This window comes from Sphaerospermopsis sp. LEGE 08334 (assembly GCF_015207205.1).
Classification (GTDB): Bacteria; Cyanobacteriota; Cyanobacteriia; order Cyanobacteriales; family Nostocaceae; genus Sphaerospermopsis.
Genome location: NZ_JADEXH010000021.1, coordinates 1 through 57,671, shown reverse-complemented (window position 1 = coordinate 57,671; position 57,671 = coordinate 1). Strand labels below are relative to the sequence as shown.

The window sequence follows — 57,671 nt, the reverse complement described above, 5'->3', positions numbered from 1 at the left end:
GACTCCTAACTCCTGACTCCTTACCAAGTTTTCAATCATATTGTATATACCACAGTATGTCTTACCTATTGAAATATTTAAAACCAATTAGTTTTAAACTAAGAATTTTCCTGTTAGTCAGTATTCTAGCTTTAGGTATAATTGTTATTTCTATCAATCCTCTTGTTAAGCAAACACCAGTTAAATTAGTTGGCAATACTAATGAAATAATTAGGAATAGTAATAATGTAGATGCTAAAGGTAAATTCCAAGTAATTTATACTCCTTTACAACGCAAACATTCTATTAAAAGACAAGAACGATTGCGAAAATATCAATCATTTGAAAAATTAGCGCAAAAGCTAAATAGAGTTTTTATGATGCCCAATGATGTGAAAATTATTTTGGGTGACTGTGGTGCTGTCAACGCCTATTATAAACCTTCTGAACATAGTATTACTCTTTGTTATGAATTAATAGATAAATTTACAGATGTATTTATGGACTACTATCAATCCAGGGAATTGAATATTAATGAACCGGAAATAGTTAATAAAGTTAATCGTCGGGTAGCAGGTACAACTGTTTTCACTTTTTTCCATGAATTAGGACATACACTCATCGAAGAATTAGATTTACCTGTAACTGGTAAGGAAGAAGATACTGTTGATGAATTTTCGACAATTTTATTATCAGAATTAGGACAAGAATTTGCAGCTTTAGCTTCTGCTATCCAATTTGGTTTATCTGGAAATCGGGAAATGGAAAGTGTAAGTCAAGATTTATCTTTTTGGGATGAACACTCTTTGAATTATCAGAGGTTTTATAATATTATTTGTTTGGTTTATGGTAAAAACCCAAAAGAATATGATGTTTTGGTAGAAAATGTAGGTATCCCACCAGAAAGACAAACTACTTGCCGAATAGATTACAATAAAAAGCTGAAGGCTTGGCGAACTTTATTAAGTCCTCATTTAAGAGAAGGAGTCAATTTATTATAATCAGAGTTGGAAGAATTTAGGAGTCATACCAATTCTTGATAAAGATGCGCTAAATTCAAGAATGAACTAACCGCAAAGGACACAAAGAAAGAAGGAAATAAGAAATTCAGAATTTAGGCGCAGCTTCATAAAAAATTGTATCAGAGGTCACTTAACTGTTAACGGTTAACAATCAACCATGAACACTGATAACTAATAACTATTCAATCTTTTCTGTCACCTGTCACCTGTCACCTGTGAACTATATGATTCCATCTAAAAAAGTTTATTTTTTATTAGGTTTAGCAATTGCTGTATCACCCATTTTATCTATGATTTTGGGTATTTACCAAAGCATCGCTTTAACTTTGGTATTTGATGCTGTGGTTTTAGGATTGATGGTTATTGATAGTTTAAAAGTGAGAAAATCTCGCGTTAAAATTAGCCGGGAATTACCCTCACGTTTATCTATTGGTCGTGATAATCCAGTAGTGTTAAAAGTAGAATCAGGAAATACAAATAGTATTATTCAAATTCGTGATTACTATCCGACAGAGTTTGCTGTTTCTACATCGACTCTCAGCGTTAATCTTCCTGCAAATAACACCCAAGAGATAACTTACACTGTACAACCAAACCAAAGGGGAGATTTTCCGTGGGGAAATATTCAAGTACGACAGTTGGGAAATTGGGGGTTAGGGTGGGATGATTGGCAAATTCCCCAAAATACACGGGTGAAAGTGTATCCTGATTTAATGGGGTTGCGATCGCTCTCGATTCGTCTGACATTACAATCATCTGGTTCTATCCGCAAAGTTCGTCAAATGGGTATAGGAACAGAATTTGCAGAACTGCGGAACTATCGCAGCGGTGATGATTTGCGGTTTGTCGATTGGAAAGCTACCGCTAGACGTGCCTATGGTAACACAGGTCCGTTAGTCAGAGTTTTAGAACCAGAACAGGAACAAACTTTACTGATTTTACTAGATCGTGGGCGATTAATGACCGCCAAAGTCCAGGGTTTACAGCGATTTGACTGGGGTTTAAATACCACATTATCCTTAGCATTGGCGGGTTTACATCGGGGCGATCGCGTTGGTGTAGCTGTATTTGATCGTCAAGTACACACCTGGATACCCCCAGAACGGGGACAACATCACCTTAATCAACTAATTGATCGACTCACACCTATTGAACCAGTATTATTAGAATCTGATTATTTAGGCGCTGTCACTCATGTAGTCCAACAGCAAACCCGCAGGGCGCTAGTAGTGGTAATTACTGACTTAGTTGATATTACTGCTTCTTCAGAACTTCTGGCAGCACTCTGCAAATTAGCACCCCGTTATTTACCCTTTTGTGTCACCCTCCGCGATCCCCAAGTTGACCAAATAGCACACACTTTTACTGACGATATCACAACAGTTTATACTCGTGCAGTATCTTTAGATTTATTAGCACAAAGACAAGTTGCTTTTGCCCAATTAAAACAAAAAGGTGTTTTGGTTCTTGATGCACCAGCAAATCAAATTTCTGATCAATTAGTTGAACGATATTTGCAACTTAAAGCCAGAAATCAACTTTAGCAGGAGTCAGGAGGAAGAATTACCCTTACTGCTAAAATATCTTCCTCTTCATTCCTTTTTAATTTTTAATTTTTAATTTTTTATCCCTTAACCAATTTATTTTTACGATTACAATACAGCACTAAAAATATAAATAATCCCATTCCTGCTAAATATTTAATCGGGTCTGGAATAATGGGATTAGGTGAGAAAAAACCTTCAATAATTCCAGCTATAATTAACATCGGCACAATACCAAATACTAATTGTGCAGCTAGAGAACCATAAAATTTAATTGCATCTCGACGGCGATATTTACCAGGAAATATAATTGCTTTGGCTATTAAAAATCCTGCCCCACCTGCGAAAAAGATAGCGGGTAATTCCAAAGCCCCGTGAGGAAATACAAACGCCCAAAATGGATAAGCGAGATTATTTTGACCGACTAAAGTAGCAACCGCACCAATTAATAAACCGTTAAATATCATGATATAAATTGTGTATAATCCGGCAGTAATTCCTCCAGCAACAGCAACGAAAGAAACGGAAATATTATTAATCATAATATTGCTGGATGCTAAAGGTTCAATACCGACAATAGAACCCATCCATAACTCACCTTTATCTCGGACTTGGGAAATTATATGATTTGGTACTATCAGCGACAAAAAACTGGGATCTTGCCAAGCATACCACCAACCTACTAAACCACCGAAGATAAATAAAACTGTAGCAGTGGCTATGTATGGAAATGTTTGCTGCACTACAGCCGGAAATCCAAAACGGTAAAATTCTACCGCTGCTTGCCATTCTTGTTTGCGTGAACCTTGATAAATTTGAGTATAGGCGCGAGTTGTTAGGGATTGTAAACTTTGAATTAAAGTATTCCCTACTTCCTGGGTACGAGCGCGGGCTAAATCTGCGGCTACGGAACGATATAAGCTGGCTAACTCTCTAATTTCCCCAGATTTGAGAGATTTTAACTTTTTTTGTTCTACTTTCCGTAATAGAGAATCTAGACGTTGCCAATTTTCCTCTCGTCTGCCGATCCAACGTTTAATATTCATAAAATTTCCGGGTACTGAGTTTAATTTAGCTTAATATGGCCTCAAAATTGCCAACTGTAATTTTAAGGAACATTTACTACTATGTCTGAAAACTTGGGTTTTTCCAGTCCTGCACAACCATTGAGTATTGGCAACGTAGTCAGTGCAGGTGTACGTTTGTATCGTTCTCATCTCAATAAGTATCTTCAACTAGCCTTGATCGCTCATTTATGGGTTTTAGTTCCTATCTATGGCTGGGCAAAATATGCAGCCATTTCTGGACTAATTTCGCGTTTAGCCTTTGGGGAACTAACTAACCAACCAGAAAGTATTGAAGATGCCAGGAATCATGTTCAGCCTCGTTTATGGTCATTTTGGGGAATTTACTTTCGATTAGGTTTATATCTGTTGTTAGTTTATCTGGGACTAGCAATTGCAGGTGGTATAGTGGTTGGTTTATTAGCAGCGGCCTTAACTGTCATCTTAGGTACTGGAGGGGCTATAATTACAACCGCTTTAGTTGCTGTTTTGATGGTAATTATTATCGTGGCAGGACTAACTTGGTTCTACGCTCGTTGGGTGATAGCTGAAGTACCATTAGCAGTTGAGGAAAATATTAATGGTGGGGAGAGTGTTAATAGAAGTTGGGAGTTAACCAAAGCTTCAGCTTTTCGTATTCAAGGGGTAGTGATAGTTGCTGGTATTGTCACACTACCAATTGTATTTTTATTTAATTATTTACCTAGTTTATTCCTACTGGCACTAGAACCAGGTTCGCTCATTTACGGACTGGTGTATTTTATTTCTTTACTGATCAGTTTGGTAGGAGGAATGTTTGTGATGCCATTCTGGCAATCCATTAAAGCTGTAATTTACTATGACCTAAGAAGTCGGCGTGAGGGTTTAGGTTTGCAATTACGCGATCGCGAGATTTAAGATCATGCACCTTTTCAACAGAATCAAATTCAGCACCCCGGAAAGCGTTGAGTTAGAATTTACCTTAGCTGGTATAGGAAGTCGAGCTTGGGCGTTAATTATTGACTATCAGATTTTGGCTTTAAGTTTAGCTCTGTTTATCGCAGTCTGGGCATTTATTTCTAATCAATTATATGATATTGGTTCAGAGATTTTTGGCTCTGGTTTTGGTTTATGGATGACTGCGATCGCTTTCCTGATTCTTTTCTTTATTTACACAGGTTATTTTGTTTTTTTTGAAACTCTCTGGCAAGGACAAACCCCTGGTAAACGCATTGCTAAAATTCGTGTAGTGCGAGATGATGGCAGACCTTTGGGTTTACAACAAGCTGCACTCCGGGCTTTACTGCGTCCTATTGATGAAACTTTGTTTATTGGCGCTTTTTTAATTATGTTTAGTAAAAGTGAAAAGCGCCTTGGTGATTTAGTCGCAGGAACTATAGTAATTCAAACCCAACAAGTTAATAAATCTGCCAATCTTACTATTTCAGATGAGGCAAAGTCATTTTATCTCAGTTTGCAAAAAATCTCGGATTTATCTCAATTATTGCCTGATGATTTTGCCATTATTCGTGAGTATTTACAACGCCGCAATGGAATGTCTAAAAAAGCTCGGTCTTCCTTATCAATAAAATTATCCGAACAGGTAAAATCTATTATAAATTTAACAATTTTACCTGTTGAAATTTCCGCTGATGTGTTTCTAGAAGCTGTTTATTTAGCCTATCAACAACCAGAGTTTTAGGGAGGAGTCAGGAGGCAAGAGGCAGGAGTTTTTTTATTTTGGATTTTGGATTTTTGATTGTTTTTGTTAGCTCCAATCTAAAATCTAAAATCTAAAATCTAAAATTTTCTTCCCCAGTCCCCAGTCCCTATTCCCTGACAACTAGCAAATTAAAACTCTAAACTCGTAAAGTCAGGTTGACGATAATAATTTGTCATATTATCAAACTTCCGTAATTCAGCCCGATGGACTACAATTTCTGGAAAATTTAACAGCCATTGTTGATTTAACTCTGACAACAAATTACTAAGTTTTACCCGATCTAGGTCAGCAGTAATTTCCCCAAAATAGCCTAATGTAATATGGGCTGTAAAGTGATAATGTTGTTCAATACCCAAGCCCATTAATTTGCGATTTTGATAAATTAGTCGGCGGAGTTGAATAATCTCCTCATAGCTCCTTTCATCTTTGGGTATTAAACACACTGCTAAAGCTCTTGGCATAACTATTAATCCTAACATTTGCCAAGAAATAGGATGACTTGTTTCACCTCTTAATTCGTTATACTGATCAAACAAATTCCCTAAACAAGAGTTAAACTCCTCTTCAAATTGGGGATTTTTCTCAGTAGCATGAATGTAAGCATGATCCCAAATTAAATCTGCCAAGGTGAAATGAAAACTGGCAGGAGGTAGAGGTACAATCAAATCGGAGTTGATTGGTAAATTTAACAGCGATCGCTGAAAAGTCTCAATTTGGCTGTAAAAATCAGCGTTCTGTGTATCTTCTGCTGCTGGTGGGGTAATCAGTGTATAACCAGGAAATGGTGCTGGTTTTCTGACTCCATCAACAGGTTTAAATTTATAAGATTCCTGGATATGCTGAACTTGGGTTTTGTAAGATTCTGGTAGCGTCATGCGTGCTACCCGATTTAAATAGGTTTGGTAGTTGTCGTCCAATCTTCTTAGCCTCGATCTCTCTTGATAGATTGTAGGAAAATTTACATAATTTGACCAAGTTATTTTATTAGGAGGCAAGAGGCAAGAGGCAAAAGTTAATATTCTCCCCCTGCTGCCCCTGCTGCCCCTGCTGCCCCTGCTTCCCATCTCTACTGTCACCTGTCACCTGTCACCTAATTCTTATGCCAATCTACGTTTACTGGGGTGAAGATGATTTTGCAATGGAAAAGGCGGTTGCAGCTTTACGCGATCGCGTTCTTGATCCTCTTTGGACAAGTTTTAACTATACCGCTTTCCCCCCAGATCAACCTGATGCAATAATTCAGGCTTTAAATCAAGTTATGACTCCCGCTTTCGGTGCTGGTGGGCGTTTGGTTTGGTTAGTCAATTCTAATTTATGCCAACAGTGTCCAGAAAATGCGTTATCAGAATTACAACGGACTTTACCCGCAATTCCTGAAAATTCCTTTTTATTGGTAACAAGCCGCAGTAAACCTGATGAACGTCTCAAAGCTACAAAATTTATCAAACAATTTGCCGAAATCCGCGAGTTTTCACTTATTCCCCCCTGGAAAACTGAATTGTTGGTACAAGCTGTCAATGAAGTTGCTCAAGATGTCGGTGTAAAATTAACTACCCAAACTGCGGAAATATTAGCGGAGTCTATAGGCAACGATACCAGGCTTCTCTATACAGAAATGGAGAAATTACGCCTGTTTATGGCAGGTAGTAATAAGCCATTAGATGTGAAAACTGTAACTCTGTTAGTCAGAAATACTACTCAAAACACCTTGCAATTAGCAGCGGCTATTAGAACCGGTGATACAGCTAAAGCTTTGGGTATTGTCGGGGATCTAATAAATGCGGCTGAACCGGGTTTAAGAATTGTTGCCACTTTGATAGGGCAGTTTCGCACATGGCTATGGGTAAAGATTATGATGGAAACAGGAGAACGCAACCCCCAAGCGATCGCCCAAGCAGCGGAAATCAATAACCCTAAACGTATCTACTTCCTACAGCAAGAAGTCAAATCTCTTTCTGTACAACAACTAATTTCATCTTTACCCCTACTGCTGGAATTAGAAGTTAGCCTCAAACAAGGAGCGTCGGAAACATCAATCCTACAAACTAAAGTCATTGAACTTTGTCAAGTATATCAGAAAAGGTAATGGGTAATGGGTGATTGGGAAAAAGTGATAGTTGATAGTTGATAGTTGACAGAGAAACATAAAATTGATTACCCAGTCCCCAGTCACCAGTCCCCACCTTGATCAAAATTTCGATTTTACCGGAACTTCTGATTCCTAAAATAATTCAAACCTACTATCATATCTCTACTATTATTCTGTGTCATCTATCGTATGCAGGAAAATTATTTTGTCTTTTTGCGAACTTCAATTAAGCACAAACTTTCTGAGTCCTTGGTATTTGCAACTCTCACCGCTGCGAGTTTAATTGCTACTTTGGGTTTGACTGTGAAAGCAGATGCTCAAATTCCGCCAGTTGACAATGCAGAAGTTACTAACTATGCCCAGTCTGTATTAGAAATGGAGCCAAAACGCCAAATTGCGTTTAAAGAACTTAAAAAACTTATTGGGGGAAAAGAAATTCCCAAAATTGTCTGTAATGACCCTAACAGCATGAATTCCCTACCAAACAAGGCTAGGGAGATAGCTGTTAATTATTGTAACGATTCTCAAAATATAGTGTCAGCCAATAATTTAACCATTGAACGGTTTAATCAAATTACGGTCGAAGTTCAAAGCAACACCGATTTGAAACGTCAGATATATAATACTTTGCTGCGGTTGCAAAATGAATCTGCTTCTAAATCGGGTGCGCGTAATAGCCGTTAGATATTGGGGAAGGTAGGGAGCAGGGAGCAGGGAGCAGGTAGAAATTATTTGTATTTTCCCAATCACCAATCACCAGTCACCAGTCACCAGTCACCAGTTACCAGTCACCAGTCACCGATCATGCTGACATCAACGGCTAATTTTTGCCCTAGTTTCAACAACTGACGACAATGAGTAGCTTCTGCTGGGTTGTTCAAGTTAGTGAGACACAGGGGAACTATTTGACTATGTAAACAACTAAAGTATAGTTCTTGGGATTTTTCCAGAGAAATACCCAATTTTAGCTGATATCCCACATCAATTAACTTTTCTAACCTTTGGATATCTGTACTAAAAGAACCATTAGCCTCGTGTAATAATTGCCACAGCAAGCGCACAATTAACTGTTCTAATATCTGTTTGCCTTCTGGTATATTTAGCTGACAACGCAAATGTTTAGCTTCAGTGGCGATCGCCTCTAATTCTAAAATGTGATTCCAACTTAATTGGGTATCTGTAATATCTTGCTCTAGGCTACGCAATGTCATCATACACCGATAACCTAAAGCTATTTCCGCTGCTACTTGCAACTCTTGGGGAACTGTTAACCCATCCCGATGAAAAGCCATAATCACACCGTAATTTTCTCGGTATGTCTGGGTATATAATTGGTCTAATCTATTTAGTGTTTCCTGACTTAACAACCGCATAATACGATGGCGTTCTTCTGCAAACAGATTTTGCAAACTAAAGGCTTCATCACCAAAAATCTTTGTCATTGCCAAAATAGCATGAGCCGCGCTTGCTTGTTGCAAGGATGCAAATAGCTTTTCTTTCAAGTGACTATAATCACGTCTGCCTGTAAACTGCTGAATGCAGCAATGAAAATCCCAACCTCCCAAATGTAGCACTGCAAAGACTAAATTTTCACTTTCCCAAGTAATTTCTGACACCAACTTTAAATGTCCCACCGCCATAGTTAACGCGCCCATGCGTTGCATTTGGTAATCTAACTCATTGGCTGTGTAGCAATAAACGCGCTTTTGATAGGTTTCGAGATTTTCTGATTTGTCTTGTGTGGAGATCGCATTGTTGTGATTATTGAATAGGGAAGTAATCGCATAATGGGCAGCAACTTGTTTAAATCCGATTTGGGCAGTTAACACCAATTGACGATAAACTTCTGCACCATGTTTAAAGTGTTCCACATTGCTGGGAGCTAAACCCAAACGTTTGAGGAAACCTTTTTCTAACTGCACACCTGCCACATCTCCTGCTAATTCTAAAGCACGGGCGGCATAACGGAGAATTTGCGTTCCTTCTGGTCTGGATAACTCTTCAAAAAACCAACCACAACTAGTAAACATAAACAAAGAGTGACGCTGCATTTCCAACAACCGCAAAGCATCTATCTGTTCAGTAGCGGTAAGTTTGTGGGTTTGATGACGGGAGAGAAAACGGGTAACATTAGCAGCAGAGCGATCGCGTAAAATTTCAATATATTCATCCCTTGCTAACCAAGGATCACGAAATAACTTTCGCCCATATTCCTCATACACCTCAATTAACTGATCCCGCAACCAGTTCAACGCACTGCGTAACGGCTTACGCCATTTTTGATGCCAAACACCCCCTTCACCTCCACAACCACAATCATCTTGCCATCTATCCACACCATGAGCGCAACTCCAAGCGGTGACAGGTTTTAACTCCACTTCCCAACTCGGATGATTTAAACTTAAATAGTGAGCAAAATTGGTGACAGTCCAACCATGACGGGGAAACTCACCAATAAAAGCATAGGCTAAAGTTTTCTCAGTTCCCTTTTTGTGATGTCCGAAAGTCTCCCCATCGGTAGCTACAGATATTAACTGTGCGGGACGATGATCCCCGCGTACTGCTGCACCTACACGGCCTGCGAAGTGGTGAGAACTATAAACCACATCACTAAAACCCATATCCCGTGATATCGGACCATCGTAGAAGAAGATATCAATATAGGGTAAGCCTTCTGTATTTTCTAGCAGAGTTGTTTTAGTCACACTCAAAGGTGAAGATGTGGTTTGCAGAGTTGGTTTTAAATAACAACGATAGGGACGAGTAGGATCAATTTGACTACCACCAACTTCATGCCATTCTGGATGGGGATCATTCTCTGTGGCGAAAGGACGACAACGTTGAGCCTGAGAAGGTGCAAGGATAACAAAACGAATACCCTCAGAAATGAGAGCTTTTATAGTTGCATAATCAACGGCTGTTTCTGCTAACCAAATACCTTCGGGATCACGACCAAAACGAGATTTGAAGTCTGCTTTGCCCCAGCGAATTTGTGTATATTTATCTCGTTCATTAGCTAAAGGCATGATAATGTGATTATAGACTTGAGCGATCGCATTGCCATGACCATTTAACCTTTGACTACTCTTAACATCAGCCTCTAAAATTCGTTGATAAACTTCCACATCGTAGCGTTCCAACCACGACATCAGAGTCGGACCAATATTAAAGCTCATGTACTCATAATTATTGACGATCCCCAATAATTCACCCTTATCATTTAGCACTCTGGCAAAGGCATTAGGGCGATAACATTCCCAATGAATGCGCTCATTCCAATCATGGAAAGGTGCAGCACTCGGTTGACGTTCAATGGCATCTAAATAAGGATTTTCTCTAGGTGGTTGATAAAAATGTCCATGCACCGTCACGTATACACCACGGGGTTTTTTCAGGGGATCATTTTCAGTCAGGTGTTGAGAATCTAGTTCTGATTGATTTAATGTGAATGTGGAGCCTGAGTTTACTGGTAATTCAGCAGCAGATGTCATCATATTTTTATCCCAAGTAAAATTGCAGTTGTCAAATTACAATTGTGGTGAAAGTGTATGTTATATGTACCTTTTTACAGTTGTTTTATGGTCAAATCCGCTTTAAACCACAGCTTGAATATCAAGCCGAATCATAATTTTGGCAAAAATTGTCTTAATATGTCAGGAAATCTGCATTCTCGCGCAACTTTTCCCTCGTATGTGAAAAATGATCAAAGATGGCATAAAATTCCATATTGGGGATTCTATCACTGGCAACGCTAATCAGCCAAGACAATTAACGGTATTGTAATCTATTAAAACCCATTTTTGTGATAAAACCCAAGTTGAAAGTCATACTTTTGCAACAAAAGATTGCAATATTGAATTAAATCGTCATCTTATTTTATATATCTACGGAAATCATTTAAACAGTAGAATTTCCGAAAGCTTGACAGTATCCTATATCTTGGTGATACCTATGCAAAATTCGAGATCATAGTAAATGTCAACTAAAAACATCATTTTTCTTGGCCTATTAGTTTTTATCCCCATTTCCCTAGCAGCGCACTTTTTAGAGTGGGGAGAATTGGTAGTATTCATCACCGCAGGATTAGCTATTTTGCCCCTCGCAGCTTGGATGGGTGCAGCTACCGAAGAAATTGCTGTAGTTGTCGGTCCGGTGCTGGGAGGGTTATTAAACGCCACCTTTGGTAATGCTACAGAATTGATCATAGCCTTGGTTGCCCTCAATGCTGGACTGATAGAAGTCGTTAAAGCCAGTATCACAGGTTCAATTATCGGTAACTTACTGCTAGTTATGGGTCTTTCTATGTTATTAGGCGGACTACGTTACAAGGAACAAACTTTTGAATCGGTGGTAGCAAGGGTAAATGCTTCGTCGATGAATTTGGCAGTCATAGCCATTTTGCTACCCACAGCTATGAACTATACATCCATTGGCATTAGTGAAAAAGTAGTACAAAATCTGTCTCTAGCTGTGGCTGTAGTCTTAATTTTAGTTTATGGCTTGACATTGCTATTTTCTATGAAAACCCACGCCTATTTATATGATGTAGGTGTAGCAGAGATAGAAGAAGCAGAAGAAACTCCCCATGAAAAACCCAATCTTTGGTTGTGGAGTGGTGTACTCTTAGTTTGCACTTTGCTGGTAGCTTTAGAGTCAGAATTATTGGTAGATTCTTTGGAAGTAGCTACTTCTAAACTAGGTTTAACAGCTTTGTTTACAGGGGTAATTTTAGTTCCCATTGTTGGTAACGCTGCTGAACACGCTACGGCTGTAACTGTTGCCATGAAAGATAAAATGGACCTTTCTTTATCTGTTGCAGTGGGTTCAAGTATGCAAATAGCCTTATTTGTTGCCCCTGTTTTGGTTATTGCAGGTTGGTTTATGGGTCAACCAATGGATTTAGATTTTAATCCTTTTGAATTGGTAGCTGTAGCGGTATCGGTTTTAATTGCTAATAGTATTAGTTCTGATGGTAAGTCTAATTGGTTGGAAGGAACTTTACTTTTAGCTGCTTATACGGTTTTGGGTTTCGCTTTCTATTTCCACCCAGTTACTAACGGTATGGGTTAGTAATTCAATTGATAATTGACAATTGACAATTGATAATTGTTTCATTCAAGGTTTAAAACCTCCGCATCAATTGATAATTGATAATTGACAATTGATAATTGTTTCATTCAAGGTTTAAAACCTCCCCTTTCAAGGGGAAAAAACCCAAAAAAAAATCCGCTTTTTCAATCCTCTCCCTTCAAGGGAGAGGTAATTGTCAATTGTTAATTGTCAATTGTCAATTATTGAAGAGGCTTTTTGGTTTATTCAGCAAACCCTAAATATCTAAAAACGGGAAAAGCTGTAATAATGCCTGACGTATCCTTAACAGGAATATTTGTTCTCGGATTTGAGCATTAAGTTTTGGTGGGGGGCTGGTTTGTAGTTGCGCTTGTAGTTGGGCATATTCAGCAGCAGTTAAGAGTTTACCATCAATAGGCGATCGCCCAATGGTAATAATCTCTGTCCGCAATATTTCCTCTGGTATATCCTCCACCGGTGGTAATGCCATTACCCCATTTCCCCAATAACTACTAACCACCACTAACATAGCGGTACTTATACCCAAAAACCAAAATTTCATACATCTTATTTTTGACTTTTGACTTTTGACTTTTTAAAGTCCTGGTGGTAGTGCTTCACCACACAATTGATGAATTTTGACAATGCGTTCAAACAACCAAGGATATCCTTGACGGTATTGAGGAATAAGTGCTAAAGGACTCAATAAAGCTGCTGCGGCAATATCAGCTACACTCAAATGATCGCCTACTAAATATTCGCTTCTTTGCCAACGATGAGATAATTCTTCTAGGGCAATTGTCAGCCTTTTAGTAGCTAACTCTACACTAGCATTGTTAATACCATATTGTTTTCTAACCACTCCAATCACTATTTGACTGGATAATGATGGATCAATTTGTTTACCTTCACCAGCCCGAAAATGATAATATACAAACCTTGTAGCAGTACCAATGCTTTCATCTAACCAGTCTTCTAGCATCAAAGCTTCTGTTTGTTGTTCCGGGTTACTGAAAAATAATGAAGGTTCTGGTTGATAAGATTCTAAAAATTTGACAATCTGTGTCGAGTCGCCAATAGCTTGGGGTTTTCCTTCCATTTGCGGTAACAAAACAGGCAGAGTAGTTAAACCTGTTAACGGCTTCACCTTGAGGATGTGCAAGCCAGGAGTGAGATTTTCTACCTGATAATTAATACCCTTGTAACCTAGAGTTAGTCGAGCTTTACGACAATAGTGAGATGTACTGAATTGCAGTAGCAACATAAAGCTACTTTCCGAGTAAAGACAATTTTTTTAAACAATTTTTTTAAAAATGGACAATGAACAATTACTGAAACAACTATCAATTGTCAATTGTCAATTATTAATTGATAACCATAAGCGGATTGATTCGATTTTATCATAGTCGAGTCGCTCCGCTTTGGGTTTAATTGTACTGCCCAGAAGGTCATTGTATGCTGTTTACCATTCTGGATGCCTGATCAAATTATTTATGTGATAGCGATGTACTGAGGATCGCTATCCTAAATAAATTATCGTATCAAGTCCTAGTTAGGAGTAGTAGCGGGGGTAGCTGCTGGTGTTGTTGTAGCAGCAGGTGTAGCTTCTGGTGTTGTTGTAGCAGAAGCGGGGGTAGCACCAGTGTCAGCAGGCTCGCCAGCTGCTGGTGTAGCAGCGGGAGTAGTGGTAGTACCAGCAGGATTATCGCCACCACCTGCACAAGCTCCCAGAGTGGTAGCCAGACTTAACATGAGAGCCAAACCAAAGATTTTTGTTTTCATAACTCCTCTTTCACCAATTAAGGCAATACTAAAAAATTGCTCTGTTGACTACGATAGCTTATTTGTCGATTTTTTTGAAATGCTTTGAGAGTAGAAATTTCCACCCAACTTTTGGGTAATTTCTAACGGTAAACCAATATGAGTATTAGGTATTGCTTCTGACTGCTCTGCATTGCCATAATTTTAAATGTATTAAGTTTAAGTACAAAATCTATCATTTACAAAAATCATGACTGCTGTCCGCAAATCAGCTGTTGCTACAAAAAGTGCCTGGTTCAAGCGAAATTTGACCCCACCCTGGGGTCGGGGAGGCTCTAGTATCCTGTCAAAACATATGCAAACAAATTCTAAATCGAATAGTGCATCCACTGTAGTGCGCCCTAAAAGAAAACGCAATTCCCCTAGAAAAATATCAACTCCTCTAGTCAATGAGGCAGTAGTATCAACATTGGAGAAAAATTCTGGACAACAAACAGTCACAAATACCACAAGTGTGAATGGGCAGTCCAAGGATGAACACTTACATGAGATGTCTACTGCTGCATCCACACCGATATGGTTGCTACGCTTGCACGCTGTCTATCGTTATTCCTCAGCTGCGACATTTGTGTTTGTGGCTGCAACACTTGTGGTTTATGGTTTGACAGTCTATTCTCAAGAGCTTTGGAGTCAATATTACCGCACTCTGCAAAGCCTACAACGTCATGAGCGGCAGTTGAACACAACCAATGCGGCCCTGATCAAAAAAATGGCTGAAGAGGGAGAAAAAGCAGAAGCAGGATTAAGATTACCAACTCCAGGGGAGACAATTTTTTTGCCACCAACATCCCCTAGTCCAAAGTCAGCATCCTCAAGTATAATCCCCAATTCACAAGTGCAGTCCCAAACTTCCTCACCATTAGGATATTAGAATTCAAAGAGATTGGTGATTGGTAATTGATTACCTCTGTTCCCTGTTCCCTGTTCCCTGTTCCCTGTTCCCTAACAACTGATACAAGAAACCCCAATGCAGAAGTCACCAAGCAGAACAAAATTGAGAAATTTGCAGAATTTAGAGTTCACAAGGCGGCGCAAGTTCTACAAACAAGCTGTACCAGGGAATGGTTCTCCTAAAACTCAAGCTCAAGTAACAAATCCCAAGTCTCGACTGTTGATAGTTTGGGGTATCTTGGTTGCGGCTGGGTTGGGGTTGGCTTTCAATTTGTATCGACTGCAAATTATTGATGGTGCAAAACTTACTCAAAGGGCAAGAAACCAGCAAATGGTGAATTTACATCCTTTTATGCCCCGTCGCCCCGTGGTTGATCGCAATAACAATATTTTGGCCATTGACCGTCCAGTATATACTCTGTACGCCCATCCCAAACTATTTGATAAGTCTAAGGAGGAAATAGCAGAAAAAATTGCACCAATTCTCAACAAAGATGCTCGTCAGTTAGTAAAAACATTTGAAAGTAGAAGCAGCGGTATTCTGATTGCTAATGGTATTGGCGAAAATATTGCCGATCGCTTGATTTCATTCCGCTTGAATGGCTTGGAATTTATTCAAAAATATTCCCGTTTCTACCCACAAGATGATTTGGTTGCTAATGTGGTGGGCTATGTTAACCTTGACCGTCAGGGTCAGGCGGGGGTTGAATATAGTCAAGAGACACTATTGGAACGCTCCAGGCAAACAGTGCGTCTCAGTCGGGCTGGTAACGGCGCAATTATGCCAACCTATGCACCAGAAGGATTTTTGCATTCTGATGATTTAAAACTCCAACTCACTATTGATAATCGGTTGCAACGGGCTGCCCGGACGGCACTCAAAGAACAGATTGACAAGTTTCAGGCTAAACGCGGTGCTGTAATTGTGATGGATGCCACCGATGGTTCATTATTGGCCTTGGTTTCTCATCCTACCTATAATGCAAATCAATATTCCAAAGCAGATATTTCACTGTTTAGAAATTGGCCTGTCGCGGATCTTTATGAACCAGGTTCTACTTTTAAGCCTTTAATTGTGGCGATCGCTCTGGAAAATGGTGTCATCAAACCAGAGGATGTATTTAATGACCCAGGTACTATTAAAGTCGCTGACCGCATTATCAAAAACGCAGAAATTAACAGTTTTAGACGAATTAATATTGCCGAAATTTTACAAACTTCTAGCAACGTTGGTATGGTACAAATTATCCAACGTCTGAAGCCGAGAACATATTATAACTGGTTGGAAAAACTGGGACTAGGACAAAAAATGGATACAGATTTGCCTTTTGCAGTCAGTGGAAGTCTCAAAAGGCAAGAAAAATTCCTATCCTCTAATCTAGAACCAGCAACTACTTCTTTTGGGCAAGGTTTTTCTTTGACACCTTTACAACTGGTGCAAATGCACGGCGCTTTGGCTAATGGTGGTAAATTGATCACACCCCATGTAGTTCAAGGCTTGATTGATAGTCAAGGTAAAATTCACTACTCACCTAATCTACCAGCACCACGCCAGATTTTCTCACCTACAACTACCCAAAAGGTCATGGACATGATGGAAACTGTGGTTTCTCAGGGAAGTGGTAAAGCTTCTCAAATCAAAGGATACGGTATTGCAGGTAAAACCGGTACAGCCCAAAAAGCCTCTCCTAGAGGTGGATATATTCCCGGTGCAAGAATTACTAGCTTTGTGGGTATTGTCCCAGCAGAAGCTCCCCGTTATGTAGTTTTGGCAATTGTCGATGAACCAAAAGGAGCAAATGCCTATGGTGGAACTGTAACAGCACCTATTGTTAAATCTGTGATGGAAGTGCTGATTCCTATGCAGAAGATTCCACCAAGTCAGAAGGGGACAGGTGATAATTGATAAGTTCTCTTGATTGTTTCTTCAATTGAACCTAGATTTTCAAACATTTCAATTAGTTGATGAGATTTGGTTTTGCGATTTGCCAAAATATCTTTTAATGGGGCTAAAAATTTAATATCTGGGTCATTTTCTAGGGCATTTTCTGCGGCTTGTAAAACTTTGGTGGCATTCAGGAAAATTTCATTATTATCAAATCCTGCTTTGGCTGAAATTTGGTGTAAAGCTGCATCAGGTACAATAGCTCTACCTTCTAAGGTTTTATCTAAGGATAACCCTTTTAATAATGCCAATAACCCTGCATAAATAGAAAAATCATCACAGCTATCACAGGCTTTAAATTCGATTCTTCCTACTTCTGCGGGAATGCGGGCAATTTTGGTTAATGAAGGTACACTTTTAATTAGATGTTCCTGCTTTTCCACAAACACTAATGTTGCTGATCTTTTTCCAGTTCTGATAAATGTCCTCACTGATAAACCTTGCCATAAACTGCCATTATAAAATGGAGAACTGTAACTAAAAGGAACTATAAAAGGACTGTAATAGGTCAGTTTTTTCCCAATATCAATTACATTTTCTATAGGCAAATCTGCTATAGAAATATTTAAATCTGGACCATAGGAAACCATGTAAATATGGGCAGTTTGTTCATCTGGATAAGCTTGTAATTGCCTAAGTTCAAAATCATTTAATGGTGGTTGGGGTTCAAAAACACAAGTATAGGGATTAAAGCTGACTAAAACAGGATTAAAACCAAAACTAGCAGATGTCTCACGTAGTAAAGAAAAACTAGCTGTTAATTCATCAATTGCACCTTGAATAGTAGAATTTATAGTAGTTCTAATTTCGATGCCTTTAGCTACACAATCAATTACTGCTTCTGAATCAGCAAATCTTTCAAAACCCTTAATATACCATCGCTTCTTTTTAATCCCAGCATCACCAACTCTTAATTGTGGGTAGTCATTGGGGTAAAGAGGTAATTTGTCAACTATTTGCTGAAAATCAGCAAATTTTGTACAAGAGAAATCAGCAAACTTTCCTTCATGGTTAAGAAAAGCAACTTCATGTTCAATTCCGAAAAAAAACATAGGTGATTGGTGATTGGTGATTGGTGATTGGTGATTGGTGATTGGTGATTGGTGATTGGTGATTGGGCATTGGGCATTGGGCATCCCTTCGGCTTCGCTCAGGGCAAGTGGGCATTGGGTTATTCATCTTCCCCTGCCTCCCCTGCCTCCCCTGCCTCCTTTAAGGTAGTAAATAGAAAAAATTATCAACAATCTTTGTAAAAGGGATTTTAGCGCAAAACAGACGATTGGGGTAGTTTAGAAATGAATGATTGATAATATCTTGAATGTCTTGAATATCTTGAGGCGTGAGTTTTTATGACAAGTGCGGTTAAAACCCCCTACAGTAGCGAACAAATTACGGTTTGGTTACGTGGACTACTAACTATTGCTTGGGCTGATGGTAATTTTGATGCCCAAGAACAGGAGTTAATTAACAGCATTACCAAAGATGAATTAGCCCCTTGTCTTAACTGGACTTCATTAGAGATAATTACACCTGAAGAATTAGCTGCTATGTTGGGTAAAGGTACAGCAGTTGGGGAAAATTTCTTGCGGACAGCGGTGATGGTGGCGATCGCTGATGGAACATATTCTCCCAGCGAAGAAGAAATTTTACACAAGTTTTGTCAAGCTTTGGAATTAGACACCCAAGCCCTCACAGCTTTACGTCACACATTGGAACATCCCAAACAAGTACAAGAAACCACCCTACACCCACCAGATATATTGCACCCGCTTCGGGATTGGTTAGACGGGTTAGAAATTCATGATCCTAGAGTGGCCAGATTTTTATGTAAAATGATTCCTTCCCAGTGTCCTTTTGAAAGAGATGTCACCCTATTTGGTAAAAAAATAGTCCATATTCCCCCAATGTGCAAAATCAACCCATTGTATGAACAATTAGTAGGTTTACGCTTCCGCGCTCTTTCCTACCTTGCTGATGAATGTCAGGAGGATGTTTCACAGTATATTTAGGCATTAGTTATTAGTTATTAGTCATTGGTCATTGGTTGTTGGTTTGGTGAGATAATTGGGTAGTTGTCATTAGTTATTGGTTATTAGTTATTAGTTATTGGTCATTGGTCATTGGCTGTTGGTTTGGTGAGATAATTGGGCAGTTGTCATTAGTCATTGGTGATTAGTCATTAGTTGGGTCAAATAATGGGGAATGGGAGGTTTCAGGAATTACGGGTATATCAGCTTTCAGAAAAATTAGCTGATAACATCTGGAAAATTGTTAATGAATGGGAGTCACTACCGCAAAACACCATAGGTAAACAGATCATCCGTTCAGCAGATAGCATTGGTGCGAATATCGCAGAAGGTGTAGGAAGAGGGAGCTATGCAGAAAATCGGCGTTTTATTAGAATAGCGCGAGGTTCATTATATGAGACGCAACACTGGCTAAGAAGAGCATATAACCGTAACCTATTAACCGATGAACAGGTAAACAAATTAAAAGTTACCATAGATGACTTAGCGCCCCAATTAAACGCCTACCTAAAATCTATTGGTCGACTCTCCAATAACCAATAACCAATAACCAATGACTAATAACCAATAACCAATAACCAATAACCAATAACCAATAACCAATAACCAATAACCAATGACCAATAACCAATAACTAATAACTAATAACTAATTATGCAATTTATCGATCAAGCAGTAATTGAAGTTCAAGCCGGTAAAGGTGGCGATGGTATCGTCGCTTTTCGCAGAGAAAAATACGTTCCCGCCGGTGGTCCTTCTGGTGGTAACGGAGGAAAAGGTGGTTCAGTGATTTTTGTTGCTGATACCAACTTACAAACCTTATTAGACTTTAGATATAAACATATATTTAAAGCAGAAAATGGAGAACGTGGTGGTCCTAATAATTGTACAGGTGCTAATGGCAAAGATTTAATTATTGAAGTTCCCTGTGGTACTGCCATTTATGATGGAGAAATGGACGCTTTGTTATGTGATTTAGTTGAACCTGGACAACGTTTTCGGGCTGCTGAAGGTGGCAAAGGTGGTTTAGGAAATCAACATTTTTTAAGTAACCGTAACCGCGCCCCAGAATACGCCTTACCTGGTTTAGAAGGAGAACATAAAGTTTTACGTTTAGAGTTAAAACTGTTAGCAGAAGTGGGAATTATTGGTTTACCAAATGCTGGTAAATCAACTTTAATTTCTTCCTTATCTGCTGCACGTCCGAAAATCGCTGATTATCCTTTTACAACTCTTGTTCCTAACTTGGGAGTAGTGAAAAAACCCACTGGTGATGGTACTGTATTTGCAGATATTCCCGGTTTAATTGAAGGTGCTTCGCATGGTGCGGGTTTAGGTCATGATTTTTTACGTCACATTGAACGCACTAGGGTTTTATTACATTTAATTGATGCCACAAGTGAAGATGTAATTGGTGATTTCCATACCATTCAAGAAGAACTAAAAGCCTACGGTAGAGGTTTAGCTAAACGTCCGCAAATTTTGGCATTAAATAAAATTGATGCTGTGGATAGGGAAACTGTTGATTTGGATGATTTAGCTAAACAATTAAATCATCTTGCTTTAGCGCCTGTTTTCATTATTTCGGCTGTTACTCGCGCTGGTTTGGATGCCATGTTACAGGAAATTTGGCGGGTGGTTGATGAAGTTAATGCGCTGGAAGCTGCGGAGGTTGGAGTTTAATTGATGTAGGGATTTTGTTGAGTCAATGTCCGCAAAAGCGGACTAATTTTTATTATTTTTGTAATTATTTGGAAACAATTAGTAAGGAGTAATATTGTTAGCAGAATCTTTTCCACAAGCAGCATCCAGACATTTACAAGATGCAAAAATATTATTAGATAAGCAACGATGGGATAATGCAGTATATCTTGCGGGTTATGTCGTCGAATTATTAGTTCATGCTATGTCTCCGAGTGTGCGAGAAACCGCAAGATATAGTGAATATGATGAATTTAAGTTAAAAGCATATCAAGTTTTTACAGAAAACTACTACTATGAAAATAATGAAGTTCCAAATTTAGGAGATGATGAAGCACCTTTTACACCTGTTAAACTTCCTTTACAAGATGGATTACAAGGAGATATTTCTTTATTCATTCGTGATGAAAATGACGGTGAAATTATACGCTTACAAGACTTGATTAATTTGATGACAAATGAAGATTATCAAACAATTGCCAAAAGGCTTTGTTTAAGATTAAATAAGAGACTTAACAAAATAGAAGAGGAAATAATATGAGTAATTTTGATAAACAAAGACTCCTAGAATTGATGGCTGGTATAGCACCAGGAAAAGGAACAGCAGAAACCGAAAGTAATGATGATGCTGTTTTTCTCAAAAACTTTCTGCCTATTCCTAACTATCGCCAAGTTTTAGAAAGAGATACACTTTTAATATTAGGAGGAAAAGGAGCAGGTAAAACCGAATTATTTCGTTTATTAGCCATTCCTTCAGGACGAAAAATACTCGTAGAAAATTTAAGAATGTTTGTGAATTAGCCTGTTTTTTATTTCTAATCCAGTCTCCAGCAAAATAACCTGCCAAAACACTAACTATTGCTGGAATTGTACTATATAATCCTTCTGGATCTCCCATAAAATTAAACCCATCACCTTTATATAAATGTGGTTTGGGAATAATTAACCTGTCAATAAATGCGCCAAAATTACCTTCCCGTGTCAGCACTCCTGCACCATAACCGGGAACAGGAACATATATCATTGTTAACCAATAAAAGATGAGTAAAACTCCTGCTAATATCCATTGACTTTTGCGGGGTAATTTTAAAACTATCAAAGATGCAAAAAGGTAAGTTAAACCTATTCTTTGCAATACCCCCATCAAGCGGAGACTACTAAAGTCAAAAGTCCAAACACCTTTATTCCAAAAGCCGTTAAGTAGTAATCCTAATACAAAGAGAATAGCAGCGCGGCGCAGAATACGTAAGTAAACAGTTTTGGTAGGTTTGTTATCAGCGGTGTACTTTGATAAAGAGAAATTCATTGCTACACCAACAATGAATAGAAAGAAAGGAAATACTAAATCAGTGGGTGTACAACCGTTCCAGTCCGCATGATCTAAAGGGGGATATTTAGCCTCTGCGACTCCCGCCATATTGACAAGAATCATACCCGCAATGGTAATACCACGAAAAACATCAAGTGAAGTCAGGCGCATAAGCGAAATAGTTTTTTTTGATGAATATTAACCCTACCCCGCTTAATGCGCGTTATCAAGAAAAATGTATAAACTTGGTTAGAAGGTAAAATTTTGTTAATAAATCACCATACAAGGCATTTGCTCAATACAAAAAACCTGAAATTACTTAATTTGCCTAGAAGACATAGATTGTGTGCGTATATTAACGATTGTCAAGTACAAATTTAGTTTAAACTAGAAATTGAATCACTTTGCCTCAAAAATGGAACCACCGCAGCTAGTTCAATCTGGAAAACTCCATACGAGCCTAACAGTTGACATTGATGGCTCGTTGCTTCCGTTTGACAAATTCCGCAAAGCCCAAGAAGAATTAGCAAATATATTACATGAAGTGGATCAGCGTCTGAGTGAAAAAAAACGTCCATCTGTAAATTGGGTTGTTTCATCTGTCACCAGTGGTAGTGTTCACCTAACAATAGAGGGTGTAACTACTGATCGTGTAGCGATGGCAGCAATAGCTGAAGTTGTTACTACAGTAGAAACAGGAATTGCTACTCTTGAGGAATATCCTAAACGGCCACCTTTCTTTTCAGATCGAGCATTAGAAAGTGCTAGGTGTTTAGCTGGTTTAATTGGCGAAGATATATTAACTATTCAGGTAGGAGCTAATTCAAAAAAAGTTAATCTCACACAACATTTAGTTGCCAATGTGGATGAACTTATAGGCGCTCATTATAAAAGTTTTGGTTCTGTAGAAGGTGTTCTTAAAGCTATAGATTTAAGCCGAAAGCCTTTATTCAGAATTTATGATCTACTTACTGGCAAAGGTGTAAAATGCCATTTCATGCCAGAAAATATTGACTCTGTAAAGGATGCTCTTGGCAAAAGAGTATCTGTGTATGGTCTGATCCGTTCTAGGGAAGATGGACAAAAAGTTAGTGTAGAAGTTGAAGAAATGGAAGTTTTTCCAAGTGAGATAGAGCTTCCCCGCATTAAAGATATTATTGGTATTTTAGGAGGCGAAGATTGAAAAAGTCATCCAAGCCTCGTCATTACTGGGATTCATGTACTTTTTTAGCTGTGCTTAAAAATGAAAGTGATAAAATCAATGAATGCCTTTCAGTCATCAAAGCTGCTGAAGCTGGCGAAATTATCATTGTTACCTCTGCATTAACATTTATAGAAGTTATTAGGTTGGAGAAAGGTAAACCTAAACTTTCTAAGGATGTTGAGGAAAAAATACGTTCTTTTTTCAGGCATGAATGGATTTATGTGTATGATGTAGATAGAAAAATTGGAGAATTAGCCAGAGATTTAATGTGGCAATATGAAAGTTTAAAACCCAAAGATGCTACTCATGTAGCCACTGCTATACAGGCTAAAGTGGATGTTTTAGACACTTTTGATGATGGATTGCTCAAACTTTCTGGCTTGATAGGCGATCCTCTTTTACCTATAAAAAGACCTTATTGGCCAAATCAACTAGAACTAGAACTTTTTGATGAAATATAACTAATGCTGAGAATACCAAATGACAAATAATTAGTTAATGTAGATTTGTTAAGCCATTATTAATAGCCACCATGTCTATCAAAGTTGGAGATACTGCACCTGATTTTAGTCTACCCTCTCAAGACGGTTCTACCGTCAGTTTAAAGGATTTTCGCGGCAAAAAGGCTGTCGTCCTTTACTTTTATCCCAAAGACGACACCCCTGGATGTACTGCGGAATCTTGCGCTTTCCGAGATCAATATGAAGTATTTAAAGCTGCTGGTGCTGAAGTCATTGGCGTAAGTGGTGACTCTAGCGAATCTCATCAGAAGTTTGCAGCTAAGTACAATTTACCTTTTACTCTTTTGAGTGATAAAGGCGACAATGTTAGAAAACAATATGGTGCAACTACTGCTTTTGGTTTTATCCCCGGCCGGGTAACTTACGTAATAGACCAAAACGGCATTGTTAAATCTGTGTTTGATTCCATGTTTAACTTTAAAGGTCACGTTGAGGAAACCTTGAAAATGTTACAACAGTTGGCTGCAAGGTAAAAGGGAACAGGGAACAGGGAACAGGGAAGATTAAACTCTTTACCGTCACCTGTCACCTGTCACCTGTCACCTGTCACCTGTCACCTGTCACCTGTCACCTGTCACCTGTCACCTGTCACCTGTCACCAGAAATCAAACTTTAGACTTTTCTGGTACAGCAACGTTGGCGGTTTTGCCGTTCTTACCGTTAGTTTGTCCGTTAGTGTTAGGGTTGCGGGGTTGAATCACGCCATAACCGCCGTGGTTACGTTCATAAATAACGTTGATTTCTCCTGTTTCGGCGTTACGGAACATATAAAAGTCATGTCCTACAAGTTGCAGTTGTTCTTGCGCTTCTGCAACTGTCATCGGAGGCATGGAAAAATACTTAGTCCTGACTACTTCTCCTGGTAGTTCAGGAGTGCGATCGCCGATTAAATCTGCTACTGGTTCGGCAACTACGGCTTCATTAGTTGGTATAGGCTGGGTTTTGTGTTCTTGTCTTCTTTCTTTGTATTTTCGCAGTTGACGGGATATTTTATCAGCAACTAAGTCAATACTTGCATATAAGTTCTCGCTGCTTTCCTCCGCACGGATGACGTTACCATTAGCATAAATAGTGACTTCAGCCGCTTGTCTAGTATTAATTCGCGGATTGCGAGCTACACTTAAATGGACATCTACTTCATTCGTAATGTTTTGAAAGTGACTAACTGCTTTTTCAATTTTTTGATGCACATATTCTCGAATTGCATCGGTAATTTCAATATTTTTGCCGTGGATGACAAGCTTCATGTAAACTCTCCCGCTAAATATTTAGCTAAATATTTATTTGATGTGAATGGGTTTTGTATGTACAGAGATTGCGGTAAGGTCTATCACTGCCGCCAATACAAATTCTGAACTGCTTTTAATGTAAGGCTTTTGTATTCGGTTCTCAGGTTGTCGCATCTTAACTATAAGTACCTCTAGCTTCGATTTACTTTCTTAAAGACTGGTATCCAATTGCTTGCCAGGCGATTGGATCTGCAAAGAAAAACTCTCGCTCAATTATTATTAGCTGTTCTGTACCTGCTTTCTCAGTTTAAGCAACTTTTATTTACAATTCTAGAAGTAGCTCCTTTTGTAATTCTTCTGTTGGCTTGCTATTTCTATATCTTGATTGTGCCAGCCTCAATAGAAGTTTTGATTCTGATCGATGTCAACAACTTCTGAAGATACCATCAGCCATTGCATTTCTTTTGTTTTGGCGTGATGCTTATTGCAGGTAACTCCTCCTATCACCATTGAGGTTATATATTCAAAGTAGCACTTTTTTGTGGATAAAGTTTATTTCGTTGACTTTCCTTTAAGATCCTTTGCATTGCTTGACATTTGTTGACCCAATTCTTACTTTTTTGCAACATATATTCAGAGAATAGGGGACTGGTGATTGGTGATTGGTGATTGGTGACTGGGGGTTATCTCCGCTACTTCCCCTACTTCCCCTACTTCCGCTACATTCTGCCTTCTGCCTCCTCTCATTGATTTTTTCTATGATCCATACTCATACACATCACAAGCACCGCTGTTTTTTGTATAACAAAGAATTAATGCCTTATGTAGATGCTCTTGAATGGCAGCGATCGCTACTTAAAGAACGCATCAACAACCCCGATCTCGAAGATGTACTCATCTTGCTGGAACATCCGCCAGTTTACACTTTAGGACAAGGTGCAAACCCGGAATTTCTCAAATTTGACCTTGACAACAGTGAATATAATGTGCATCGAGTTGAAAGAGGTGGCGAAGTTACTTATCATTGTCCTGGGCAACTGGTAGGGTATCCAATCTTAAATCTGCAACGTTATCGTCAAGACTTGCATTGGTATTTGCGCCAACTTGAGGAAGTATTAATTCGTGTTTTAGCAAATTATGGTTTACAGGGAGAACGCATTCCTGGTTTTACAGGTGTGTGGTTAGAAGGAAGGAAAGTGGCAGCCATAGGCATTAAAGTTAGTCGTTGGGTGACTATGCACGGTTTTTCTTTAAATGTTTGTCCTGATATGACAGGATTTAATCGCATTGTACCCTGTGGTATTACTGATAAGCCTGTTGGCAGTTTAGCAGAATGGATTCCCGGTATCAAATGTTTAGAAGTCCGTTCTTGTATAGCTCAGTCATTTTCCGAGGTTTTTGGCGTGGAATTAATAGATTGCCATTATCAATAATACACTAGCAGTCAGTATTAATGCTATACCAATAGCTAGATAAATAGCATTATAACCATACATGGATTAATTCTTGTATAAGAAAACACTGATTGTGTAGCAATGCTGTTCGGTTAAGGATTTTTGTAGATTTTTTTAGGTTGGGTTTACCGTGTGGAAACCCAACAAACCCTTGTAAATGTTGGGTTTCGTTCCTCAACCCAACCTACGTTATTTCGTTGTTTTGGGCTTAACCAAAAAGTATTGGATTGTGTAGAGTATGTGTGATCTCAGTAAAGCTATGGAGAAATTCCATAAATTTTCTGAGAAGATTCTGAGAAGATTATGATCTAGGTTACTTTTAAATTAAAGCAGAAATGGTAAAATTTTTACTTGGGTGTTGGTTGCGTTGGTGTTTAGTGATAAGTTTAAGTTGCTGCCTATTAGCTAGTTGTAGTGTGAATCCTAGTGTGGGAAAAACTCTGCGAGTAGCGACTGAACCAGCATTTCCACCGTTTGAGTTTCAACAGAATGGGGGAGAGTTACAGGGTTTTTCTATTGATTTAATGAAAGCGATCGCAACTGCGGCTAATTTCCAGATAGATTTTCAAAGTTTACCTTTTGATGGCATCATTCCCGCACTGCAAGCTAAAACCGTAGATGTGGCTATTAGTTCAATTACCATAACTCAAGAAAGGTCAAAAACTGTAGATTTTTCTCGTCCTTATTTTAAAGCTGGGTTAGCGATAGCTATTCGCACAGATAACCAAGAAATTAATAGTTTTGAAAGTCTACAAAATAAAAAAATTGCCGTTCAAATTGGTACAACAGGAGCAGAAACAGCTAAAACTGTACCTGGGGCGCAAGTGAGCAGTTTTGATTCTGCACCGTTAGCATTACAAGAATTACTAAATGGAAATGTAGACGCAGTTATTAACGATGCACCTGTTACATTATACGCCATTAATACAGGTAATCTCCAAGGAATCAAAGTCATACAACAATTACTCACCGAGGAATTTTACGGAATTGCTACTGCTAAAAATTCCCCTTATTTATCTTTAATCAATCAAGGTTTAACAAAAGTATTAAAAACCGGAAATTATCAACAAATTTACCAAAAATGGTTTAAGTCAACACCGCCAGTATTACCAGAAAAAACACTATTTGCAAATCAAAAAGCCCCTAATGTAAATTCTTTAGGCTTAATATTGCAATCATTACCGAATTTATTAACTGGTGTTTTGGTGACATTGCAACTAGCAATTATATCAGTTTTCTTTGGTTTAATTGGTGGTTCACTCATAGGAATTATTCGCCTTTCGGCAATTAAACCTGTGCAATGGTTAGCCAGGACTTATATAGATTTTTTCCGAGGTACACCTTTATTAGTGCAGATTTTTATGATTTACTTTGGTATACCTGCACTTTTGCAAGAATTGGGTTTTACTTTATCATTAAATCGTCTTGTTGCGGGAGTCATGGCTTTAAGTTTAAATAGTGCTGCTTACATTGCAGAAATTGTTAGGGCTGGGATTCAATCAATAGAAATTGGACAAACAGAAGCAGCCAGATCACTGGGTTTAAATTCTGTACAAACTATGCGTCATGTAATTTTTCCCCAAGCCTTTCGGCGCATGATTCCCCCTTTAGGTAATGAATTTATTAGTTTATTAAAAGATACCAGTTTAGTAGCGGTAATTGGTTTTGAAGAACTGTTTAGAAAAGGACAGTTAATAGTTGCAGAAAATTATCGCGCCTTTGAAATTTACGCAGCGGTAGCGGTGATTTATTTATGTTTAACCTTGGTTTCTTCTCAAGCTTTTAGTCGGTTAGAAGCGTGGATGAATCCGGGAAAAAAGCCAAATGTAAAGATTTAATAATTGATGAATTATTCAGGAGTCAGGGTAATACAGCCGTTTCCTAAGTTATGAGGTACAAGGCTAACAGGCAGGATGCCTGTTCCACAAGGGTTTTATGATTTCCGTTTGTACCTCACTAAGATGAAATATGCTGTAAGTAGAACGACGGGAAAAAACCAAAGTATCTAAAGAAAAGTAAATTAATCTAAAAACCTCTTCTCTCTTGCATGAGTGCCTCTTGCCTTGTCATAACGACAATTTTTAACGCCTACCTACTTAGTTGTCAGTTGTTACGATTTTTGAAACAAGAAGATGATTTTCCCTAACTCTAGTCTAAATTAATAAAAAGTTAGGGGTAAACCCGTACACAGGATAATGTTCCCAGATATTCGAGACTATCAAATTCTCTTTCTCAGTGTATTCCTGATTTTAGGAATTGGCACAAGAGATTGGACATTGCGGCCGGAGTTGATTTTAATTGCGATCGCCACTTGTCTAGTCACACAATGGATATTGTCATTATTCATTAGTCATTGGTCATTAGTAACTACCACGGCAAATGACAATAAGTTAACATTTAATTTCCGTAGTTCTTTAATTACTGCTTTAGGACTTAGTTTACTACTACGGGCTGACCATTGGACAACTATGGTTTTAGCCGCAACAACAGCAATAAGTAGCAAATTTATCTTTAAAATAGGTGATAAACATTTCTTCAACCCTGCCAACTTTGGTATTATTTCCGCCTTATCCCTCACTTCTGATGCTTGGGTTTCTCCTGGACAATGGGGGGATGAATGGTGGTATGGACTATTATTTTTTGGTACAGGAGGAATGATTTTACAAAAAGTTGGTCGTTGGGACACCACAGCAGCTTTTTTAAGTGCATATTCCCTACTGGAAGCTGTGCGTAATATTTGGCTAGGTTGGACTTGGGATGTTTATTTACATCGGTTAATGAGTGGTTCTTTAATACTGTTTGCATTATTTATGGTGACAGATCCCCGATCTATTCCTAACGCTCCCATCGGTCGTATAATTTGGGCAGTTTGTATTGCCATTTTTACGTTTATTTTGCGGAATTATTTCTTTCTTTCTACCGCAGTTTTTTGGGCTTTATTTGTCCTTGCGCCGTTAACTGTTTTCCTAGATATTATTTGGTTTAGTCCGAGATTTTTTTGGCAGCAAGAAAATTAGCAGTTTAGGAAAATGGGGAGCTAGAGGAGTAGGGGAGGTAGGATAAGTTAATAACCCAATCACCAATCACCAATCACCTATCACCAATTACCAAAACAATGAAAAAAATTCGTTTATTCATTCCCTTAATCATAGCACTTTTCGCTGTTTTATCTTTTGCCCCTACAGCTTTAGCTTTTTGTGGTTTTTATGTTGCTAAGGCTGATACTAAATTGTATAACCAAGCTTCTCAAGTAGTCATGGCGCGAGATGGTAATAAAACAGTATTAACAATGGCTAACGATTTTCAAGGAGATGTGAAAGATTTTGCAGTTGTCGTACCTGTACCCACAGTTATCAAAGAGGAACAAGTGCGGGTTGCTCAACCTAATATTGTTGAAAGATTAGATGCTTTTAGCGCCCCTAGATTGGTAGAATATTTTGATGAAGATCCTTGTTCTCCACAAATAAGACCACAGTCAATGTTAGCACCAACTGCTGCTGCCAGAGGTGGAAGTTCTGAAGAAAAAGCAATGGCAGATAACAGTTTGGGTGTGACTGTTGAGGCGCGGTTTAATGTGGGTGAATATGATATTTTGATCCTCAGTGCTAAAGAATCTAATGGTTTGGAAACTTGGTTAAATCGCAATGGTTATAAAATTCCCAGAGGTGCAAATCAATTATTAAAACCTTACATTCGTTCCTCTATGAAGTTCTTTGTTGCTAAAGTCAATTTAGATAAATTTGAGGAATCTGGTTATCAATTTCTTAGACCTTTACAAATTGCTTATGAATCACCCAAGTTTATGTTACCCATTCGTTTGGGTATGATTAATGCTAATATTGAACAAGATTTGATTGTTTATATTCTCTCACCTCAAGGACAAGCAGAAGTTACGAACTACCGCACAGTAAAAATTCCTTCTAATATGAATATTCCTGTGTTTGTGAAAAACGAATTTGGGGATTTTTATAAATCTATGTTCCAAACTTTTTATACCAAAGAAGATAAAAAAGTAGCATTTTTAGAATATGCTTGGGATATGGGTAATTGTGATCCTTGTTCTGCTCAACCTCTGAATACTGAAGAACTTAAACAAGCTGGTGTGTTTTGGTTAGATAATAATGGTAATAACAATAATAGAATCGCACCAGGTTTTGGTTTTCCGTTTTCTAATAATAATGTTTACATCACTCGTTTGCACGTCCGCTATACTCGCAATAAGTTCCCTGAAGATTTGATGTTTCAAACAACTTCTAACCGGGAATCTTTTCAAGGACGTTATGTGTTACAACATCCGTTTACAGGTAATTTACAATGTTCTGCGGGGAGAGAATATAAACGTTCGTTATCCCGACGGTTTGAACAAGAAGCACAAACTTTAGCACAGTTAACGAATTGGAATATTCAAAACATTCGTCAAAAAATGAAACTGACTGTGGGAAATATCTCAACTTCTTGGTGGGAAAATTTCCTGATGTTTTTAGGATTATAAACTATTCTCTCAGACTTTTTTCAAAGTTTTAGTTTGTGAGTTGAAGAACTGGGTTATCCCCCTAACCCTTATCTAAAAAAGGGGGTTCAATAATGGACAATTGACAATGAACAATTGACAATGACCTCTCCCTGAAAGGAAGAGGATTGAAAAAGTGGATTTTTTTTGATTTTTTCCCCTTGAAAGGGGAGGTTTTAAACCTTGAATGAAACAATTGTCAATTATCAATTATCAATTATCAATTATCAATTATCAATTATGTTGCAGTGGGTGGTAATAGTAATTTAGGTGTAGGTGAAAATATATATCAAAGTTCAGGAACAGGTTTAGGGTTAACTTATGGAGAAGTGGAAAAATTCCAACGTGGTTGGATGTATAGTAATGGACATAGAAAGAATATTCTTTTACCAGAATATAAAAAGTTTGGTTATGGCATAGCCAGGGGAAAAGATGGTAGTATTTATGCAGTGCAAATGTTTAGTAATTAATTTTTAGGAGTCAGGAGTCAGGAGTCAGGAGTTCTAACAGTAAGAATAAATACTAATGACTAATGACTAATGACTAATAACTAATAACTAATAACTAATGACCAATAATGTGAGATATCCTGATAAATGATAGAGATTGGCTTAAAGAAGTAGAATGAAACTGGCAGCAAGAGTAAGTCAGGTGACACCCTCGATCACCTTAGCGATCGCAGCTAAAGCTAAGGCCATGAAAGCTGAGGGTATTGATGTTTGTAGTTTTAGCGCGGGAGAACCGGATTTTGACACACCAGCACATATCAAAGCAGCCGCAGCTAAAGCTTTGGAGGAAGGAAAGACAAAGTATGGACCTGCTGCTGGTGAACCTAAGTTAAGGGAAGCGATCGCCAACAAGCTAAAAAGCGATAATGGTCTTGATTATAAAGCAGAGAATGTTTTAGTTACCAATGGCGGTAAGCATTCTCTTTACAATTTGATTGTGGCATTAATTGATCCAGGTGATGAGGTAATTATCCCTGCACCCTATTGGTTAAGTTATCCCGAAATGGTGACATTAGCTGGTGGTAAGTCGGTAATAGTCAATACAGATGCTTCCACAGGCTACAAAATCACCCCAGAACAACTGAAAAAGGCAATTACCCCAAAAACTAAGTTATTTGTCCTTAACTCCCCTTCTAACCCCACAGGGATGGTGTACACACCAGAGGAAATTAAGGCTTTAGCTAAGGTAATTGTTGATGCTGATATTTTAGTTGTTTCTGACGAGATATACGAAAAGATTCTCTATGATGGTACTGAGCATATTAGCATTGGTTCTTTGGGTGCGGATATTTTTGCCCGGACTTTGATCAGTAATGGTTTTGCTAAGGGTTACTCAATGACTGGGTGGCGCTTGGGTTATTTAGCTGGACCCTTGGAAATTATTAAAGCAGCAAGTACCATTCAAGGACATAGTACATCTAATGTGTGTACCTTTGCTCAATATGGGGCGATCGCTGCTTTAGAAAGTTCCCAAGACTGTGTAGAGGAAATGCGTCAAGCTTTCGCTAAACGTCGTCAAGTGATGTATGACAGACTTAACGCTATTCCGGGGTTAAGTTGTCCTAAACCCGACGGTGCTTTTTACCTATTCCCTGATATCAGCAAAACCGGTTTGAAGTCTTTGGAATTTTGCAACGCTTTGTTGGAAGAATTGCAAGTTGCTGTTATTCCCGGTGTGGCTTTCGGTGCTGATGATAACATTCGCCTTTCCTATGCTACGGATATGGCAACTATAGAAAAGGGGATGGATCGGTTAGAGAAGTTTGTGAGATCAAAGATATGAGGTGACAGGTGACAGGTGACAGTTAAGAGGGAATAGGGAATAGGTGACAATGAGAAGGGTATAGTAGAGGAAAAATAAATTATTGCTCCTGTAACTCCCAAACTCTTGTCAGGTTTTAGCATTGCTAAACCCCTACTCAACTCCTTCTGTCATTCTGTCACCTGTCACCTGTCAACTGTCACCTATTCACTGTCACCTGTCACCTGTTCCCTGTCACCTATAAAATGTCATATTTTTGACATTGGGCAATGAGTTTGGCTTTGATGAGCGATCGCACGTTTTCCGGTGAAACTATTTCACAGTTTTCTCCATAACGCAACACTTCCCGCACCAACCAAAAAGGGTTTGACACTTTTCTCACCACTTGACACACATCTCCTACAACTTCGTTACTGATATCATTGGGTTTTGCTTCATAAGCTTTTACCATTCCACCATAAAAGTGTAAGTGTACTTTTAGGGTATCTAGCCCTTCATGCCGCCATTGTCCGTTTACTGGGACAACACCTTTGATTCTATCCAGACGTAAACAACGGTTGTGTATTAGTTCTGGAAAGTCAGGTTTGACAATATCTTGAGTTTCATCACACCAAATATTTAAGTAAAAACGCTTCTCTTCAAAAGCTATTTCTGCATAACGCACTGTAAATGACACATCCTGTCCTTGAGAATTGGTATAGAGTAAGTGAAATGGTTGTTGATTTTGGCGAAATTGATCGGCAAGTATGCGCCATGCTTCCGTCGGTTGACTGACTTGTTGAAGTAGTAATTGACGCATCGGTAGTTCAAGTTGTCCGCGTTCTAGTAACAAACTAGAGACAGTTTGCGCTTGTTCAATAAAACCGGAATCCTTGAGTATTCCTATAGCTTGCTGGAGTGCGGTTACTTGTGTGGAGTTGAGGGTGAAAGGTTCAGCAACTTCAAACTCTTTTTGGGCGATCGCCACCAGTAAACCAGAGATACTGGGAGATTTTCCCCAGAAGATCCGCAATTTGCGGGCGATTTCTTCCAGCTTTTCCTTTGTCCCAGCCGGAATTGACAGTGTAATTGTTTCTTTTTTCCTATTCATCTAAAAAGTGTAACTACATTATTGACATATTGCTGATTTACAGTTATTGTATCTGTATACCAGGGCAAGAAAAACTTTTATGAAAGAAAACTTAGCTGATCGTATGCTTGAAGTAATGTCAGATGCTTGCTGGCATTCTACAGATGAGTTAGTAGAGAAAGTGAGTCATCGCTTTTCTGCAACTATGCACGTTTTGAAAAAGCGTGGTTATCAGTTTGAAAAAAGACCTACTCATGGTCAAAAGTATGAGTATAGATTAGTAAAAGAGTCAAGAGCGATCGCTTCGCTTACTACAGGTAACACTTAAAAACCATTGATGAGGATTGGGGGGTAGTTTTTCCTACTCCCATTTCTGGAAAATAGGAGTTATTGAGGTCAAAAACTATGATCGATAATTTACTTTCTCGAATTTCCAATGAAAAACTGACACCATTGGTGGCAGAAATTGGTTAGATTCATAATTTAGTCATTTTATAAAAGTGTAACAATGGCAGATGGAGATGATCAAATGCAAAACAATACTCCCACAATTATGGAACTTCAAGAATTATCCTCACAAATTCCTGAGAAAATACCTTACCTAAAAATGTTAGTTTTATTTGGTTCTAGAGCAACTGGTAAAACTAAAGCTAATAGTGACTGGGATTTTGCGGTTTTATGTGATGAAGAAAAACGTCATAATTACATAGCAAATAATATTGGTCGTTTATTTGAATTGCCAATAGTGATTGGTGAAGTTTTGCACATAAATCCTGACATTATAGATATTGTAGAACTAAATCAATGTTCTTGGTTAATTGCTCATTTTGTGGCACGGGATGGAATTGTGTTATATGAAAAAATACCTGGAGAATTTAACAATTTTCGAGTAAATTCATTAAAACCTAAATCAGAGTTAAGACAATTTCGCCAAGAACAACACCGAATTATTGAACAAGAGTTAAATAAGTGGGGAGCATGAGTAATATAGATTCTGAAATAGTTTTATCAAGACTAAGGTTAATTACCAAATATTACAATACCTTAGAAGAATTTCGTTCTCTGAGTCTTGATGAATTTTTAGCTGATTTTCGTCAACAACTAATCGTAGAAAGATTATTGCAATTAATGACTCAAGCTGCAATAGACATCAATGATCATATCTTATCAAAACTCAATCCTGGAAAAACATACACTAATTTTGAGGCTTTCATTGAATTGGGTAAATATCAAATTTTGACTCCTGAACTAGCAAAACAAATTGCACCATCATCAGGTTTAAGAAATCGTTTGGTTCATGAATATGATGATATTGATCCAAATCAAGTTTTCAAGGCAATTAGTTTTGCCTTACAGCAATATCCGCTTTATGTTAGACAAATCAACTCTTATTTAATTACATTGGAAGAAGAAAATGAGTAAACGCGGTCGGCTTTTAAATCGTCCTCCTAAATCCTTAGAGGAAATTTATTTCAGCGAAATTCGCCCCCAGCTTTATGAAAATCATGCACATCATCATCAATATGGTGTGAGAAAAGGTACAACTCTAGCAGAACATTTAGACTCCGCTTGTCAGTTCATTTTAACAGTCAGCCGTATAGCACAAGTAGCAGAAGATAAACGACCTTTATTATTAGCTGCAACTGCTGTTCATGACCTCAATAAATTAGATCCTCAAGAACGAAAAGTCAAAACCTTAGCTAGAGATAAAGACTTTTTAAAAGAAGAATTAAAAAAGGCTTGTGTTCTGAGCTTTGTATCCACTGAGGATGATTTAGAATTAGTTAGAAGACTAATTGAACGCCATTCAGGTCACAGTGCCAGTGATGGTGCTAGATTTTTACCAGAAGACCCAAATATTGAACGTTGGTCGGCAATGTTAATTGCTGCTGATTTGTTTGATTTAGGTATTCCAGATGCGCTAAGATTTCGCAAAATAGAAACAGAATTAACCGTTGCTTTTGGCAGAAAATGTAATCTCTTTCGAGTACGTTTATCAGAAGATAAAGGTTATATTACATCCCTGTTACTGGGTGCTTGTGAAGAAGTTTTACAAAAGTATGGCTTTCATCCCATCGCAATTTTTCCAGATAGTGAACTGTTTGCAGGTGGAAATTTACCAAATGTAGATTTAACCAAAGAAATCGCTGCTATTTGGCAAAATAAAATTGATCAAGTTTTTGGTAATAATATTGAAAAACTTGTCAGACCTACTAAAGATGGTATCAAAGTTACTCATCAAGCTATTCAACAAAATATTGATGAAGTTTTAGTCAATATTCAGGCTCTTTTAGAAAAGAAAAAAGCTGGTTATAAATCCGATAAGATTGCTAAAGATGTCAGTAAATGGGGTGATAATGCTGGTGAAAATGCAATCAAAAAATCTGCTGAACTAGGATTATTACCTGTAAGTAGTGCAGAAGAATTTGCTATATCCGAAGGTTTGAAAGCAGCTTATTTGAGTTATAGAGAAGCAGGTTTAAATCCTAAAGAAGTTTGGGATAAAATCGCCCATCATACTGGAATTTCTGAACATCAACGTCTGGCACTTGAACCATTTAATGGTCAGTATGGACGACCTTTATTTGCAGCAAAAGCCGCTATTAATGGCATTGAAGGTATTAACGAAGCTCTCAAAGAGTCTTTCCAATTAAGAAATCAAAGTACACAAACTTCTGAAGAAATAGAAGTATCTGAAGAAATGATTTTAGCAGTTAACAGAATGGTAAATTTACCTTTTGCTACTCAGCTAATTGGAATTAATGAATTAGATGCTTATGTAGAAGCTAATCCTAGACAAAGATGTTCTTTAGGTGCTACATCCAGTGAAATAGATGAATTAATTTCCGCAAATATGCCTCCTGGAACAAAAGTACAGGCGTTTTCTAATCGTTTACCAGGTGGTATTAGTGCTGAACCAAAAAGACAAGCAGATTCTATTGCTGCGTTAGCTTATCAACTAATGACAGTGGGTGCTAATTTTCCTAAAGTTAGCAAACAAGAACCTCTTTATTTACATTTAGCATTACCAAAAGGTTCTGCTCCTGAACTTTTGAGAATTTGGCGCAAATTTATAGAACAGCTTGCACATACAAATGCTGAGGGTGGTCCTGTTACTGTTGATCAATTACAACTTTATCGAGATTACAAACTTGAATTTAAAGCTAATAAAGTAGTTGGTGCAGCATTACCTAAACGACCAGATTTTATTCATACATCTGTGATTAGTGCTTTAGTTTGGGGAGATGTTAATGCTTCTTTGGCTTTACTAAAATCACTGAGATTAGGATTAGAAATATCTTTATCTTTAGATATTGGTTTTCCTTTTACTTTAAGCAGCAATATGGAGGTAGATTTATTTGATGATGTCTATGGCAGAGTTGAAGGTATTCCTGCTGCACTGCAACCTTTACTGGGAAATGGACAATATAAACGTTTTAAGAATAAAAAAACTCAGGAAGATAGGAATATTCTCAGTGCAGAAGAAATTCTTGAAAGATTACGTTGTCTTGGAGAATTAGCAATATCTGTTGCCAGCATTCAGAAATCTGATGATTGTTTGTATGATTTGGCTCGTACTTGTGATAGACCAATTGAACTTTACTTTGTTTTATTACGTTGGATTTTACGAGAACAAGATGAACCAAATTTGAGTGTTATTTGGAGTCGAATTTGTCAGCCTTTAAATACATTAATGGAGAGCCTTATGCCTAATGATAATTCACTTTTAACTAAGTATTTGAAAGAAGCTGCTCAAATAGCAGCAGAAGCTAATCTCAAGGGAAGTTCTTTCAAACGTACATCTTTAACAGAACCATTTACTGCTTTTACTTCAGCAGTTCGTTCACATAAACCTTATATGGATTTAGAGTTTATGTTTGCAGCTTTAGCTCAAAAATATCATAATCGCCTAGACCGTATCCGTGAATATAGAGTAGGTGCAACAAAACATGAACAAGTGAAGGAGTATTACGAAGTTTTGAAAAAGCTTTATCAAGAAATTTACCAAGGTCGTCCTGAAAAACTTCTATCTGATCAAAGAAATCTTGAAGCTGCATATTTATTTTTTTGGCAAGAGGCATATCAGCAGCTACCAAAAAATAAATCTGAAGATGATTCTGAAGATTGATAAATACAAACAAAATTAATTCATTAGGAGATAATTATGTCACTTGAAAAACTTAACACAGTTCTTGCTGCTGGTTATGAAAACTTTCCGAAAGGTCGATTTATTTCTCTAGTAGTTTTGAGAACAACTCATTCTGAAACAATATTTCGTACAGAAGGTTCTGGTGAACCAATGTCTAGCGAGTTTGTACAAGCTGGATTAACTGATGAAACTATTATTCCTCGTTTGGTAATGACTAAACGCAAACAAATAGCTCCCGAACGTAGATATGGACGCGAATTTTTACGATCACATAATCTTCTATACACAAAAACAGTTAAGGATCAGGGAGAGGTTGTTTGTTCATTGAATACAAATAAACCATGTGAAATGTGTATAGATTGTTTCCTTTATGGCTTTGCTGCTGGTGGTGGTGGCGCACAGAAAAGTCGTATTTGGACTGAAGATGCTTTTAGTGTTTTACCTGCTAACGATATTTTAGGAACTCGCACTATTAACGCCATTTACGAAAATGGCACAATGAGGTTAAAACGAGAAGAAGATACAAAAGCATCACAATCTCTTATACCAGATGGTGAATACATCAAACCAGGAGTTCATTTTTTAGATGTTGTCACCCTGAAAGATGTAACTGCTGATGAACTGCGGTACATTGTTGGAAATATTCTTTTTACCAGTCGTTATGGTGCAGTTTCCAGTCGTGTAGGAAGAATGGAAAATCAAATATTAGGTGTTTTTGGCAGTATTACCGAATTACCTAGCTCTTTGGAACTTGTACAAGCTACCTATGATGCTTTAGGTGAACCTTTAGAACATCCTTTAAATATTAATCGAGTCATCACAGCAACCAAACAAGTAATTACAAATTGGCAAAATAGAAGAGGGGTTTCTGTGCAATTATCTGATGAAGAATTAGCAAATTTAATTACTGATGTAGAAACCCATTGGTCAGAAGCAGAGCGTGATACCTTTCTCAAACGTTTAAGTCAATCCTATGAACCTTTCCGTCAGATACAACCTGAAAAAAACAAAGGTAAAGGTAAAGGTAAAAACAAAAATACTCAAGTTGAAGTAGAGAACTAAATTATGTCAACAATTCCTTTTTCACAGGCAAAACTTATTGAATTAAACTGTCTTGAACCAGTCTTTTTTGCCTCTAGGGAGTTGTCTGATACCTACTACACAGAAGGCGTATTAGGGAATTATGCTTTAACCTATGCTTTAGGTTGGGTAAATTCCCCCTATCGTCTCCAAGGTCAGGCTACAGGACGACCAACCTACAAAGAAGATTTCCAAGCAATAGCGTCATCTTGCTACATTTTACCAGCTTCACCAATAGGCAGAATTACATTTAGATTTGAAAGATTTAATGCTCTTTCTGATGCTTATTGGTATACCATGACTAATAATCGTGTAGCAACTGCCAGAGAAGATTTACCATTACAACGTCAAGGTAAAAAACCTAGTTCATTTAGAGCAAGTAATTTTCCCCAAACAGGAAGATTACGCATGATTGAAAGGGGTAATAAATTTCAAACATTAGTATTTGGAAATCAACAATTACCAGATTATATTCGCCTGGGAAAATTTGCTAGTAAAGTGAAAGTAAATGTTTTAAAAGATTTACCTATAACTTTACTCCCAGAAGGCGAATATAAAAGTCAACATTATCTAAATGTGGCAGATTTACCAACACAAATAGAAGTATTTGCTTTTGATTTAATCTCTATACCTCCTGCACCCATATTAAAAAATCTTCATTTTCGGGGCGCAGCTTGGCAAATTGGCGAAATGATTGTACCAGCAGGTTTACATTATTGTGGTAGAGAAAACGCAAATGAGTAATCAAAAATTAGTTATCAGGTTAGAAAATCGGAGTATTTCAGCTTGTGCATCTCCAGATGAATTATCTTTCATGGGTGAGAAACCACTACAACATCAAATTGATGTATTTGAAAAATCAAAAGATGCTGATATTATCCTTGATTTAGCACCTACTGGAACAGGTAAAACAAAAGCAGGACTAACAGTTTTATTACATCAACCTACAAAAAGTGCTGTTTATATTGCTCCAACTAATGCTTTAATTGAACAACAAACAGAAGCAGCACAAAAATTTATTAATGATGCCAAGTTACGTCATGTAGTTAAATCAGCTTCAGCTAAGGATATTAAAAATTGGCCTAGTGATAAAGTTGGCAATCGCCCAGGAGAAAAGCTATATAATGTTTTGCGAAATCCGGCAACTGTTTTTAGTGATGTTGGCGCTAATACACCGATTTTGCTAGTAACTAATCCTGATATTTTTTACTATGCAACTTTCTTTGCATACCACAGGTTAGATAAAGGTAATATTGCCAGTGGGTTTTACACTAAATTCTCTACGGTTATCTTTGATGAATTTCATCTTTATGACGCTAAACAGCTAGTAGGGATGTTATTTTACCTTGCTTATTCTCACATTTTTAAATTTTTCCAATATGGACGGAAAGTAGTATTATTGACAGCAACACCTGAACCAGCTTGTGAATTAGCATTAGAAAATTTACAAAGTGCAGGTGTGAGAATAGCAAAAATTGATGGAGAAGCAAATAATGGTGAGCTTTTACCTTCACAAACAGCAGTTAATTTAGAATTACGACCTAAACCAGACAATAAAGAAGAATGGTTAACAGAATTAGCAGCAGAAGTTGTTAAACGTTTTCAAGAAAAACCAAATGAAAATGGTGCAGTAATTCTTGATTCTCTGGATAATATTAATCGTCTCTCAGATTTACTAAAACAGCAAGGACTTAGTGAACATATTGGACGTATAACCGGACCCGCACCGAAAAAAGATAGACATAGTGCTATGCAACGTCAAATCATTTTAGCAACTAGCACTGTAGATGTAGGATTTAACTTTGAAAGATATCCTGAACCCACACGACAAAATTTAGACTGGTTGATTTTTTCAGCACGCGATCGCTCTGCATTTTGGCAGAGAATAGGTAGAGTAGGCCGTGTTTTAGGTAAGTCTAAAACTAACATTGATTCAGAAGCTATTGCTTACTTACCTGCTGAAGCATGGGAACAAGATATAACTTCTCTTGATACTAATGGTGGACGTGCAGCACTAAAAGAGATGTTAGATAAACTTCCTTGTTTAGATAAACCTTTCCTCAAAGTTTATTGGCATTCAGAAGCATCTTTAGAAATAGCACGTCCTTTATTAGAATTGGAAGAATTACTTGATAAAATACCTGGTGCTGAATTAATTCCCAACTTGTTTGAGACATTAAGACTAATTTTTGAAAGTAAACGGACTTGGGAAAAATGCCGCTACAGAATGAAAATTTTGCGAGGTGCAGAAGCTATTGCTGAAAAAACTATCCAAGAAATTAAAAAAGATTGGATAAGAATTAAAGGCCGTCAAGCGTTTATTAAACGATTTATCGAAGTAACATCACCTGAAGAATGGAATGATTTACAAGCTGGATTTACAACGATAGAAAAATATGAGGAGGAGTTTAGAAAGCAAGATGATATACTGGCTGATTTAAAAGAATTTGCTGAGATATTCAGTACCAGCTATGCACCTTTATTTAGTTTCCGCTATAGCTTATTTGACACTCTTCCGATTCGAGATCCACATGGATTTATTTTAGACGAATCTGAAGAAACACAATTAGATCCTTTTCACTTATTGCGGTATTATGAATTTTTCCAAAACGGTGAAGTTATAGAAATCCAAAGTCGTGCTAAGGAAATTTATAACATCAGTTTTAGAATGCGTTACCCTGATAGTAAACGAGGGTTTGCTAGTACAGAAATCAATAAACTAACAGCTTTTCGTAATTGTCAAGTTGTTCGTAAAATTGGAGATGCTATTAGACCAACACCTGCATTACAAATGTTATCAAAACATCTCTTACCAGGAGTAATTATTTGTCCCATAACTAATGCTGCTGTTATTTTTCAATTGCGTAAACAAGGAATTGTTTCTTATCCTATAACTATTGTTTGTAATGATGGTGAAAAAGAATATCAATTTTTCACAGGTTTATCGGGTATTTTAACCATTGCTATGAAATTTAAACAGTTACAACTTCCAGATGATGAAGTTTTGATTGCTTGATTTCATAACTGTAACAAGATTAAAACTAAGGAAAATTAGATCATGACCATTCTTGATCCGTCTCAATCTTATACCTTTAGCAAATATTTTGAAATGCACATTTCCCCTCAAGATTTTGCTCAAGAATTTGGCTATACATTCACTCGAAAACGTTTGAATTTACCCCAATATCCCGAAAATTTAGACCGATTACAAGAACTACAAGCAAGACTTGATGAAATTCTGCCATACTTTGATTTAGCTAACGAAACAAGTCGCCGAGAAGTATTAATTTCTCCCATCATTTTAGACTTAGTTCACTATACTAAATCAGAGGTAAGAATTGAGTATCAAATTAAAGTCACTGAACAATTACAAGGTTACTTTGATTATCTAATTAAAAATCGAAATAACCTCCTAGTAATTGAAGCTAAAAAAGAGGATTTGGATTATGGGATGACTCAACTCTTTGCAGAATTAATTGCGCTAGATCAATGGCAAGAAAATCCACAACAAACTCACATTATTGGTTCAGTTACCACTGGCAAAATATGGGAATTTGCTCAACTAGATCGCATTAATAAACATCTCATTCAAGGACTTGATAGTTATCGTGTTCCTGATGATTTAGACCCCCTAATGCGGATTCTAGTTCAAGCACTCATTTAGCGGTAAATATGCCTCCAGTTAGCCTGAGTCAAAATGTAAAAACGCGAGGAGAATATTACTATTTTGATGACCTCAAAAATGTAAAACTTTTTAAGTTGATGCAATACCGTTTTCGGAGCTAATTACTTACCAAAACCTTTACTACTCTTCCTTTTTTTAGGAGAGTGTAAAGGCATTAATTCAGTCATTAGACTACCACGATTTTGTAACATTAACTTACGATTTCGCTCCCGTTGATAAGTTGCTATTTCTTCTGCATGGGGATGATTCGGATCTATTTTGAGATGGGTAATAGATACTACATATTGTACTTTATCTTCACCTTCGGGATTATCGTTTTTGCTAACTAATCTGCACATAATCCCGCCTTCATCCCCAGAATAAGCTACCCAATTAACCTCAAATTCTTTCTCTGGGTTTACTATTTCTCCTCTTTTCTTCAACATTTTTATAAACTCTTTTCCTGCTTTGACTTTAATTGGCAAACTAGCTTCTAATTTTTTGGTGAGTTCCGTTGCTTCAAGATAATTATCAACTGTCATTTGCTTTACCATTTCTGCAATTTTTGTTACTTTATATAGTCTATACTCTAATTCCCTCTTAACTTACATTCTCTATTCACAATCTATTCACAAACTGTATTACACTGCCAAAAATATGCCCCACAGTCTCATCCTCAACATCACCCCCCAATCTCCCATTTACCCCAATTTCCTCTCCGGTAGACATTATCACGCCTTATTCCTAAATCTAGTCAGTTCTGTTGATAGAAAATTAGGCGACTACCTCCACGAATCAAACGCCGATAAAGCCTTTACCCTCTCACCTTTGCAAATACAAAGTAAACACAAAACCCAATCTAATATCTTGCAATATAATCATAAAAACTCCATTCCCGCAGGTACTCCCTGTTGGTGGCGCATCTCTTTATTAGATGATAATTTATTTAGTCAACTCACACCTTTATGGTTGAATCTTAACCCAGAACAACCTTGGCGTTTAGGGTCAGCTAATTTATTTATCACCAGCATTCAAGGTACACCCCAATCTTCTCAACCTTGGGCTAATGTTTGCACCTATTCCCAATTATATGAAGCAGCAAGCGAGAAAGAAAGGATAATTAATTTTATCTTTTCCACACCTGTAGCTTTTCGTCAAGGTGGTTTTGACAACGTTTTACCTACAAAGGAATCTGTTTTTAATAGTTTGTTAAATCGCTGGAATAAATATAGCGGAATTGAATTAACTAATATTACCCTGGAATCAATTTATCCTAGTGCTTTTAATATCAGAACTGAGGTTATTAGCAACTATGACAATAAATTTATTGGTTGTCTAGGTGACATTAGTTATCGCATTCTTGGCGATGTGGAAGCAATAGGAATTAAACAAATTAATGCTTTAGCTGATTTTGCCTTATATGCAGGTATTGGGAGAAAAACGACTATGGGAATGGGAATGGTGAGAAGAAGGTGACAGTTTTTAGGTGACAGGTGACAGTGATTAGGTGACAGGTGACAGGTGACAGTAAAGAAATTCAGAGTAGTAAGTTAGTAAGTTAGTAAGTTAGTAAGTTAACAGGAGTAAGTTATGAAGGTTGAGTCACATCGAGATTTAATTGTGTGGCAAAAATCAATGGATATGGTAGTCCAAATTTATCAATTATCAAGGTCATTTCCCCACACAGAAATTTATCGTTTAACTTCACAACTTACTCGTGCTGCTGCATCTGTTCCAGCTAATATTGCTGAGGGTCACGCACGAGGAACAACTAAAAACGACTTTGCACATTTTTTATCTATAGCTAAAGGTTCATTAATGGAAACAGAAACTTTTTTAATGTTGGCAGTTAGGTTAAATTATCTCACCTCAGAACAAGCAAATCCTACATTATCTCTAATAATAGAAATCAGTAAAATGCTCACTTCTCTTCGTTATCGCATCTTAAATACTCCATAAATAACTGGATTCAAACTATCAAATCTCACTTTTTAGAATTAACTATGTCTCAAAATAAACAAACTCACTCTCTTCCTACTGTCACCTGTCACCTGTCACCTGTCACCTATTACCAACCTATCACCTCTCCAGAAGATTACGTAAATATCGCTTCATTAAACCAATATTCCTATTGTCCCCATCGCTGTTGGTTAATTCATTGTGCTGGTGAATTTACAGATAATCAATACACTATTGAAGGCACAAGTTTACATGAACGAGTCCACACAATGAGCGCAGAAAATCGAGATGAAGTTTACCAAATACGGGCGATTTATCTCAAATCTGATCAATATCAATTAATTGGTAAATCGGATTTAATTGAGTTTGAAAATGGTGAATATTACCCAATTGAATATAAACGCGGACGCAAGGGAGAATGGGATAATGATGAATTACAAGTGTGCGCTCAGGCTTTGTGTTTGGAGGAAATGACGGGTAAAAATATCAATTCTGGTTATATCTATTATGCCCAAACACATCAACGTCAATTAGTAGAAATTACGCCAGAATTACGATCTAATACTATTGCCACTATTGAAGCAGTAAAAATGTTGTTGTTTACTGGTGCAATGCCAAAATCTGTAAAAACAAAACGCTGTGATGGTTGTAGTTTATTTGCTCGATGTTTACCCCAAGCTGTTGATAAAGTTGGACGTTATCAAGAAGCAAGTTAATTGATAATTGATAATTGACAATTGACAATTGATAATGAATTGGTGATTGAGTAATCAACTATTTACTGTCACCTAAAAACTGTCACCTGTCACCTGTCAACTGTCAACTGTCACCTAAAAACTGTCACCTAAAAGGAGGATTTTATCATGGGTACTCTTTACATTGCACAAGCTGATTCTTTTATCGGTAAAGTTGATGAAAGAATTAATGTTAAATTTGAGAAGAAAATTATCATGGATGTACCATTTATTAAGTTAGATGGTGTGGTGGTTTTGGGTCGTTCTACTGTTTCCCCGGCGGTGGTTTCTGAGTTGATGACTCGTCATATTCCCCTATCTTTTATTGATGAAAGAGGTCATTATTTAGGACAGTTACAGCCGGAAATGTCTGGTAATATTTTTGTGAGAAAGGCTCAATGGCAAGCTGCGGGAAATACACCTCAATCTATTCATGTTGTGCAGGGTTTTGTGAGGGGAAAATTAAAAAATTATCGTCAACTTCTGGTGCGTCGTCAACGAGAATCTGATAATCTTGATTTTTCTGCTGATATTACTCGTTTGGAAAATGTCATTGCAGCGATTGATAAAACTGAAAGTATTGATTCTTTACGGGGTTTAGAAGGTGCTGGTAGTGCGGTTTATTTTGGTTGTTTTAATCGCCTAATTCTTAATCCTAATTTTGAATTTACTAAGCGTGTCCGTCGTCCACCTACTGATCCGGTAAATTCTTTGTTGAGTTTTGGATATTCTTTATTACGTCATGATATCCAAGCTGCTGTAAATATTGTGGGTTTTGATCCTTTTTTGGGATATCTCCATTATGATCGTTATAATCGTCCTTCTTTAGCTTTGGATTTAATGGAGGAATTTAGACCTTTAGTTGTTGATTCTTTGGTTTTGACTTTGTTGAATAAACAACTTTTAAAGCCGGATCATTTTATTAGTGAACCTTTAAGTAATGCTGTTTCTCTTACTGCTGAAGGTAGGAAAATTTTTCTCACTCATTATGAGAAGAAAAAACAATCAGAGTTTAAACATCCGGTAATGGGTAAAAAATGTACTTATCGAGAATCTTTTGAGTTACAAGCTCGGTTATTAGCTAAGTATTTAATGGGAACTACTGACAAGTATCCACCTTTGTTTATTAGGTGACAGTTTTTAGGTGACAGGTTACAGGTGACAGTTAAGAGTTTTAAGCAATTACCAATTACCAATTACCAATTACCAATTACCAATTACCAATTACCAAATTTATGAATGTTGTTGTTTCTTACGATATTTCTGAGGATAAACGACGGACTAAAATTCACAATATTCTCAAGTCTTATGGCCAATGGGTGCAGTATAGTATTTTTGAATGTGAGTTGACTGATACTCAGTATGCCAAACTGCGATCGCGTCTTAATAAACTCATTAAATCAGATACTGATAGCATCCGTTTTTACTTCCTCTGTGCTTGCTGTCATGGTAAAATAGAAAGAATCGGTGGTGAACAACCCCGCGATCACACTGTTTTCTTCGCTTGATGCGCGAATGGGTGGGTGTAAAAATTTTAGGTGAACAAAAAATGCCTGAAATTATCTCTATACAAGGCTTTCATGATTTTTATCCAACTCACCCACCCGCGCACTTTACACAGCAAGAGTTTCAGCCATTTTACCCCTTGACACAATTTCTGAAATGGACTATGATTATCTGCTATATAAAACCTAGACAAAACTAGACTTTACTTTCTACTTCAACGGGAGCATGGGAGCGGTTATCCCTCTGTAGACTTTCACGCTGTAGCCCAACGCGATTGTGTTCCAATTAAGTTTCTGAAAAAGACTACCACCATCATTGCTTGGTTTTCGCGTCGGCAATAGTCTCAATTCAATACTTGATATCACCGTATTATATATCAAGTAGTTGATTTTTTCCGGAAAATATATTGATTTTTGTCAATATAAGTATAGTTTTGTCTATGAAATTGTCAACTTAGGACAAGCTCATCCGCGCAACTGAACCTTGAAAACTATATATATATAGGCTTTCAGCCGCCCGCTATTGCAATTTCTATTACTCCCTATTAGGGATTGAAACGATTATTCTTTATCATTTTATTTCCCAGCTTGGTTTAAAATTGCAATTTCTATTACTCCCTATTAGGGATTGAAACTTTTTAGAAAATAGTTAAAAGAGAAAAGTCACTGATTGCAATTTCTATTACTCCCTATTAGGGATTGAAACGATTTAATTAAGAACAAATGAACAAACCTGATATTGCAATTTCTATTACTCCCTATTAGGGATTGAAACTATAATGTGTAAATGCTTCCTTAACACCTGGTAACAATTCTATTGCAATTTCTATTACTCCCTATTAGGGATTGAAACGTAGTAATTCCATTGCTTGATAATTTCTTCGTAATTGCTTTTATTGCAATTTCTATTACTCCCTATTAGGGATTGAAACCTGGAAGCATTGGAACAGTATTATTCTCAAGCAGATTGCAATTTCTATTACTCCCTATTAGGGATTGAAACATTATTTTAACAGTGGTGGTTGTGGTGGCGGTTGCAGTTAAAATTACTCATAATCCTGTAAATCCTAAAATCCTGGACATCCTGATTCAGACAAGTTGAAATTTCCAATAATCCCTATGAGGAATTGAAACCTAAAAATCTCTATTTTTGTTTTCAGAAAACACTCTTAAAAACTGTCACCTGTCACCTGTCACCTCTTACCTGTCACCTGTCACCTCAAAAATCCCATTTCCTGCAAACCCTGACGCAACCTTTTAGCCTCTTGCGGATTATCTTTTTCATGGAGAGCGATCGCATATTCAAAAGCTGCCAAACTATTCTCCACATCACCAACTTTCAACAACACCACACCCAAATTTTGATAAGCTTCTGCATAATTAGGATTTAAAAAAATCGCATGATTATAAGCATCAATTGCCTCAACAAACAAACCCATTGCTTTACATACCATCCCCAAATTATAATACCCAATCACAAAACTATCATCAATTTTTAAAGCAGTTTCATAAGCATTTTTCGCCCCTGGTAAATCTCCCGTCGCTTTCAACAAATTACCCAAATTATTATATCCTCCCAATTTCAACAAAGGATAAATAGGTAATTTCACCGCCGCTTGATAATAAGAAATTGCCAAAGGATAATTTTTTAAATGTGTATGTGCAATACCCAAATGATAATTTAACTCATACAAAATATCATAATTTGTTTCTTGAATATCTTGATCCCGCAGATTTCTCACCTGATTAGAAGGTGAATCTTTCAACCACGCAAAAGGTTTTTTATCTGTTTTTTTGCGACTACCAACAATCTGAATTAAACCCCGATTTAATAACTCTATTCCCTCATTAACCTTACCCATTTCCACATACAACGCCCCCAACTTACTGCAAACATAAGCATCATCTGGATGATTTGCAAAAAATTCCAGCATAGCAGTTGCAGCTTTAGCATATTTATTTTGTTAATTAATAGCAGATTTTTGATATCCAGTATGCAAAATCGCAACCTGCGGTAAATAACCAACTTGCCAATAACTCTCCTTATTTAAAATCACCGCAATACTATCATCAACCAAAGCATGATAAGGACGTTCAAATTTAATTTCTGGATGTTTACGAAATAAGCGAGAAACCAAAGAATAAGGTGATTGAGTCGCACCAACTTCTTGACGCACCAGATTAATTAATATATAATCATCTATACTAATCGCCTCTCTAATTTGTGGTGCAATTTCTGGTGTGAGAATTTCATCAGCATCTAACACTAAAACCCAGTCACCAGTCACATATTTTAAAGCTTCATTCCGCGCTGCACTAAAATCATTACACCATTGAAAATAATGTAATTTAGCACCAAATTGTTGAGCAATTTCCGGCGTTTTATCAGTTGAACCCGTATCTAAAACTACAATTTCATCTACTAAACTTTGCACACTTTCCAAACACCTTGGTAAAGCAGCTTCTTCATTTTTAACAATCATGCACAAACTGAGTCTCATAATTTTTATTATATAATTTGCAATTCGTAATTCTTAATTAATAATACCTTTTCCCAATCACCAATCACCCTTACAAAGACCGAATTAAATCCACAAAACCATAAATACTAATACTGAGTAAAAGACAAGCTGTAAATTGGGTAATTAATCTTTGGTAAAGAGGTGGGTGAACGTTTTCCCTGATAGATATTGTTTCCCGAACCAAAATAGAAATTGAAGCCCCAAGTACAAAACTTAAACCGAGTACCAAATAAGGTGTATCTGGTATAATTGTGGAAATAATTAACATGGCGATCGCCAGCAGCAACATCAACAATTCAATAAATCGCGGTGGATTATATTGACTAGATAAAATTAAAGTATTAACCCAAAAATTCCATAATCTCATAATTAGTCATTAGTTATTAGTTATTAGTCATTAGTCATTGGTGATTGGTAATTAGGAAAAGGTGATGCTTGATAGTTGATAGGGAAACATAAAATTGATTACCCAGTCACCAATCACCAGTCACCAGTCCCCAATCACCTTATCTAACGTACACCAGCTTTGACACCAGTACCGTTTTTCTGTGTAGCATCTTCAGGAAGTTCCACACCAAAAACGCGAGCAAAAGCTTTTTCTACTTTATACCCAGAATCAATAGATTCTAACGGATCTTTCCGCAAACGATGACGCAGACATAAAGTAATTACCCGACGAATATCATCAACAGTAACTTCAGTCCGTCCTTCAAAAGCAGTTAAAGCTTTAGCAGCGCGGTTAGTAACAATATCACCCCGCAAACCATCCACATCTAACTCTGAACAAACCTCAGAAATTTTCACCCGCAGATCATAATCAAGATTCACTTGGGGTAACAATTCCTGAGCTTTAACAATCTTCTCCTGTAAAGCTTCCTGATCCGCCTTGTGTTGTTCCAAATATCCCACAGGGTTACGATCAAAATCTCCCCGTTGTTCCACAATTTGGACCCGCAAAGCAGGTTCTTTCACCGTGTGAATTTCCGCGTGCATTCCAAAACGGTCAAGTAACTGGGGACGCAGTTCACCTTCTTCCGGGTTTCCCGAACCCACCAACACAAACCGCGCAGGGTGACGGATAGAAATACCTTCCCGTTCCACAGTATTCCAACCACTAGCAGCAGAGTCTAAAAGAACATCCACCAAATGGTCATCTAACAGGTTCACCTCATCCACATAGAGAATACCCCTGTTTGCTTTAGCTAAAAGACCAGGTTCAAAAGCCTTCACACCTTCAGACAAAGCCTTTTCAATGTCGATAGTACCGCAAACCCGGTCTTCAGTCGCACCCAATGGTAAATCTACCATTTGCACTTTTTTATGAGCTATGGGAATTTCAGCCCCTTGAGCAGCTAACTGACGGACTTCATCGCTCATCAAGTCCGGGTCATTGGGGTCACTGTTGAAGGGGTCATTGGCAACTACGGGTATCTCTGGCAACAGGTCTGCCAAAGCACGGATAGTTGTAGATTTGCCGGTGCCGCGATCGCCCATGATCATCACACCACCAATTTTAGGATCAATCACATTTAACAGCAGAGCCAGTTTCATTTCTTCCTGGCCGACAATAGCAGTAAACGGAAAGACCGCACGACGCGCACTTGCTGTAGTTTGAGCAGTTGGAGTCACTAAATTACCTTAACAATATTTTTCTTATTACAACTTCCTATTTTGCCACATTTTTGGGTGTGGGGACTGGGGACTGGGGACTGGTGACTGGTGACTGGTGACTGGGGAAGAAAATTTTAGATTTTAGATTTTAGATTTTAGATTGGAGTTGACAAAAACAATCCAAAATCCAAAATAAAAAACTCCTGACTCCTGACTCCTCTTATGGCTGATGACTGCGACGAATTTCTGTAATTTGGTCTGCTACATCCAATAGAGATTTCGGCATTTCTGGACCTGTAAGAATGATATCAATATGGGAAGGACGGCTTGCTAGAAACTGTAAAACCTCTGTTTCTGGAATTAAACCAAAATTAATCGCTAAACTTAACTCATCCAAAACCACAAGAGAATATTTACCTTCAGATACTACCTGTTGTGTATATTGCCACAACTTTTGTAATGCTTGGCTTTCTGTTTCATCTAAATTTGGTGTATCTATACAACGTGGCAAATCACAACGAATCCAATCTAAATTTTGCCCCATTTGTATAGGTTTATCCTGTCCTTGATAAATACCACCTTTGAGGAACTGCACTATTAACACTGGTGTACCTTGTCCAGCAATTCTTAATGCTTGTGATATAACACTAGTAAAAAAGTTACGATGAGAGCTAGTGAAAACCTGTACTAATCCAGCTACAGAATATTGTAAGCTGAGTGTTGAATTGATACTGGGGGTTTCTAATTGGGCAACCATCATGATGAAGATAAACGGTAGTATCTATCAATTATCTAAGATAATTTTAATTTTTTGAGTAAAACAGAGTTAGGCAGTAGTGAATTTTAAATGATGATCAGGAGTGAATTGTGGTGAAATTGGTGATTTTAGGAGGTTCAGGGTCAGGAAAAAGCACCCAAGCACAAAGGCTCTGCAAATACCTTGATATACCTCTGATTTCCACCGGTGAGATTTTAAGGGAAACTATATCTGGTAATAAATCAGCTAATGGGTACGGTGAAGCAAATGATTTAGTCTCCTCTGCCAAACCTTATCTAGAAAAAGGGGAATTAGTTCCTGATGAAATGATGATTGAATGTATCAAAGTTCGCCTCAGTCAACTGGATGTTAATTGTGGTTGGATCTTAGAAGGCTACCCCCGAACTGCTTTTCAAGCTGAAGAACTAGATTTTTTGTTGGACAGTTTAGGGCAAAAAATAGACTGGGCTATTTATCTGCAAGTACCAGAAGCGGTAATGGTTAGCCGTTCTTTAGGGCGATCGCTCCCAGATGATCAACCAGAAATTGTCCAGCGGCGTGTAGAACTATTCTATGATTGCACCATTCCTATTTTAGAATATTATGATCGTCGTCGCCGTCTATTAACCATTAATGGTGACGACTCACCAGAACAAGTACAGCACAATATTCTCAGTTTAATTGGTGATGGGTGATGGGTGATTGGTGATGGGTGATTGGTGATGGGTGATTGGTGAAAATTAATATATTCTAATTCCCAATTCTCTATTCCCTATTCTCTGACTCCTGATAATCTCAAAGCAGAATGAACAAATTTTCAAAATTCTGAGGCAAATTAAATGGCTTGGCAGCGTCCCGATGGTCGAAACCCTTATGAACTACGTCCACTGAGTTTTTCCCCTAATTTTACCCGTTTTGCCCCTGGTTCAGTATTGGCAAAATGCGGTGATACTCAGGTACTTTGTACTGTAAGTGTCACAGAGGGAGTACCCAGGTTTTTAACCGGCAGTGGTAAAGGTTGGTTAACGGCTGAATATCGGATGCTACCATCTGCCACCCAACAACGACAGGAAAGGGAATTATTAAAATTATCGGGACGGACACAAGAAATTCAACGTTTAATTGGACGTAGTTTAAGGGCAGCTTTAGATTTTGCAGTGTTGGGAGAACGGACGCTAACTGTAGATACTGATGTATTGCAAGCTGACGCAGGAACAAGAACAACAGCAATCACAGGGAGTTTTGTGGCTTTAGCCCATGGTATTTCTCAATTATTGCAGCGGGGAGTATTAGAGCGATCGCCTTTATGTGGACAAGTGGCAGCAGTTTCTGTAGGCTTATTAGAATCAGAAGCATTTTTGGATCTTAACTACATTGAAGACGTGGCTGCTACTGTAGATTTCAACGTTGTCATGAATCACAATCTAGGAATTATTGAAGTCCAGGGAACAGCAGAGGAAGGCAGCTTTAGCCGTCAGCAGTTGAATCAGTTATTAGATGTTGCCGAAAAAGGCATCCAAGAATTATTAATAGCCCAACGGGATGCAATACCTAATTGGAATACCCTGTTTGCTTTGGGGTGATTGGTGATTGGTGATTGGTGATTGGTGATTGGTGATTGGTGATTGGTGATTGGTGATTGGTGATTGGTGATTGGTGATTGGGTTAAATTATCCTTGAACTCCTGACTCCTGCCTTCTGTGCAATATTTCCCGCTTTTTGTTACTTGTGTTGAATAATATCAAAAAATCAACACTAATGGCGGTAAACTTGCAACCATCAAGAAACCCAGAGCAATTGTGGATTTTTCGCTGTTTGGCCACAGTGTTGCTCTTTGGTCAAATTTCCCTGCACATACTCCAAGGCAAAACCTATTACCGAAAAATTCTAGAACATACAGTCAAGGCTGGACCTGGTTCTCTGTCACCAGTTCTTTTAGTCTCTGGTTTTGCAGGGATGATTTTCACCATTCAAACAGCAAGAGAATTAGTGAGATTTGGTGCGGTGGAGACTGTGGGAGGTGCTTTCGCCTTAGCTTTTTGCAGAGAATTAGCCCCAATTTTGACTGCTAGTATTATTGCCGGACAAGTAGGATCAGCGTTTGCAGCGGAAATAGGCGCAATGCGAGTCACAGAACAAATTGATGCCCTTTATATGCTGAAAACCGATCCTATTGATTATCTCGTACTGCCAAGAGTAATTGCTTGTTGTTTGATGATGCCTTTGATGATGATTTTTGCCGTAATTATTGGCATCAGTGGCGGAGTTTTTGCCGCATGGCAATTTTATCAAGTTCCGCCAGAGAGATTTTTAGAATCAGTCCGAGATTTTTTAGCACCTTCAGATATTTTGATTATTTTGCTCAAAGGTTTGATTTTTGGGCTAATAGTTGCAGTTAATGGCTGTAGTTGGGGAATGACTACCAGGGGTGGTGCTAAGGAAGTAGGAGAATCTGCGACAACAGCAGTGGTAACTACTTGGGTAGCAATTTTTATGATGGATTTTGTACTCGCCTTGCTACTGTTTGAGCAGCCGGTACTTTAACAGTTATCAGTTAACAGTTATCAGTTAACAGTTATCAGATAATAAACCAAGTTGCTGGTTATAACAAGGGGGAGCAAATCAAGTCAAAAAACAGGGACTGGGGACTGGGGACTGGGGATACAATGAAAGGATTTTGGATTTTGGATTTTGGATTGTATTTGATGAATCCAATCTAAAATCTAAAATCTAAAATCTAAAATTCTCCTGCCTCCTAACTCTGATGATGTTAAAAGTTTCAAAAGTTAAACTGGGAAATTGTCAGAAATTAGGTATTCTATTGCTGAAAGTCAGCTATGTGATGATGAACCCATGAACAAGAAGGTTGAAATTTTACCGGATCTCCCAGCTTTGGTAGCACGGGCGAGGGATTTGATTCTGTCCAAATTGGCCACTGCCATTCAAGAACGGGGGCAATTTACTATTACTTTGTCTGGTGGCAGCACACCTAAGCCTTTGTATGAAGCTATAGCCTCTTCAAACCTGCCTTGGGATAAAATTCATGTGTTCTGGGGAGATGAACGTTATGTACCACCAGATCACCCCGATAGCAATGAACTTATGGCGCGTCGTGCCTGGTTAGATCGGGTTGCTATCCCAGCCGCTAATATTCACGCCATACCCACTTTATCAGCTAATCCAGCGGTAGATGCAGCTAAGTATGAACAGCATCTGCAAGAATTTTTCCATGCAGCACCGGGAAACTTTCCCCCATTGGATGTAGTTTTACTGGGAATGGGTGATGATGCCCACACTGCATCTTTGTTTCCTCATACAGAAGCTCTTAATGTACGCGATCGCTTGATTACTGTAGGTAACAAAGACGGTAATCCTCGCATCACTTTTACTTACCCATTCATCAACGCTGCACGGAGTGTAATTTTTTTGGCTGCTGGTGCTAATAAAAGACCTGCTTTAGCTCAAGTCTTCGCACCTACCGCTGATGATTTTACCTATCCATCTCGCTTGATTAAACCTCAAGGAGAATTGCTATGGCTGCTAGATGAAGCAGCAGGTTTAGAACTCAAACCCTAAATTAGTGAACAGGGAACAGGGAACATCAATTGCCTTTTGCCTTTTGCTTTGTGCCACTGACAACTGGTAACTGATAACTACTTGCGAGTAATATATTTTACAAGTAACTTGATTAAGGCTTAAATCCATGATCGTCTGCCCAAATTGCAATCATCCCAATCCAGACGGCGCTGTTCAGTGTGAAGCTTGTTATACGCCGTTACCAGCGACTACAAACTGTCCCAGTTGTGGGGCAACTGTACAAGCAGATGCTGCTTTTTGCGGTCAGTGTGGCTATAACCTACACTCCGCTCCTGTTGTAGCAGAACCAACGGTAGTCAGTACAACCATCGATCCTAATATCCCTGATATTCCTGTGGAAGTACCACCTTTGGTTACTCCTGACCCCATGTTAGAACTTTTAAAACCTAATTCTTTAGGACTCGACACTTATACTCATCCTCCTGTTGCTTCTACTCTACCACCAACAGTCGTGGCAGCAGTTCCACAACCCATACCGGCACCCGCACCAGTTCCACCTCCAGCAGCAGTAGCTCCACCCGTACCTACACCAGCACCCGCACCAGTTCCAGTTCCAGAAGCGGTAGTTCCACCAGCACCTGTGCCAGCACCTGTGCCAGTTCCAGTGCCAGTGCCAGTGCCAGTGCCAGTTCCAGAAGCGGTAGTTCCACCAGCACCAGTACCCGAACCACAACCACAACCAGAAGCACCAGCACCAGCACCAGCACCAGCAGTAGCAGTATCTAAAACTCAATTACAACAAGTGGTGGCGCGGCTATTCCATGTCCAAAGTAACCAAGAAATTGAATTACTGCAAAATGTGTCTGTAATTCATATTGGTAAACCTAATGATCGCATTCCCCCAGATATTGATGTAGCAGGATTTCCTAATTCAGAAATTGTCTCACGGATTCATGCAGATATTCGTGTTGAGGGAGATGCACATTATATAGAAGATGTGGGTAGTTCTAACGGCACTTATATTAATAATTTGCCGTTATTACCAGGAAATAGACACCGCTTACGTCCAGGCGATCGCATCAGTCTGGGTAAGGGAGATTTGGTAACTTTCTTATTTCAACTCTCTTAGAGAATAATTCGTAATTGATAATTCGTAATTCGTAATTAATAATGAGTATTTATAAATTACGAGTTACGGATTATTGGTAGGAATATTACATAATGAGAGAACCAAAAAATTTTTCATCTTTGCTCACTCAAGAAGTTCCCCCACAAGTTGAACGTATGGGGTTAAGTTGGCTTGTAGGAGCAGCGATCGCCACTGCTGTTTTGTGGCAATTCCCAGCAGGTGATTATATTTTATATCCATTTACCATCTTAGCAACTTGGTTTCATGAAATGGGTCATGGTTTGATGGCTCTGATGTTGGGGGGAAATTTTCATAAATTACAGATTTTTAATAATGGTTCTGGTGTTGCTACTTATTCCATGCGCTCTACTTTGGCTCCTCTTGGTCCTGCTTTGGTTGCGGCCGCAGGTCCGATGGGTCCACCTATTGCCGGCGCAGCATTAATTCTTGCTTCCCGCAGTTTTAAAGCCGCTTCCCTCAGTTTGAAATTTTTAGGGGGGTTTTTACTATTTTCTGCATTGGTTTGGGTGCGTTCTTTGTTTGGGTTGATAGCAGTACCCTTACTAGGTTTAATTATTTTGGCAGTAGCTTTGCAAACTCCCCGCTGGGTACAGGGTTTTGCTCTTCAGTTTTTGGGTGTGCAAGCTTGTGTGAGTACCTACCATCAATTAAATTATCTATTTAGTTATAGTGCTGGATCTTTAGGGCTTTCCGATACAGCACAAATGCAAAGATATTTACTGTTACCTTATTGGTTTTGGGGTGCTTTGATGGCTGTGGCTTCTGTGGTGATTTTAGTCCAAAGTCTGCGGGTTGCCTATCGGGACTGATGACTGGTGACTGGGGACTGGGGACTGGGATATTATTATTTTATTTTGTCTGAATCAGGATGTCCAGGATTATAGGATTTTCAGGATTGTTTTTTTAATATTATCATTTTTGTCTGAATCAGGATGTCCAGTATTTGAGGATTTTCAGGATTGTTTTTTTAATATTATCATTTTTGTCTGAATCAGGATAACCAGGATTATAGGATTAACAGGATTGTTTTTTTAATATTATCATTTTTGTCTGAATCAGGATGTCCAGGATTATAGGATTA

The 57,671-nt window shown here is 38.0% G+C and carries 54 protein-coding genes, 2 pseudogenes and 1 CRISPR repeat array; of the genes and pseudogenes, 41 read left to right on the top strand and 15 right to left on the bottom strand.

Annotated elements, in window-relative coordinates; translation table 11 throughout:
• Positions 1-56: 56 nt before the first annotated feature.
• Both IQ237_RS13485 and IQ237_RS13480 read left to right on the top strand, forming a co-directional pair.
• Positions 57-980, top strand: coding sequence for a DUF4344 domain-containing metallopeptidase (locus IQ237_RS13485; RefSeq protein ID WP_194055920.1), 924 nt, complete (start codon positions 57-59; stop codon positions 978-980).
• A 245-nt stretch (positions 981-1,225) separates the two neighbouring features.
• On the top strand, positions 1,226-2,545 hold the full coding sequence (locus tag IQ237_RS13480; protein ID WP_194055918.1) for a DUF58 domain-containing protein: 1,320 nt from the start codon (positions 1,226-1,228) through the stop codon (positions 2,543-2,545).
• Between the two features lie 80 nt (positions 2,546-2,625).
• Here IQ237_RS13480 and IQ237_RS13475 read toward each other — a convergent pair whose 3' ends face one another.
• Entirely contained in the window at positions 2,626-3,591 is a 966-nt protein-coding gene (locus IQ237_RS13475) for a stage II sporulation protein M (RefSeq protein ID WP_194055917.1), read from the bottom strand.
• An 81-nt stretch (positions 3,592-3,672) separates the two neighbouring features.
• Here IQ237_RS13475 and IQ237_RS13470 point away from each other — a divergent pair, with 81 nt between their 5' ends.
• Together IQ237_RS13470 and IQ237_RS13465 are read left to right on the top strand one after the other, a co-directional pair.
• Positions 3,673-4,506 carry a hypothetical protein gene (locus IQ237_RS13470; RefSeq protein ID WP_194055915.1) on the top strand — a complete coding sequence of 278 codons (834 nt, stop codon included), beginning with the start codon at positions 3,673-3,675 and terminating at the stop codon, positions 4,504-4,506.
• 4 nt (positions 4,507-4,510) lie between these two features.
• The gene (locus IQ237_RS13465; RefSeq protein ID WP_194055913.1) at positions 4,511-5,290 is read left to right on the top strand and encodes an RDD family protein; all 780 of its coding nucleotides are present in this window, start codon (positions 4,511-4,513) and stop codon (positions 5,288-5,290) included.
• Between the two features lie 149 nt (positions 5,291-5,439).
• Here the strand turns inward: IQ237_RS13465 and IQ237_RS13460 are convergent, their stop codons facing one another.
• Entirely contained in the window at positions 5,440-6,228 is a 789-nt protein-coding gene (locus IQ237_RS13460; RefSeq protein WP_194055911.1) for a DUF1868 domain-containing protein, read from the bottom strand.
• Positions 6,229-6,410: 182 nt separating this feature from the next.
• On the opposite strand from IQ237_RS13460, the gene holA reads away from it, so the two are divergent.
• Together holA and IQ237_RS13450 are read left to right on the top strand one after the other, a co-directional pair.
• The gene (gene holA / locus IQ237_RS13455; protein WP_194055909.1) at positions 6,411-7,397 is read left to right on the top strand and encodes a DNA polymerase III subunit delta; all 987 of its coding nucleotides are present in this window, start codon (positions 6,411-6,413) and stop codon (positions 7,395-7,397) included.
• Between the two features lie 192 nt (positions 7,398-7,589).
• Positions 7,590-8,084, top strand: a complete 495-nt coding sequence (locus IQ237_RS13450; RefSeq protein ID WP_194055907.1) for a DUF4168 domain-containing protein — start codon at positions 7,590-7,592, stop codon at positions 8,082-8,084.
• Between the two features lie 104 nt (positions 8,085-8,188).
• Here IQ237_RS13450 and IQ237_RS13445 read toward each other — a convergent pair whose 3' ends face one another.
• Positions 8,189-10,891 carry a DUF3536 domain-containing protein gene (locus IQ237_RS13445; protein WP_194056003.1) on the bottom strand — a complete coding sequence of 901 codons (2,703 nt, stop codon included), beginning with the start codon at positions 10,889-10,891 and terminating at the stop codon, positions 8,189-8,191.
• 484 nt (positions 10,892-11,375) lie between these two features.
• Here IQ237_RS13445 and cax point away from each other — a divergent pair, with 484 nt between their 5' ends.
• A complete protein-coding gene (gene cax, locus IQ237_RS13440) occupies positions 11,376-12,470 on the top strand; it encodes a calcium/proton exchanger (protein ID WP_194055905.1) in 1,095 nt (364 codons plus the stop codon).
• A gap of 256 nt (positions 12,471-12,726) precedes the next feature.
• Here the strand turns inward: cax and IQ237_RS13435 are convergent, their stop codons facing one another.
• The 3 genes from IQ237_RS13435 to IQ237_RS13425 all read right to left on the bottom strand — a co-directional run bounded on the left by IQ237_RS13435 (position 12,727) and on the right by IQ237_RS13425 (position 14,252).
• Positions 12,727-13,032: a hypothetical protein gene (locus IQ237_RS13435; protein WP_228020234.1), complete on the bottom strand. Its 306-nt coding sequence runs from the start codon at positions 13,030-13,032 to the stop codon at positions 12,727-12,729.
• 33 nt (positions 13,033-13,065) lie between these two features.
• A complete protein-coding gene (locus tag IQ237_RS13430) occupies positions 13,066-13,734 on the bottom strand; it encodes a glutathione S-transferase family protein (protein ID WP_194055903.1) in 669 nt (222 codons plus the stop codon).
• A gap of 284 nt (positions 13,735-14,018) precedes the next feature.
• On the bottom strand, positions 14,019-14,252 hold the full coding sequence (locus IQ237_RS13425) for a hypothetical protein (protein WP_194055901.1): 234 nt from the start codon (positions 14,250-14,252) through the stop codon (positions 14,019-14,021).
• A gap of 334 nt (positions 14,253-14,586) precedes the next feature.
• On the opposite strand from IQ237_RS13425, the gene IQ237_RS13420 reads away from it, so the two are divergent.
• A complete protein-coding gene (locus IQ237_RS13420; protein WP_228020224.1) occupies positions 14,587-15,162 on the top strand; it encodes a hypothetical protein in 576 nt (191 codons plus the stop codon).
• A 96-nt stretch (positions 15,163-15,258) separates the two neighbouring features.
• A complete protein-coding gene (locus IQ237_RS13415; protein WP_194055897.1) occupies positions 15,259-17,088 on the top strand; it encodes a penicillin-binding protein 2 in 1,830 nt (609 codons plus the stop codon).
• Here the strand turns inward: IQ237_RS13415 and IQ237_RS13410 are convergent.
• Positions 17,064-18,179 (bottom strand): glutamate--cysteine ligase, encoded by a 1,116-nt coding sequence (locus tag IQ237_RS13410; protein WP_194055999.1) that lies wholly within the window; start codon positions 18,177-18,179, stop codon positions 17,064-17,066. The genes IQ237_RS13415 and IQ237_RS13410 overlap by 25 nt on opposite strands.
• A 297-nt stretch (positions 18,180-18,476) precedes the next feature.
• Between IQ237_RS13410 and IQ237_RS13405 the strand changes: the two genes are divergently transcribed.
• The 4 genes from IQ237_RS13405 to IQ237_RS26320 all read left to right on the top strand — a co-directional run bounded on the left by IQ237_RS13405 (position 18,477) and on the right by IQ237_RS26320 (position 21,396).
• Positions 18,477-19,136, top strand: a complete 660-nt coding sequence (locus IQ237_RS13405; RefSeq protein ID WP_194055895.1) for a Mo-dependent nitrogenase C-terminal domain-containing protein — start codon at positions 18,477-18,479, stop codon at positions 19,134-19,136.
• A gap of 186 nt (positions 19,137-19,322) precedes the next feature.
• The gene (locus IQ237_RS13400; protein ID WP_194055893.1) at positions 19,323-19,697 is read left to right on the top strand and encodes a four helix bundle protein; all 375 of its coding nucleotides are present in this window, start codon (positions 19,323-19,325) and stop codon (positions 19,695-19,697) included.
• A gap of 111 nt (positions 19,698-19,808) precedes the next feature.
• Positions 19,809-20,837, top strand: coding sequence for a GTPase ObgE (gene obgE / locus IQ237_RS13395; protein WP_194055891.1), 1,029 nt, complete (start codon positions 19,809-19,811; stop codon positions 20,835-20,837).
• Positions 20,838-20,931: 94 nt separating this feature from the next.
• Positions 20,932-21,396, top strand: coding sequence for a hypothetical protein (locus IQ237_RS26320; protein ID WP_228020221.1), 465 nt, complete (start codon positions 20,932-20,934; stop codon positions 21,394-21,396).
• 231 nt (positions 21,397-21,627) lie between these two features.
• Here IQ237_RS26320 and IQ237_RS13385 read toward each other — a convergent pair.
• Positions 21,628-22,335: pseudogene (locus IQ237_RS13385) on the bottom strand (acyltransferase family protein); the annotation flags it as partial.
• A 244-nt stretch (positions 22,336-22,579) separates the two neighbouring features.
• Between IQ237_RS13385 and IQ237_RS13380 the strand changes: the two are divergent.
• The 3 genes from IQ237_RS13380 (at position 22,580) to IQ237_RS13370 (ending at position 24,362) form a co-directional block, all read left to right on the top strand.
• Positions 22,580-23,347, top strand: coding sequence for a hypothetical protein (locus tag IQ237_RS13380; protein WP_194055889.1), 768 nt, complete (start codon positions 22,580-22,582; stop codon positions 23,345-23,347).
• The gene (locus IQ237_RS13375; RefSeq protein ID WP_194055887.1) at positions 23,344-23,829 is read left to right on the top strand and encodes a PIN domain-containing protein; all 486 of its coding nucleotides are present in this window, start codon (positions 23,344-23,346) and stop codon (positions 23,827-23,829) included. The genes IQ237_RS13380 and IQ237_RS13375 overlap by 4 nt, the downstream gene beginning before the upstream one ends.
• A 71-nt stretch (positions 23,830-23,900) precedes the next feature.
• Positions 23,901-24,362 carry a peroxiredoxin gene (locus IQ237_RS13370; RefSeq protein ID WP_194055879.1) on the top strand — a complete coding sequence of 154 codons (462 nt, stop codon included), beginning with the start codon at positions 23,901-23,903 and terminating at the stop codon, positions 24,360-24,362.
• A 132-nt stretch (positions 24,363-24,494) separates the two neighbouring features.
• Here IQ237_RS13370 and hpf read toward each other — a convergent pair whose 3' ends face one another.
• Positions 24,495-25,136 (bottom strand): ribosome hibernation-promoting factor, HPF/YfiA family, encoded by a 642-nt coding sequence (hpf, locus tag IQ237_RS13365; RefSeq protein ID WP_194055877.1) that lies wholly within the window; start codon positions 25,134-25,136, stop codon positions 24,495-24,497.
• 740 nt (positions 25,137-25,876) lie between these two features.
• Between hpf and lipB the strand changes: the two genes are divergently transcribed.
• From lipB to IQ237_RS13335, 6 genes are all read left to right on the top strand, one after another.
• Positions 25,877-26,551: a lipoyl(octanoyl) transferase LipB gene (lipB, locus tag IQ237_RS13360; protein WP_194055875.1), complete on the top strand. Its 675-nt coding sequence runs from the start codon at positions 25,877-25,879 to the stop codon at positions 26,549-26,551.
• 356 nt (positions 26,552-26,907) lie between these two features.
• Complete coding sequence (locus IQ237_RS13355) at positions 26,908-28,410, top strand: ABC transporter permease subunit (protein WP_194055873.1); 1,503 nt, start codon at positions 26,908-26,910, stop codon at positions 28,408-28,410.
• A 357-nt stretch (positions 28,411-28,767) separates the two neighbouring features.
• The gene (locus IQ237_RS13350; protein ID WP_194055871.1) at positions 28,768-29,589 is read left to right on the top strand and encodes an RnfABCDGE type electron transport complex subunit D; all 822 of its coding nucleotides are present in this window, start codon (positions 28,768-28,770) and stop codon (positions 29,587-29,589) included.
• A gap of 98 nt (positions 29,590-29,687) precedes the next feature.
• Positions 29,688-31,064: a DUF2330 domain-containing protein gene (locus IQ237_RS13345; protein ID WP_194055869.1), complete on the top strand. Its 1,377-nt coding sequence runs from the start codon at positions 29,688-29,690 to the stop codon at positions 31,062-31,064.
• A 266-nt stretch (positions 31,065-31,330) separates the two neighbouring features.
• Positions 31,331-31,552, top strand: a complete 222-nt coding sequence (locus tag IQ237_RS26915; RefSeq protein ID WP_309225759.1) for a CAP domain-containing protein — start codon at positions 31,331-31,333, stop codon at positions 31,550-31,552.
• A gap of 154 nt (positions 31,553-31,706) precedes the next feature.
• Positions 31,707-32,873 (top strand): pyridoxal phosphate-dependent aminotransferase, encoded by a 1,167-nt coding sequence (locus tag IQ237_RS13335; protein WP_194055867.1) that lies wholly within the window; start codon positions 31,707-31,709, stop codon positions 32,871-32,873.
• Between the two features lie 217 nt (positions 32,874-33,090).
• Here IQ237_RS13335 and IQ237_RS13330 read toward each other — a convergent pair whose 3' ends face one another.
• Positions 33,091-33,942, bottom strand: a complete 852-nt coding sequence (locus IQ237_RS13330) for a YafY family protein (protein WP_194055865.1) — start codon at positions 33,940-33,942, stop codon at positions 33,091-33,093.
• 103 nt (positions 33,943-34,045) lie between these two features.
• Between IQ237_RS13330 and IQ237_RS13325 the strand changes: the two genes are divergently transcribed.
• The 8 genes from IQ237_RS13325 to IQ237_RS13290 all read left to right on the top strand — a co-directional run bounded on the left by IQ237_RS13325 (position 34,046) and on the right by IQ237_RS13290 (position 42,815).
• Positions 34,046-34,249, top strand: coding sequence for a hypothetical protein (locus IQ237_RS13325; protein WP_228020219.1), 204 nt, complete (start codon positions 34,046-34,048; stop codon positions 34,247-34,249).
• A 180-nt stretch (positions 34,250-34,429) separates the two neighbouring features.
• Positions 34,430-34,903, top strand: a complete 474-nt coding sequence (locus tag IQ237_RS13320) for a nucleotidyltransferase domain-containing protein (RefSeq protein ID WP_228020206.1) — start codon at positions 34,430-34,432, stop codon at positions 34,901-34,903.
• Positions 34,900-35,343: a DUF86 domain-containing protein gene (locus tag IQ237_RS13315; RefSeq protein WP_194055861.1), complete on the top strand. Its 444-nt coding sequence runs from the start codon at positions 34,900-34,902 to the stop codon at positions 35,341-35,343. The genes IQ237_RS13320 and IQ237_RS13315 overlap by 4 nt, the downstream gene beginning before the upstream one ends.
• On the top strand, positions 35,336-38,050 hold the full coding sequence (locus IQ237_RS13310; RefSeq protein ID WP_194055859.1) for a CRISPR-associated protein Csc3: 2,715 nt from the start codon (positions 35,336-35,338) through the stop codon (positions 38,048-38,050). The genes IQ237_RS13315 and IQ237_RS13310 overlap by 8 nt, the downstream gene beginning before the upstream one ends.
• 36 nt (positions 38,051-38,086) lie before the next feature.
• Positions 38,087-39,133, top strand: coding sequence for a type I-D CRISPR-associated protein Cas7/Csc2 (gene cas7d / locus IQ237_RS13305; protein ID WP_194055857.1), 1,047 nt, complete (start codon positions 38,087-38,089; stop codon positions 39,131-39,133).
• Between the two features lie 3 nt (positions 39,134-39,136).
• The gene (cas5d, locus tag IQ237_RS13300) at positions 39,137-39,895 is read left to right on the top strand and encodes a type I-D CRISPR-associated protein Cas5/Csc1 (RefSeq protein ID WP_194055855.1); all 759 of its coding nucleotides are present in this window, start codon (positions 39,137-39,139) and stop codon (positions 39,893-39,895) included.
• Positions 39,888-42,167, top strand: a complete 2,280-nt coding sequence (gene cas3 / locus IQ237_RS13295) for a type I-D CRISPR-associated helicase Cas3' (RefSeq protein ID WP_194055853.1) — start codon at positions 39,888-39,890, stop codon at positions 42,165-42,167. Before cas5d ends, cas3 begins: the two co-directional genes overlap by 8 nt.
• Positions 42,168-42,209: 42 nt before the next feature.
• Positions 42,210-42,815 (top strand): type I restriction enzyme HsdR N-terminal domain-containing protein, encoded by a 606-nt coding sequence (locus tag IQ237_RS13290; protein WP_194055851.1) that lies wholly within the window; start codon positions 42,210-42,212, stop codon positions 42,813-42,815.
• Between the two features lie 122 nt (positions 42,816-42,937).
• On the opposite strand, the gene IQ237_RS13285 is transcribed toward IQ237_RS13290, so the two are convergent.
• Positions 42,938-43,357 (bottom strand): hypothetical protein, encoded by a 420-nt coding sequence (locus tag IQ237_RS13285; protein WP_193943095.1) that lies wholly within the window; start codon positions 43,355-43,357, stop codon positions 42,938-42,940.
• 115 nt (positions 43,358-43,472) lie between these two features.
• Between IQ237_RS13285 and cas6 the strand changes: the two genes are divergently transcribed.
• From cas6 to cas2, 5 genes are all read left to right on the top strand, one after another.
• Positions 43,473-44,291 carry a CRISPR-associated endoribonuclease Cas6 gene (cas6, locus tag IQ237_RS13280; protein WP_194055849.1) on the top strand — a complete coding sequence of 273 codons (819 nt, stop codon included), beginning with the start codon at positions 43,473-43,475 and terminating at the stop codon, positions 44,289-44,291.
• Between the two features lie 114 nt (positions 44,292-44,405).
• The gene (locus tag IQ237_RS13275) at positions 44,406-44,774 is read left to right on the top strand and encodes a four helix bundle protein (RefSeq protein ID WP_194055847.1); all 369 of its coding nucleotides are present in this window, start codon (positions 44,406-44,408) and stop codon (positions 44,772-44,774) included.
• Positions 44,775-44,818: 44 nt separating this feature from the next.
• A complete protein-coding gene (cas4, locus tag IQ237_RS13270; protein WP_194055845.1) occupies positions 44,819-45,490 on the top strand; it encodes a CRISPR-associated protein Cas4 in 672 nt (223 codons plus the stop codon).
• Between the two features lie 147 nt (positions 45,491-45,637).
• Positions 45,638-46,642 (top strand): type I-D CRISPR-associated endonuclease Cas1d, encoded by a 1,005-nt coding sequence (cas1d, locus tag IQ237_RS13265; protein ID WP_194055843.1) that lies wholly within the window; start codon positions 45,638-45,640, stop codon positions 46,640-46,642.
• A gap of 101 nt (positions 46,643-46,743) precedes the next feature.
• Positions 46,744-47,016, top strand: a complete 273-nt coding sequence (gene cas2, locus IQ237_RS13260; RefSeq protein ID WP_194055841.1) for a CRISPR-associated endonuclease Cas2 — start codon at positions 46,744-46,746, stop codon at positions 47,014-47,016.
• 519 nt (positions 47,017-47,535) lie between these two features.
• Positions 47,536-48,016: direct repeats of the CRISPR family, unit length 37 nt; unit sequence ATTGCAATTTCTATTACTCCCTATTAGGGATTGAAAC.
• A gap of 211 nt (positions 48,017-48,227) precedes the next feature.
• Here cas2 and IQ237_RS13255 read toward each other — a convergent pair.
• The 4 genes and pseudogenes from IQ237_RS13255 to IQ237_RS13240 all read right to left on the bottom strand — a co-directional run bounded on the left by IQ237_RS13255 (position 48,228) and on the right by IQ237_RS13240 (position 51,903).
• A pseudogene (locus IQ237_RS13255) lies at positions 48,228-49,496 on the bottom strand (glycosyltransferase).
• Between the two features lie 88 nt (positions 49,497-49,584).
• Positions 49,585-49,902, bottom strand: coding sequence for a hypothetical protein (locus IQ237_RS13250; RefSeq protein ID WP_187041336.1), 318 nt, complete (start codon positions 49,900-49,902; stop codon positions 49,585-49,587).
• Between the two features lie 143 nt (positions 49,903-50,045).
• The gene (gene bchI / locus IQ237_RS13245; RefSeq protein WP_096572098.1) at positions 50,046-51,164 is read right to left on the bottom strand and encodes a magnesium chelatase ATPase subunit I; all 1,119 of its coding nucleotides are present in this window, start codon (positions 51,162-51,164) and stop codon (positions 50,046-50,048) included.
• Between the two features lie 202 nt (positions 51,165-51,366).
• Entirely contained in the window at positions 51,367-51,903 is a 537-nt protein-coding gene (locus IQ237_RS13240; RefSeq protein WP_194055994.1) for a P-loop NTPase family protein, read from the bottom strand.
• Positions 51,904-52,016: 113 nt separating this feature from the next.
• Between IQ237_RS13240 and IQ237_RS13235 the strand changes: the two genes are divergently transcribed.
• The 6 genes from IQ237_RS13235 (at position 52,017) to IQ237_RS13210 (ending at position 57,399) form a co-directional block, all read left to right on the top strand.
• Positions 52,017-52,598 carry a nucleoside monophosphate kinase gene (locus IQ237_RS13235; RefSeq protein ID WP_194055992.1) on the top strand — a complete coding sequence of 194 codons (582 nt, stop codon included), beginning with the start codon at positions 52,017-52,019 and terminating at the stop codon, positions 52,596-52,598.
• A gap of 144 nt (positions 52,599-52,742) precedes the next feature.
• The gene (gene rph, locus IQ237_RS13230) at positions 52,743-53,486 is read left to right on the top strand and encodes a ribonuclease PH (RefSeq protein WP_194055833.1); all 744 of its coding nucleotides are present in this window, start codon (positions 52,743-52,745) and stop codon (positions 53,484-53,486) included.
• A 175-nt stretch (positions 53,487-53,661) separates the two neighbouring features.
• On the top strand, positions 53,662-54,447 hold the full coding sequence (locus tag IQ237_RS13225) for an MlaE family lipid ABC transporter permease subunit (RefSeq protein WP_194055831.1): 786 nt from the start codon (positions 53,662-53,664) through the stop codon (positions 54,445-54,447).
• 309 nt (positions 54,448-54,756) lie between these two features.
• Positions 54,757-55,479 carry a 6-phosphogluconolactonase gene (pgl, locus tag IQ237_RS13220; RefSeq protein ID WP_194055829.1) on the top strand — a complete coding sequence of 241 codons (723 nt, stop codon included), beginning with the start codon at positions 54,757-54,759 and terminating at the stop codon, positions 55,477-55,479.
• A gap of 127 nt (positions 55,480-55,606) precedes the next feature.
• Complete coding sequence (locus tag IQ237_RS13215; protein ID WP_194055827.1) at positions 55,607-56,569, top strand: FHA domain-containing protein; 963 nt, start codon at positions 55,607-55,609, stop codon at positions 56,567-56,569.
• A gap of 92 nt (positions 56,570-56,661) precedes the next feature.
• The gene (locus IQ237_RS13210; protein WP_194055825.1) at positions 56,662-57,399 is read left to right on the top strand and encodes a M50 family metallopeptidase; all 738 of its coding nucleotides are present in this window, start codon (positions 56,662-56,664) and stop codon (positions 57,397-57,399) included.
• Positions 57,400-57,671 lie beyond the last annotated feature (272 nt).

What these genes read in the sequence shown, in the direction of transcription:
- IQ237_RS13325 (WP_228020219.1), top strand. Translation starts at nt 34,046, where the DNA reads ATGCTTGAAGTAATGTCAGATGCTTGCTGGCATTCTACAGATGAGTTA.
- lipB (WP_194055875.1), top strand. Translation starts at nt 25,877, where the DNA reads ATGATCCATACTCATACACATCACAAGCACCGCTGTTTTTTGTATAAC.
- cas4 (WP_194055845.1), top strand. Translation starts at nt 44,819, where the DNA reads ATGTCTCAAAATAAACAAACTCACTCTCTTCCTACTGTCACCTGTCAC.
- rph (WP_194055833.1), top strand. Translation starts at nt 52,743, where the DNA reads ATGGCTTGGCAGCGTCCCGATGGTCGAAACCCTTATGAACTACGTCCA.
- IQ237_RS13425 (WP_194055901.1), bottom strand. Translation starts at nt 14,252, where the DNA reads ATGAAAACAAAAATCTTTGGTTTGGCTCTCATGTTAAGTCTGGCTACC.
- IQ237_RS13400 (WP_194055893.1), top strand. Translation starts at nt 19,323, where the DNA reads ATGGGGAATGGGAGGTTTCAGGAATTACGGGTATATCAGCTTTCAGAA.
- IQ237_RS13225 (WP_194055831.1), top strand. Translation starts at nt 53,662, where the DNA reads ATGGCGGTAAACTTGCAACCATCAAGAAACCCAGAGCAATTGTGGATT.
- cas5d (WP_194055855.1), top strand. Translation starts at nt 39,137, where the DNA reads ATGTCAACAATTCCTTTTTCACAGGCAAAACTTATTGAATTAAACTGT.
- IQ237_RS13310 (WP_194055859.1), top strand. Translation starts at nt 35,336, where the DNA reads ATGAGTAAACGCGGTCGGCTTTTAAATCGTCCTCCTAAATCCTTAGAG.
- cas7d (WP_194055857.1), top strand. Translation starts at nt 38,087, where the DNA reads ATGTCACTTGAAAAACTTAACACAGTTCTTGCTGCTGGTTATGAAAAC.
- pgl (WP_194055829.1), top strand. Translation starts at nt 54,757, where the DNA reads ATGAACAAGAAGGTTGAAATTTTACCGGATCTCCCAGCTTTGGTAGCA.
- IQ237_RS13315 (WP_194055861.1), top strand. Translation starts at nt 34,900, where the DNA reads ATGAGTAATATAGATTCTGAAATAGTTTTATCAAGACTAAGGTTAATT.
- cax (WP_194055905.1), top strand. Translation starts at nt 11,376, where the DNA reads ATGTCAACTAAAAACATCATTTTTCTTGGCCTATTAGTTTTTATCCCC.
- holA (WP_194055909.1), top strand. Translation starts at nt 6,411, where the DNA reads ATGCCAATCTACGTTTACTGGGGTGAAGATGATTTTGCAATGGAAAAG.
- IQ237_RS13290 (WP_194055851.1), top strand. Translation starts at nt 42,210, where the DNA reads ATGACCATTCTTGATCCGTCTCAATCTTATACCTTTAGCAAATATTTT.
- IQ237_RS13480 (WP_194055918.1), top strand. Translation starts at nt 1,226, where the DNA reads ATGATTCCATCTAAAAAAGTTTATTTTTTATTAGGTTTAGCAATTGCT.
- IQ237_RS13330 (WP_194055865.1), bottom strand. Translation starts at nt 33,942, where the DNA reads ATGAATAGGAAAAAAGAAACAATTACACTGTCAATTCCGGCTGGGACA.
- IQ237_RS13410 (WP_194055999.1), bottom strand. Translation starts at nt 18,179, where the DNA reads ATGTTTTTTTTCGGAATTGAACATGAAGTTGCTTTTCTTAACCATGAA.
- IQ237_RS13350 (WP_194055871.1), top strand. Translation starts at nt 28,768, where the DNA reads ATGTTCCCAGATATTCGAGACTATCAAATTCTCTTTCTCAGTGTATTC.
- IQ237_RS13210 (WP_194055825.1), top strand. Translation starts at nt 56,662, where the DNA reads ATGAGAGAACCAAAAAATTTTTCATCTTTGCTCACTCAAGAAGTTCCC.
- IQ237_RS13475 (WP_194055917.1), bottom strand. Translation starts at nt 3,591, where the DNA reads ATGAATATTAAACGTTGGATCGGCAGACGAGAGGAAAATTGGCAACGT.
- IQ237_RS13355 (WP_194055873.1), top strand. Translation starts at nt 26,908, where the DNA reads ATGGTAAAATTTTTACTTGGGTGTTGGTTGCGTTGGTGTTTAGTGATA.
- IQ237_RS13430 (WP_194055903.1), bottom strand. Translation starts at nt 13,734, where the DNA reads ATGTTGCTACTGCAATTCAGTACATCTCACTATTGTCGTAAAGCTCGA.
- hpf (WP_194055877.1), bottom strand. Translation starts at nt 25,136, where the DNA reads ATGAAGCTTGTCATCCACGGCAAAAATATTGAAATTACCGATGCAATT.
- IQ237_RS13415 (WP_194055897.1), top strand. Translation starts at nt 15,259, where the DNA reads ATGCAGAAGTCACCAAGCAGAACAAAATTGAGAAATTTGCAGAATTTA.
- IQ237_RS13275 (WP_194055847.1), top strand. Translation starts at nt 44,406, where the DNA reads ATGAAGGTTGAGTCACATCGAGATTTAATTGTGTGGCAAAAATCAATG.
- cas1d (WP_194055843.1), top strand. Translation starts at nt 45,638, where the DNA reads ATGGGTACTCTTTACATTGCACAAGCTGATTCTTTTATCGGTAAAGTT.
- IQ237_RS13405 (WP_194055895.1), top strand. Translation starts at nt 18,477, where the DNA reads ATGACAAGTGCGGTTAAAACCCCCTACAGTAGCGAACAAATTACGGTT.
- IQ237_RS13445 (WP_194056003.1), bottom strand. Translation starts at nt 10,891, where the DNA reads ATGACATCTGCTGCTGAATTACCAGTAAACTCAGGCTCCACATTCACA.
- cas2 (WP_194055841.1), top strand. Translation starts at nt 46,744, where the DNA reads ATGAATGTTGTTGTTTCTTACGATATTTCTGAGGATAAACGACGGACT.
- IQ237_RS13250 (WP_187041336.1), bottom strand. Translation starts at nt 49,902, where the DNA reads ATGAGATTATGGAATTTTTGGGTTAATACTTTAATTTTATCTAGTCAA.
- IQ237_RS13320 (WP_228020206.1), top strand. Translation starts at nt 34,430, where the DNA reads ATGGCAGATGGAGATGATCAAATGCAAAACAATACTCCCACAATTATG.
- IQ237_RS13215 (WP_194055827.1), top strand. Translation starts at nt 55,607, where the DNA reads ATGATCGTCTGCCCAAATTGCAATCATCCCAATCCAGACGGCGCTGTT.
- cas3 (WP_194055853.1), top strand. Translation starts at nt 39,888, where the DNA reads ATGAGTAATCAAAAATTAGTTATCAGGTTAGAAAATCGGAGTATTTCA.
- IQ237_RS13420 (WP_228020224.1), top strand. Translation starts at nt 14,587, where the DNA reads ATGCAAACAAATTCTAAATCGAATAGTGCATCCACTGTAGTGCGCCCT.
- IQ237_RS13240 (WP_194055994.1), bottom strand. Translation starts at nt 51,903, where the DNA reads ATGGTTGCCCAATTAGAAACCCCCAGTATCAATTCAACACTCAGCTTA.
- IQ237_RS13435 (WP_228020234.1), bottom strand. Translation starts at nt 13,032, where the DNA reads ATGAAATTTTGGTTTTTGGGTATAAGTACCGCTATGTTAGTGGTGGTT.
- obgE (WP_194055891.1), top strand. Translation starts at nt 19,809, where the DNA reads ATGCAATTTATCGATCAAGCAGTAATTGAAGTTCAAGCCGGTAAAGGT.
- IQ237_RS13450 (WP_194055907.1), top strand. Translation starts at nt 7,590, where the DNA reads ATGCAGGAAAATTATTTTGTCTTTTTGCGAACTTCAATTAAGCACAAA.
- IQ237_RS13335 (WP_194055867.1), top strand. Translation starts at nt 31,707, where the DNA reads ATGAAACTGGCAGCAAGAGTAAGTCAGGTGACACCCTCGATCACCTTA.
- IQ237_RS13345 (WP_194055869.1), top strand. Translation starts at nt 29,688, where the DNA reads ATGAAAAAAATTCGTTTATTCATTCCCTTAATCATAGCACTTTTCGCT.
- IQ237_RS13380 (WP_194055889.1), top strand. Translation starts at nt 22,580, where the DNA reads ATGGAACCACCGCAGCTAGTTCAATCTGGAAAACTCCATACGAGCCTA.
- cas6 (WP_194055849.1), top strand. Translation starts at nt 43,473, where the DNA reads ATGCCCCACAGTCTCATCCTCAACATCACCCCCCAATCTCCCATTTAC.
- IQ237_RS13370 (WP_194055879.1), top strand. Translation starts at nt 23,901, where the DNA reads ATGTCTATCAAAGTTGGAGATACTGCACCTGATTTTAGTCTACCCTCT.
- IQ237_RS13470 (WP_194055915.1), top strand. Translation starts at nt 3,673, where the DNA reads ATGTCTGAAAACTTGGGTTTTTCCAGTCCTGCACAACCATTGAGTATT.
- IQ237_RS13465 (WP_194055913.1), top strand. Translation starts at nt 4,511, where the DNA reads ATGCACCTTTTCAACAGAATCAAATTCAGCACCCCGGAAAGCGTTGAG.
- IQ237_RS13485 (WP_194055920.1), top strand. Translation starts at nt 57, where the DNA reads ATGTCTTACCTATTGAAATATTTAAAACCAATTAGTTTTAAACTAAGA.
- IQ237_RS13285 (WP_193943095.1), bottom strand. Translation starts at nt 43,357, where the DNA reads ATGACAGTTGATAATTATCTTGAAGCAACGGAACTCACCAAAAAATTA.